Consider the following 57,671-nt stretch of genomic DNA (forward strand, 5'->3'; position numbering starts at 1 on the left):
ATATGTCCTCAAATTCATCTTCAAGCCATATCGAATATGGTTCATCTGCTTTTAAAGCTATTTTATTCTCCTTATTTCTGGCGGGTTTTGCGATTTTCTCATCGCTGTATTGTGTCCAGCCCATGATGCCGATTCTGGCGGATTATTTTCATATCTCTCCAACACAAAGTAGTTTTCCACTTTCCTTCTCTACCATTGCCTTAGCTATTGGCCTGATTTTTACAGGACTTATTTCAGACCGTTTTGGCCGTAAACCAATTATGGTTTGGTCTTTATTCTCTGTTTCAGTCTTACTGTTACTCAGTGCTTTACTGCCGATCTGGTCGATATTTCTGGCAACACGAGTGCTAATAGGTCTCACAGTCAGTGGCGTAGCGGCAGTGGCAATGACCTATATCGGAGAGGAAGTGGCGGAGCAGGATGTGGGCTTTGCCATGGGACTGTATATTTCCGGGACTGCGATTGGTGGTATGAGTGGTCGGTTGATTGCTGGAACATTGGTGGATTTTATTTCCTGGCAATCCGCGACTTTGATTATTGGATTGCTGAATCTATGTATCGCGGCAACTTTCTACTTTCTACTACCGAAGTCCAGACATTTCAAAGCTTATCCAATACAATTCAGCCGTTTTATCAGAGCATTTCAGCAGAATCTGAGTGATCCCAAATTAAGAATTCTGTTTCTACAGGGCTTTATCTTGATGGGGGGCTTTGTCTCGGTATTTAACTATCTGAGTTATCGTTTGATTCAAGTGCCATTTGAACTGTCTCATGTCTGGATAGGGTTGATTTCGATTACTTATCTGGCCGGAATTTATAGCTCTCCACGAGCCGCAGCTTGGAGCAGAAAGTTTGGACGTTATAAGGTGCTTGCCGCCATGCTTTGTACCATGCTGTTCGGCTTAGCCTTAATGTTGATTGATAACTTGGCTTTGGTTTTTATTGGTTTGCTGATTTTTACCTTTTCTTTTTTTGCGGCTCATTCAACTGCCAGTAGCTGGGTATCGGTGCAATCCTTACAGTATCGTGCGGTAGGTTCGTCCCTTTATTTGTTCTGTTACTACCTCGGTTCAAGCTTACTTGGAAGTTCAAGTGGACTAGTCTGGGAAAATGCCGGATGGTTAGGACTAAGTGTATTTATCGCTATTATTTTAGGATTAGGCTTGCTGATGGCACAGCGTTTAAAACCTATAAATGATTCTTCAAAATCAGGATAAGTATATATTCCTAATAAAGGTCTTAAAGCTGTTTTCGTATAAATTATAATCAAGCAACCTAAGCTGAATTCATGCTAAAATACTCGGCTTTCATCTTTGATCTATTTTCTGATCTTCCATCTGCCAGCCGAGAATTGCTAGCCATGTCTACTGCTTATACCGCTCAGACTGCGCCTAAAGCGTTGTTTGATTACGACAAATATTGGGCGTCATGTTTTGAACCCGCGCCTTTTTTGCCGATGTCACGCGAGGAAATGGACCAACTCGGTTGGGACAGCTGTGACTTTATTTTTGTCTGCGGTGATGCCTATATTGACCATCCGTCATTTGTGACCGGGATCATTGGACGTGTGCTCGAAGCACAAGGTTTCCGCGTCGGGATTATTGCCCAGCCAGACTGGACCAATGTAGAAGCCTTCCGTGTACTCGGTAAGCCGAATATTTCCTGGGGTGTTTCTGCCGGTAATATGGACTCGATGATTAACCGTTATACGGCAGATCGTAAGATTCGTTCAGATGATGCTTACTCACCAGATAACCAGCCGAATAAACGTCCAGACCGTGCCGCAACCGTCTATTGCCAACGTTGTCGTGAAGCTTTCCCGGATGTGCCGGTATTGCTTGGTGGGATTGAAGGTTCATTGCGTCGTATCGCGCATTATGACTATTGGTCAGATAAAGTTCGTCGTTCGATTCTGATGGATTCTAAAGCAGATCTGTTGATGTACGGTAATGGCGAACGCTCGATCATTGAAATCATGCATCGCCTGGCTAAAGGTGAAAAGATTCATCAGATTACCGATGTCCGTGGTACTGCATTCATTATTAATAAACATAACCGAGCTGCGAAAGCCCAGTTTGTCGAAATTGCATCCAATGATGTCGATACTATTGGCCGTGTTGATCCGATCATCAATCCATATGTGATGAGCGAAGATATTGACGGCTGTGAAATCGAAAAAGATAAAGGCAATAGCTTAAGCCAATACCAGAATTTCCAGAAAGAAATCGTAGCGAATCCAATCGTGCGTGAAGGGGATAACCTGGACCCAGATACGCAAATCGTGCAGCTACAACCGGCATCTAAAGCGATTAAACATAAATTACCACCACGTGAATTAGCAGTGATTCGTTTGCCTTCTTTTGAAGAAGTGGCAAATGATCCTGTGCTGTATGCGCATGCCAACCGTATTCTGCATCTGGAAACTAACCCAGGGAACGCGCGTGCTTTGGTACAAAAACATGGTGAACGTGATGTCTGGATCAACCCGCCACCGATTCCACTGACAACTGAAGAGATGGACTATGTGTTTGACCTGCCTTATGCACGTCTGCCACATCCATCTTATGGTAATGCACGTTTCCCGGCCTTTGACATGATCAAGTTCTCGGTGAACATCATGCGTGGCTGTTTTGGTGGTTGTACTTTCTGTTCGATCACCGAGCATGAAGGCCGTATCATTCAGAACCGTTCTGAAGAATCAATCCTGCGTGAAGTTGAAAAAATTCGTGATACGGCTCCAGGTTTCACCGGCATTATTTCAGATTTGGGTGGCCCAACAGCCAACATGTACCGTTTAGCCTGTAAAGATCCTGAGATTGAGAAGAACTGTCGTAAGCCGTCTTGTGTATTCCCGGGCGTGTGTCAAAACCTGCATACTGACCATGCACCATTAACTCAGTTGTATCGTAAAGCACGTGCTTTACCGGGTATTAAAAAGATTCTGATCGGCTCAGGTCTGCGTTATGACCTAGCTGTACTGAACCCGGAATATGTTAGAGAGCTGGTCACCCATCACGTCGGCGGTTATCTGAAGATTGCGCCAGAGCATACAGAGAAAGGTCCATTATCGAAGATGATGAAACCGGGGATCGGAACGTATGACCGCTTCAAGCAGATGTTTGACCGTTTCAGTAAAGAAGCGGGCAAGGAACAGTATCTGATTCCTTACTTCATCGCGGCGCATCCGGGTACCACTGATTACGACATGATGAATCTGGCAATCTGGTTGAAAAAGAATGGTTTCCGTGCCGATCAGGTACAAACCTTCTATCCGTCACCGATGGCGACTGCAACCACCATGTACTACACCGGTAAAAACCCGCTGGCGAAAGTCGCGCGTTATACTGAAGATGTGGACATCGTGAAAGGTGAAAAGCGTCGTCGCCTGCATAAAGCTTTCTTGCGTTACCATGATCCAAACAACTGGCCTTTATTGCGTGAAGCCTTGAAGGAAATGGGGCGTCAGGACTTGATTGGTAACTCGAAGCAGCATCTGATTCCAACCTATCAACCTGCAGGTACAGATGGGCAATACCAGTCTGCACGTAAGAAGAACTCGACGGTTGCAGGCGATTCACAGAAACGTACCGGCAACCCAGGCAATGGAGGACAAACTCAGAATAATCGCCCGAAAAAAGGCCAGATTCTGACCCAGCATACCGGTCTGCCACCGCGTGAAACCGGTGATGCGAAAAAACCATTCGGCGGCCCTAAACCGAAAGGAAAATCAAAGCCAAAATCACGTGCTTGATTAAGCTGATAAAAAAGACACTTCGGTGTCTTTTTTATGTTCAGACTTTATTGATGCAGCTTTCGGGTTCTCAATTAAAATGTAAAATATTTTATTTTTAGTCGATTTAAATTTTTGAAAAATGATATAAAAATAACACTTTGTCGGAATTGTCTTACAGTTCAACCGATTTATATTGCGATCTATCAGGAGACTATTTTACAGTCGCGTATAAGGATTTAACCCTAATTTCTATTGAAATAGCAAAAAGCGGTTTTTAAGTAACCGGCAATCAAGTTTTGCTACGAATTGTATTGGTCTCTACACAGAATGGTAGCAGGGCAATTTTAAAAATAGTATGGGTTTATACTGGATAACAATAAAACAAGAATGATTATAAGAATGCAAGGATTGAGTCATGACCACCTATATGATTATAGGGAGTTTCTTGGTGTTCTGTGTCGTGCTCATGGCATGGAAGCAGCTAAGGAATAGCCCAAAACCACAAGACAGTGCCTTAAAACAGCGCGCTATTTTTAATCCAAATGAACAACTGACGTTTACACGCCTTAAAGAAGTGTTGCCAGATTACATTGTACTGGCACATGTTTCTTATGATGCACTACTTACCACCAAATTTGGTCGTACCCGGCACAAGTATCGTGATCTGATTGCAGATTTTGTGATTCTGGATCAGCAATACCAGATTGTTGCCATTGTAGCTGTCGATGATCCGGTGATTTTAAAACGTCCACAGCAGGCACAATTTCAGGATGCCTTGTTGACTATGGCCGGTTATCGGGTCATTCGCTATGAAGATGTACCGGAATATTATCAGTTACGAGGAGATTTCCTGCGTGAGCAGGAGCATTCCAGTAAAGACCAGAAATTTACTGCTGTGAATGATCTCAAAAAATATCATCTCTATTCAGATCTGGAACGACGTAAAGTCAAAGCATTAAGCTGATAGAACCTAAATGAAAAAAGTATGCCAAGTGCATACTTTTTTCTATTTTAGATGAGTAGCAATTAGGCCTGAATAGAAGTCTATTCAGGTTTGACGGCTACGACAGTCAGTTCCACTAACACGCGTGGATCATACAGTTTAGCTTCGACACAGGTGCGGGGCAGGGCTTGAATATCCGATACCCAGGCATCCCAGACTTCATTAAACGCTGCATAATCTTTTTCAATATCTTTGAGATAAATCGTCACAGACATGATCTGGCTTTTATCGGTACCGGCATCCGCCAGGAACTGATCGATAATATCCAGTGTCTGCTGGGTTTGACCTTTGATATCCAGATCCAGATCTGTCGCCAGCTGGCCGGCAAGATGAACCAGATTGCCGGCAATGGCGATCTCAGAAAAGCGTTGTGAAACATGCAAACGTTGAACAGACATCAGCTTAATCCTTGGTTTTTGGCATCAAGGCTGCGACTAATGCAGTCAATAGGCAGCCTATCGCAAGATAGATAGCTACATAATGCCATGAACCATCACCCCAAATCACTAAGGAGGCTGCAATCATCGGAGTAAAACCACCACCAATAATACTGGCAACCTGATAACCGACTCCGGCACCGCTATAGCGATATTCTGTACCAAATAGCGAGGTAAAAATCGGTTGATGCACGCTGACCACCATGTCATGTGCAACATTGGCCAGTAGAATGGCACCGACAATAATCATCCAGGTATTTTGTGCATCCAGTGCCATAAAGAAAGGGAAAGCAGACACTGCACCGATCAAGCCACCCCAGACACACATAGTTTTATGCTGAATTTTATCGGATAGCCAAGCAAAGAAAGGAATACTGAAACAGCTAATCGCACCAACCATCAGGGTGATATTCAGGAAGAACTGTTTGTCCATGCCCAGGTTGTTGGTGGAATAGTTCAGGGCAAAGTTGGTGACCAGATACATGGTCAGCAGTTCGGTCAAACGTAAGGCAATAATATAGAAAAAGGCTTTCGGATGTTTGCTGATGGCCTGCAAAATCGGCAGTTTTTCTGGATGATGATCTGCCTTAATCACTTTCTCTACGAATTCTTGGGATTCATCCTGATCACGGCGAATCCACATCGCAATTCCGATCAGTACGATACTGGCAATAAATGGAATCCGCCAAGCCCATTCAGCAAAAGCCTCTTCACCCAGTGTAGCAATAATAAGGGATACTGCGCCCGTTGCCAGTACCAGACCTACGCCATAGCCGACCTGAACGCCACTGCTATAAAAGGCTTTTTTCCCTTTAGGGGCATTTTCCACCGCCATCAGGGCAGCACCACCCCATTCACCGCCGACTGCAAAGCCTTGAATGGCACGCAGTGTCACCAGTAAAACCGGTGCCCACCAGCCAATAGCTTCGAAATTAGGTAAAAAACCAATCCCGACGGTGGAAATCCCCATCAGGACCACAGTCAGAACCAGCATTTTCTTGCGGCCGAGCTTGTCGCCGAAATGACCAAATACCACACCACCTAGAGGGCGAAACAGAAAGCCAACACCAAAGGTCGCTAGCGCCGCTAAGGTGCCCATATTGGCACCAATGCTGGGGAAAAACTGGTCTTTAAAAATTAAGGCCGCAACAATGCCGTAAAGGAGAAAATCATACCAGTCGACAACGGCACCAACAAAACTGGATAACGCCGCTTTACGCGCGCGCCGTTCTTGAATAACAGAAGAATTTACAGAGGACATGCAGGGAGGGATTCCATGAGATACATCAGAGTTGCCCTGTAATATTCGGATTTGATCGTCACGCCAATCACAGGACAGTATGCTGAAAGTAAAGGTGATTTCCAGCATCTCAGCACATACATGGATAATGCATTGCGCAGATAGAGTACTCCAAAAATTCAAAATGTAAAAACAAAGTTGCCGTATTTTTAAACTAACGTCTAATACTTGTACAAAATAGGCCTAAAGCAGCAGCAATTGTGTTTCTGTTTCACGTGCAGCGAGCTGATAAACGCCAAGCCCAATCAGCCGAAATTGCAGTTGAGGAGTAATATGCATCTCTTGAAGCAGTAAGTGTAAAGCCTGCTCCAGTTCTTGCGGGCTACGCAGCAACTGGCTGAAGCTTTTACTATGCTGCATGGTCTGAAAATTTTTCATTCTCAGTTTCACAGTAACCCCGCGGGCAGAGAGCTGCTTTTTTTCCAGACTCTGCCAGAGCTGGGCAATTAATGGCTGCCAGTAAGGTTGGCATTGCGGTAAATATAAATTATCATCGAAAGTCGTTTCCTTGGAAATCTGCTGGCGTTCCCGTTCAGCTTCAACTGGCCGATCATCAATACCTTGAGCATAAAGAAAAAGACGCCGTCCATATTTGCCAAAATGTTGAATCAGGATTGCTTCTTCAATCTGCTGTAAATCTCCCAAGGTTTCCAGATTCAAACTTTTTAGTTTTTCTTGAGTGACTTTGCCTACACCGGGAATTTTCTTGAGTGGAAGATCTTGAATAAAACTCTGTACTTGTGAAGGTTTGATAACACAGATTCCATTCGGCTTATGCCAGTCGGAGGCAATCTTTGCGAGAAATTTATTCGGCGCCACGCCGGCAGAAGCGGTTAGTCCGGTAACTTGAAAAATATCTTCACGAATGCGCATTGCCACTTCAGTGGCACTTGGAATCAGCTGTAAATTTTCGGTGACATCCAGATAAGCTTCATCCAGAGACAACGGTTCGATGACCTTAGTATAAATTTGAAAAATTTGGTGAATCTGCGCAGAGACCTGACGGTATTTGGCAAAATCCGGTTCAATCACGATGACCTGAGGACAGAGCTTACGTGCTTGAGTCATCGGCATGGCAGAACGCAGTCCGAACTCGCGGGCCGGATAGGAGGCAGCCGCCACTACTGCCCGGGGATGATGTGAGGCAATCACCACAGGCAGAGCGTTCAGCTCCGGACGTTCACGCAGCTCGACTGAGGCGTAGAAAGCATCCATATCGATATGAATAATTTTGCGCATATCCAGTATCTTAAGTGGCTTTAGTTGGATTGGGAAGAGACCAGATTGATAAGTAAACAAGCTAAAGCATTATTCAATATGAAGCATATCCTGCCTAAAGGATTCAATATCCATTTCATGGTTGAATCAGGGAGAAATAGGGTTTATTTCTTGGCCGGAGGCTTGGACTGATCTTGGGTGGGAATACTGTTCTGCTGTAAAAATTTGTTCCAGTCCTGCTCCGAGCCATAAAACACATTCAGATCCACAGTACGGGCAATGCCGGGAATTTCACCCTGACTACTATGCTGCCAGAAGGTCCATTTAGGCTGGCCCTTTAAATCTGGCAAACCCTGGTACTCACGTACCCAGAGCGGTACGTCAGCAAACTCTCCCGCCAGCACAATGTTATAAAAAGATTTCGACACATAGAAAATCGGCTGCTTGCCATAATGGTGTTTTAAGGCATCATGCATGACCCGAATTTCCTTGAGCAGCTGCTCTTTGGAATAGTGATTGATGCATTTGCTGTCATATTCCAGATCCATGACAGGAGGCAGGGCATCCGTTTTACGCGGGACAGACTCTATAAAATTCTGAGCCTGAATACTGCCATCGCGGCAAAGCCGATAAAAATGATAAGCACCGACCAGAAAGCCCTGTTCGCGGGCCTGCAGCCAGTATTCCTGAAACTTGGTATCTTTAAAATCACCGCCTTCTGTAGATTTTAAATAGACAAATTTATATTTCTGTTTCGGGATTTTCTTCCAGTCTATCTCTTTCTGATGATGAGAAACATCGAAACCATGAATCGGATAATCTGCTGCATGCGCTGATGGCTGTTTGAAAACCAGTAGATAAAGTACAGTCGTCACCACAAGCGTAATCAGCAGCCCGACTGCAATCACTGAGTATTTTTTCCAGTTGCTAGAGGTGGGAGCTGCTTTCATTGTGAGTGGTGGCCTGATTTACGGATATTCATATCGAGTATATATTCTGCCCTAGACTGGCGTGTTTTTGGGGATATGCCAGAAAATATAGGCAGCAATAATGTTAATACAGCCCAGACAGAGCAGCGAAACGTGGAAGGCATTATCCAGCTGCTCAGGGCCGAAGTAGGCACTAAACATATTGACTAGCGTACCTGCCAGTGCCACCCCGATACTCATCGACAGCATCATGATCATCGACAGGAAACTGTTGCCGCTGCTGGCATCCTGCTGGCTTAAATCTTTTAAAGTCAGCGTATTCATTGAGACAAATTGCAGCGAATTCAGAATCCCGAACACAAAGAAATGCATCGCACGTAACCAGATTGGAGTCTCCGCCGTAGTCAAGGCAAAACTGGCGATACACAGACCGACCAGCAAGGTATTGATCAATAAGACTCTGCGATAACCAAAACGCTGAATGATTTTGCGGATAATCGGTTTAGATGCTAAAGAACCGAGTACGGTTGGAATCATCAGTAAACCGGTAATAAAAGGTTCAAAACCAAAAGCGACCTGCAACATTAAAGGCAATAAAAACGGAATCGAGTTACCGCCGAGCCGGGCAAAGAAATTACCTAGAATGCCAATCGAATAAATCTTATTTTTAAATAATTTACTGCGAAAAAGTGCATTTAGATGAGTATGCGAATGATAGGCATAGATGAGTGAGGCAATCAGACCACTTCCGACCAGACTTAAGCTCCACCAGAGGGGATATTGTGGATTGGCAAAGTTTTCAATTCCCAGACACAAACCAATCATCGCGATGACCAGCAGAATAAAACCGCCAAAATCAAAACGTTGTACCGTCGGTTCAGTGATATTCGGCATAGCTTTAAAGGTAATCAATGCACCCAGCAGACCAATTGGCAGATTGATCAGGAAAATCCAGTGCCAGGATAGATACTCCACCATCCAGCCACCTAAGGTCGGACCGATCAGAGGACCCATCAATCCAGCCAGACTCATCAGGCTCATGGCGGACAAAAACTGGGTACGAGGAATGATTTTCAGCATGGCCAGTCGTCCGACTGGAAGCAGCAAAGCACCACCAATACCTTGAAATACCCGATAAACCAGCAGTTCATTCAGATTCCCAGACCAGGCACAGCCCAGTGAGGCCAGAGCAAAAATAATGATTGCTGCAAAATAGATATTTCGAACCCCAAAGCGATCTGCCAGCCAGCCACTCAAGGGAATGCAGGCTGCCACAGAAAGCACATAGGCCACCACCACACTATGCATCCGTAACGGATCTTCTTGCAGATTACTGGCAATCGCAGGTAAGGCCGTATTGATAATCGTGGTATCGAGGCCCTGCATGAAAAAGCCAATCGACACCAGCAAGACCAGCAGTCTGAATTCAGGTTGTAGGGATTGATGCGTAGGCGTGACATTCATGGATTTAAAAAATCATCTATTTTTAATAGTTTAAAGAAATCTATGCAGCAGTGTGACTGAAATAAAAACGATTGTGAATAGGAGTCGTGTAGACAAAATGCTAATGAATTCACAGCCTGATTTCAGTTATTGAAGAGAAAGGGTAAAAGATATATTTCTATACTGCGAACATCTCAAACTTATACGGATTCATAAATAGGTCATTTTTGGAAAACTTCAAGCTTCTTTGTAAGGAGCAGGCTACAAAAAATATGACAGAAATGTCATGAAAATGAAATAAAACCGTCATAATCTGGGGCAAACTTCCAGAGCTGCTGTACTGGGAACTGTCTAGTAAAAGGTTTTGTACTTATGACCATCGAGATTCTGATGGTAGTTGGCTTCTGTTTGGCCGCCTATTCCATCGTGGGGAATGATGTTCCGCAAACATTAGGAACATTTATTTCATCGAACTCACATCGCCCATGGTGGGTACTCTGGATTTACATCAGTACTATTCTGGTTGTGGTGTTAATTTATGGCTGGTTTGCCTCTGGAGTAGGGGATGCTTCTTATGGACGTCTGGAAACCATTCCTTTCCCTGAAGATGGGGTCACCTGGCTATATGTAGTACCGCCTCTTTTACTGATCATTTTGACCAAATATGGTATTCCGGTGAGTACTACTTTCTTGGTGCTCACTATCTTCTCTCCGAGCAGTCTGGGTTCCATGCTGACCAAGTCAATGATGGGTTACGCCGTCGCTTTCTTTGTGGCGATTATTATCTATCGTCTGGTCATGAAAAAACTCGCGGTCTATTTTAGTGAAACCCGCGATCAGCAACATTCTCCGATGTGGATGGCCTTGCAATGGTTATCTACGGCATTTCTGTGGAGCCAGTGGCTGATCCAGGATTTGGCCAATATCTTTGTTTATGTGCCGCGTCAGGTGCCGTTTGAGTTCCTGATCTTTGCCATTTCTGTATTTGTCATCCTGCTAGGCATGATTCTTTACCAGCGTGGTGGAGCTATCCAGAATATTGTCGATACCAAGACCGGAGTGACCGATGTCCGTTCTGCTACGATTATCGACTTCATTTATGCGCTGATTCTGCTGGTGTTCAAAGAGTGGAGTAACATCCCGATGAGTACCACTTGGGTATTCTTGGGGTTATTGGCTGGTCGTGAATTTGCCATTTCAATGCTGGTGACTGAAGTCAACAAGCACCGTACTTCACGTAATGTCAGCAAAGACGCGATGAAACTGATGTTTGGCCTAGCCATTAGTGTGTTTCTGGCGACGACTTTGCCTTGGTTCTATCACACGATTTCAGGTTAATGTCTTTGCATGTATAAATGAAAAAAGCGAGCATCAAGCTCGCTTTTTTCATGGCTTTAAATCATTGGTATCTAAAGCAGATGAAAAAAATTAAACCACAAAACGTTGCGGAGCATCCAGATTCAGCAAGGTGGTATAAATCTGATCTGCATGCTCACAGACAATCAGTTTAGCCCGATGCTGGGGCGGCAAGAATCCTTCCTGCACGGCAAGATCAAGCTGGGTAATCAGTGGATTATAAAAACCATTGACGTTATACAGCATCATCGGTTTTTGATGCTGATTTAGCTGACCCCAGGTCGCAATTTCCAGAATTTCTTCAAAAGTGCCCAAACCACCCGGCAAGGCGACAAAGGCACAGGCCCGGTCTGCCATCATGGCTTTACGCTGATGCATGCTGGTGACGATATGCAGTTCTGTGAGTTGAGGATGAGCAATCTCATAATCCAGCATAAATTCTGGAATCACGCCTACCGCTTCACCACCATGCTGAATCATGGTGTCTGCTACCTGACCCATCAGGCCAATACTGGCGCCGCCATAAACCAGACCAAAACCATGTTCGGCCAGACCTTGAGAAAGTTGAATCGCTTTTTCCAGATAAATCGGTTTGTTGCCGGCACGAGAGCCACAATATAAAGCCACTAGCGGGCGTGTTGTTTTTGGGGAGTTATCATTAAAATAATCGGTCATTTTCATTACACTTTGCATTTATTTTTTTCACCTTATCATTTTTTTATCTACTTACTATAACTTAGTTAACAAATATGACAATTCCATGAGCTGACCTCATTTTAGGACAAAATCTTTCATTCAAATTCATCCATAATCCCGGATGAAAACAGGTGAATTTCATGGTGTTCTTGATATACTGAAAGTCTGTCTTACTACAATAGAACTCATATGGGTAGTCGAAGTTGGCGCTTTAATTTAATAAAACGTCACATTATCAAGTCTTTAATTCAAGTCGGGTATCAACCTGTATCTCATCATGCAAATACTTGCCTTTCTCCTCGGTTAGAGGAGCAGATGCGATGATTTTTGAATGGATGTCAGATCCCTCTGCCTGGATTGGCTTACTCACACTGATTGTTCTTGAAATTGTACTCGGGATCGATAACCTGGTCTTTATTGCAATTCTGGCTGAAAAACTTCCACCCGAACAGCGTAATGCGGCGCGTATTACCGGTCTGGGCTTAGCCCTGTTAATGCGACTGGTGTTACTGGCATCGATTGCCTGGGTCGTAACGCTTACCGAACCGCTATTCCATATCTTTGAGCATCCATTTTCAGGACGCGACCTGATTTTATTATTCGGTGGTGTGTTCCTGCTGTTTAAGGGCACCATGGAGCTGCATGAGCGTCTGGAAGCCAAACCTGTAACCAAGGAAGAAAATCCGGTTCAGGCGGTGTTCTGGATGGTGATTGTGCAGATCGTGGTACTGGACGCTGTGTTCTCGCTCGACAGCGTGATTACTGCAGTTGGCATGGTTAAAGACCTGTCTGTGATGATGATCGCGGTGATTATCGCAGTCGGTATCATGTTGTGGGCCTCTAAAGCGCTGATGGATTTCGTCAACAAGCACCCGACAGTAGTGATTCTCTGTCTGGGCTTCCTGATGATGATTGGTTTCTCGCTGGTGGTTGAAGGCTTCGGTTTCCATATTCCAAAAGGCTATCTATATGCCGCGATTGGTTTCTCGGTAATTGTCGAGTTCATTAACCAGACCATGAAACGTAATCAGGAAAAAATGGTGACCACTACTGATATGCGTTACCGTACTGCGTCTGCCGTAATGCGTATGCTGGGCGGGAAACCGGCTCAGGACAATGATTCTTCTGAACCGGAAGATGTACTGGCGACTCGTGCCTTTGCTGATGAAGTCTTTGATGATGATGAAAGTGGGGTCTACCATAGCGTTATGGTGCAGGGCGTACTTGGCTTGTCAGAACGTCCAGTGAAGTCGGTGATGACACCACGTCCTGAATTGGAATGGATTGATCTGGAAGATGATCATGCCAGTATCAAAGAGCAGTTATTGCATATGAGCCATTCACGCCTGATTGTGGCGCGTGGCGAACTGGACAATATTGCTGGAGTCGTGCTGACCCATAAAGTTCTGAACGAATACATCGAAACAGGCATTTTAGACTTCGAAAAACATCTGCGTGAACCAGTGATTGTGCATGAAAATGCTCAGGTCTTGATGGTGATGGATCAGCTACGTCAGGCACCGCTACAAATGGCGCTGGTGTTGAATGAATATGGTTCGATCGAAGGTGTAGCGACACCGATTGATGTACTGGAAGCGATTGCCGGTGAATTCCCGGATGAAGATCAGCTAGAAGCAGCCGTAGAGAGCCTAGAAGATGGCAGCCTGATTCTGGATGGTTCAACCGATATTCGCCATGTGTCACTGCTTCTGGATCGTGATCTGGTCAATGAAACGGAAGAATATTCAACTTTGTCGGGTTATATCCTGTTCCATCTGGGACGCTTGCCGGAAAATGGCGAAAAGCTCGAAGCAGATGATTATATCTTTGAGGTGGTTACTATGGACGGCCACAAGATTGATAAGGTGCATATTATTGCCCCAGCGAACCGGAAAGATTAGTTCAACGCCCGAAGGGCGAAGCTAAAATTTTGCTAAAATAGCCTGCATTGTCGGGCTATTTTTATGGAATCAATATGTCAGAAGCATGTCCATGTGGACGAGGTGAATATGCAAGCTGTTGCCAGCCACTACATCAGGGCCAGCAATTGGCTCAAAGCGCCGAGCAATTAATGCGCTCGCGGTATAGTGCCTTTGCCAAGCATGAAATTGATTATATCCAGCAGACTACCGCCCGCAGACAGCAGCAGGCTTTGGACATGCCAGCCATTGCTGAATGGAGCCGTAGTAATCGATGGCTAAAGCTGGAAATCGTGCAGGCCAATGAAAAACTGGACAAGACTCATGCGCTGGTCGAGTTCAAAGCACATTATCACGATGGCAAGCAGGCTCAGATTCATCATGAAATTTCACATTTTGTGAAGTTCGAAAATCGCTGGTACTTTCTGGATCCGACGACAGATCAACAGCTTACAATGAAACAGCCGTGCATCTGTGGCTCCGGGAAAAAATTTAAGCAATGTTGTGCGCATTTTTTATAATTTTCACATAGATTTAGCTTAGAATAGCCGCCATCTCAAAGCCTCAGGTGGAAGCAGGGCGATGTTACTGACCGTCATCTATATTATTGCAATTACCGCTGAAGCCATGACCGGAGCCTTGTCTGCCGGTCGGCGTAGTATGGACTGGTTCGGGGTCACGATTATTGCCTGTGTCACGGCGCTCGGTGGTGGATCGGTACGTGATGTACTGCTTGGCCATTATCCCTTGACCTGGGTCAAACACCCGGAATATCTGGTGCTGACCTGTTGTGCCGCCTTTATCACCATCCTGATTGCCAAATGGATGCGTCATTTACGCAATATCTTCCTGGTACTGGATGCTTTAGGCCTCATCGGCTTTACCATCATTGGCTGTCAGATTGCACTGGAAATGGGGCATGGCTTTGTAGTCAGTGCGGTCGCTGGGGTTCTGACCGGAGTGTCGGGCGGTATTTTACGTGACATTTTATGTAATGATGTGCCCTTGGTCTTCCGTCGTGAACTGTATGCCAGTATTTCCTTTGTTGCAGTCATTTTCTATTGGCTCTGCAGCAATTTCGGTCTGTCACTCGAATTGACCATTATTTCCACCCTGATTTTTGGCTTTAGTTTGCGTTTGATTGCAATCTATTTCGGTCTGGAAATGCCGAAGTTTATCTATAAGGATGATGACGAACAGTCTGCTTCATCCAAAGACGAATCTTGATATGAATTATGGTAACTGTGGGAGGGAAAACTTCCCGCAGGTGTACGCATTCGTAGTATAAAAAAATAAAAAATCAAACCTCCTGTTGGGACAGCAGCATCTCCCGTTTCACCTGATCAGAGATTTTTGTTATGGATTTAGTTTCTCGGATACAGCGCTTGCCGATCGGTAAGTTCCACTACACTCTTTTATGGGTGATTGGTCTTGGCTGGATGTTTGATGCCATGGATACGGGATTGATTTCCTTTATTCTGGCGAAAATGGCTGAAGACTGGCAGATGACCGCTGACCAGAAAAGCTGGGTGGTCTCGATTGGTTTTATCGGTATGGCCATTGGGGCGATTTTCTCAGGTGGACTGGCGGATCGCTGGGGACGTAAAACGGTATTTGCCAGTACGCTGGTGGTGTATAGTCTGGCGACTGCTGCCTGTGCCTTTGCGCCTAATCTGACCTGGTTACTGGTATTCCGTTTTATTGTCGGTCTGGGATTAGGGGGGCAGTTGCCGGTTGCGGTGACGCTGGTCAGTGAATATATCCCGGCACGGGTACGTGGTCGTTTCATTGTGCTGCTGGAAAGTTTCTGGGGCTTGGGCTGGCTGGTGGCAGCACTGGTGTCACGTTTTGTGATTCCTGATTTTGGCTGGCAAGCTGCATTCATGATTGGCGGGATACCGGCACTGTATGCCATCGTAATCTGGAAACTGGTGCCTGAGTCGGTGCCGTATCTGATCAATCGTGGCCGGGTAGATGAAGCGCAAGCTCTGGTTAAAAAGATTGAGCGCAAATGCGGCGTCGAAGTTATGGAAATCTTTGAAGTTAAACCTGTGGCTGCCAAGCAGAATATCTCGTTTACCCAGCTCTGGAGTGGTATTTTTGCCCGCCGCACCTTGATGCTGTGGCTAATCTGGTTTGGGATCGTTTTCTCCTACTATGGTATTTTTACCTGGTTACCAAGCCTTCTGGTCAAGGAAGGCTATACCATCGTGCAGTCTTTTGAATACGTCCTAGTTATGATTCTGGCACAATTGCCGGGTTATATTGCGGCAGCATGGCTGGTCGAAAAACTCGGTCGTAAGGCAACTTTAGCTGGCTTTATCGGCATGTGCGCGATCTCAGCCTATTTCTTTGGTCAGTCCGGCAGTGTTACCGAGATCGTGATCTGGGGTTGTCTGATGTCCTTCTTTAATCTGGGGGCATGGGGCGTTCTTTATACCTATACACCAGAACAGTATCCAACCAATATCCGTGCTTTTGGTTCAGGCTGGGCCGGTGCAATTGGCCGTATTGGCGGGATTGCTGCACCTTTTGCCGTAACCCATTTGATGGGGATGCCAAACGGTTTCAGTTACGTCTTTACCATGTTTACTGCGGTGCTGATTGCAGTGGCTGTGGTCATTTTAGTCCTGGGTGAAGAGACTAAGGGCAAGACGCTAGAATCCATGGGTTTATAAGGTTGGTGATTTTTTAGTTGCTCAGCTGCTATAAAGTGGATATTTTTAGCCCATAAGACACGATTTGTCGCGCTGTGTAGTTTACTGCCCTTGTGCAGTACACAGCCGCGACTTAGCATAAGAAACATTGATACAAAAACGAATTTTAGGATTATAGGTTGTTATGACAAGCCTTGCGCATCATGCGACAGAAAACCGTTCCGTAGCCGAATTTACCGAACAAGCTTATTTAAATTATGCCATGTACGTGATTATGGATCGTGCATTGCCACATATCAGTGACGGTTTGAAACCGGTACAGCGCCGTATTGTTTATGCCATGAGTGAACTGGGTCTGAAATGGACCAGTAAACCGAAAAAATCGGCACGTACTGTCGGGGATGTACTGGGTAAATACCATCCACATGGTGACTCGGCCTGTTATGAAGCCATGGTCTTAATGGCGCAGCCATTCAGTTATCGCTATCCGTTTATTGAAGGACAGGGCAACTGGGGTTCACCGGATGATCCTAAATCTTTCGCGGCGATGCGTTATACCGAAGCCAAACTGTCGCAATATAGCGAACTGCTTTTATCCGAACTAGGACAGGGTACCTGTGACTGGCAGGATAACTTTGATGGTTCGATGAAAGAACCCATCAACTTGCCGGCACGTGTTCCCAATATCCTGCTAAATGGTACCACCGGGATTGCTGTGGGGATGGCGACCGATATTCCACCGCACAACTTGCGCGAAGTGGTGAAAGGTACTATCGCCCTGATCCGTAATCCGAACCTGACCGATGCCAAAATGGCAGAATACATTCCGGGACCGGATTTACCGACCAAAGCAGAAATCATCACACCACCATCAGAGCTGCTTAAAATTCAGACGACAGGTCGTGGCAGCTATCGCATGCGTGCGGTATATACCATTGATAAAAATGAAATCGTGATTACCGAATTGCCGTATCAGGTATCCGGTTCAAAAATCATCAGCCAGATTGCAGATCAAATGCAGGCGAAAAAACTGCCATTGGTCACTGATGTTCGTGATGAATCGGATCATGAGAATCCAACACGTTTAGTGGTGGTACTGCGTTCGAACCGTATTGATGCGGAAGCAGTAATGAGCCACCTGTTTGCGACCACTGATCTCGAATCCAGCTATCGCGTCAATATGAACATGATTGGCGCGGATGGCCGTCCACAAGTGAAATCGATTCGTCGTATTCTGCTGGAATGGATCGAAATCCGTAAGACTACTGTTACTCGCCGTCTGCAATATCATCTGAACAAGATCGAAAAACGCTTGCATATTCTCGGCGGTTTGATCATTGCCTACTTAAATATTGATGAAGTCATTCGGATTATTCGTGAGGAAGATCAGCCTAAACCGGTGTTGATGGAACGGTTCGGTATTGATGAGATTCAGGCCGAAGCCATTTTAGAACTCAAGCTGCGTCATCTGGCCAAACTCGAAGAAATGGAACTGCGCCGCGAACAGGAAGAGCTGGAAGCCAAAGCTGCGGTGATTCGTGAACAGTTGGCGAATCCTGAGTCTTTAAAAACCTTGATCATCAATGAATTAAAAGAAGATGCCAAGAAATTTGGGGATAATCGCCGTTCTCCAATCGTACAACGTGCCGAAGCCGCTGCAATTGATGAAACTGAAATGCTGCCAGCGGATCCTGTAACGGTCGTATTGTCTGAAGCGGGCTGGATTCGCTGTGCCAAAGGGCATGAGGTGGATGCTGAAAATCTGAATTTCCGTGTGGGCGATCAGTATCTCAGTCATGCCCAAGGTAAGTCTAATCAACGCGTCTATGTATTAGACGATAGTGGTCGTAGCTATGGTTTGCCAATCAATAGCCTGCCATCGGCACGAGGACTTGGTGAACCATTGAGTTCAAAACTGTCTCCGGCAAGTGGGGTAGGCTTCAAGCAGGTGTTGGTCGCTGAAGATGATGCGGAAATCCTGGCAATCAGCAGTAAAGGTTATGGATTTAAAACCCAGGCCAAGCAGCTGGATACCAATGCCAAAGCTGGCAAGGCTTTCCTGAACCTATCTGAAGGTGCACAGGTCATGAACCTGCAGCCGCTGGAAGACGCAACTCATGTTGCACTACTCAGTTCAGCTGGCCGTCTACTGGTTGTTGATCTGTCGGAATTACCTGTACTCAATAAAGGTAAAGGTAATAAATTGATACAACTTGAAGATAAAGATCAAATTTTATCCATGACAATATTGAAACTTGATGAAACAATTCAAGTGCTTGCAGGACAGCAACAATTAAAACTTAAAGGGCATGACTTGCAAAAATATATTGGGAAACGAGGCTCTAAAGGAACCCTGTTACCACGTGGATATCAAAAAGCAAATAAACTGTTGATTCAAAGATAATACTAGCATCCATGAATCGAAATACGTTATATATGAGTAACGATTCGACAAATGGATGCAATGTTGCACATATACAAGTCTAAAAAATGACGTGCAGCATTGAAAAAAACAGTTGAACTACTAAGGATTATGATTGGAGAGATTGGCATTATGGAAAAAATTTGGTTCGCTGAATACCAAAAAACAGGGATTCCAGAAACTGTAGAATTACCAGCAGAAAATACATCTCTGGTTGATATTTTTGAACGCAATTTCCAAAAATTTGGCTCACGTGATGCCTTTATCTTTATGGATAAGACTTTAACGTTCAATGAGTTGGAAGAAGCTAGTCGTAAATTCGCAGCATATTTACAAAGTTTGGGTCTGGCAAAAGGCACACGTGTTGCCGTAATGATGCCAAACGTTCTTCAATATCCGGTCGTAGCATTGGGGGTGTTCCGCGCTGGTTTAGTACTGGTGAATGTAAATCCACTGTATACATCACGTGAGCTTGAGCATCAGTTAAAAGATTCTGGCGCTGAAGTTCTGGTCATTATTGAGAATTTTGCAAGCGTTTATCAGTCAATTATTGGCAAAACACCTGTGAAGCACGTCGTGGTTGCTTCTGTGGGTGACATGCTGGGTGCTTTAAAAGGTACTTTGGTGAACTTTGTATTACGTTCAGTACGTAAGCAGATTCCGGCATGGGATATTCCAGGTCACATCAAGTTCAATGCAGCCCTGAATAAAGTTAACCCAAGCAACTATAAACGCCCTGAATTGACTTTAAGTGATACTGCTGTACTTCAGTACACAGGTGGTACTACAGGTGTTTCTAAAGGTGCTGAACTGACCCATCGTAACCTGGTTGCTAACCTGTTGCAGTGTGACGGTATCTTCCAGAGCAAATTCGGTGCGCAAGATGGCCAGCCAGATGACCGTATTTTCTGTGCTTTACCGCTTTATCACATCTTTGCTTTCATGGTCTGTGCACTTTACGGCATGTATAAAGGTCAGGCGAACGTTCTGATTCCTAACCCGCGTGATCTGCCTGCGGTGATGAAAGAATTACGTAAATACCAGCCAACATTCTTCCCTGCTGTGAACACGCTGTTTAATGCGCTTGTAAACAACGAAGAGTTCAAGCAACTGGATCATAGCCGTTTAAAAATGGCGATGGGCGGTGGTATGGCTGTTCTGCCTTCTACTGCAGAAGCTTGGAAGAAAATTACTGGCACTAACATCATTGAAGGTTATGGCCTGTCTGAAACTTCTCCAGTGGCAACTGCAAACCCACCAGCATCTGAAGAATTCAGCGGTACGATTGGTATTCCGTTGCCTTCAACTGAAGTTGGTATTCTTGATGATGACGGTAATGAAGTTGCACTCGGTGAGCAGGGTGAAATCTCAATCCGTGGTCCTCAAGTGATGAAAGGCTATTGGAACCGTCCGGATGAAACCGATAAAGTGATGGTAAATGGCTTCTTCCGTACCGGTGATATTGGTGTTATGGATTCACGTGGTTACATCAAAATCGTTGACCGTAAGAAAGACATGATTCTGGTCTCTGGCTTCAACGTTTATCCTTCTGAAATTGAAGAAGTCGTTGCGAAACATCCAAAGGTACTGGAAGTGGCTGCAATTGGTGTACCAGATGAAAAATCAGGTGAAGTGCCAAAATTGTTTGTTGTGAAGAAAGATCCTTCATTGACGACTGAAGAAGTTCTGGCATTTGCGAAAGAAAACCTGACCGGTTATAAACGCCCACGTTATGTGGAATTTATGGACGAGTTACCGAAATCTAACGTAGGCAAAATCCTGCGTAAAGACCTACGTAAGTCTGCATAAATCCTGCAATTAAAAAAAGCGCCTAAGGGCGCTTTTTTTAATTCTCTTTTTTCATTAGCCAGCGGTCGAAGTAAGGACGACCTACCCCGATCACACCCAAGAAAATAAACATGGTGCCAAACTGGCGGTTAAATCCTCTCAAATTAAAACTGCCATAACTGAGAATATTATCTATCAGGCAATAAATGATGATCGCGACTACCCAGTGCCAGATCGGCATACGCTTGATGCCTACCGCATAAAAAGCAATCCATAAGATGGCAAAGGTAAAGAGGGGAGACCAGATATTCATATTGGCACAAATGACGGCCATCAGAAATGCAACAATCGGTAATACGATTTTTAATACGCGATCCACTTGACGTTGATGCTGGCGCTGTTTCTCGAGGACATCGAACATTTCATTTTGATCAGGGCTGACCATAGTGAATCCTTAATCATTTATAAAAACACTCTATTTAACAAAATTTATTCACGAAACGCCATGCTATGATAGACATAAAAATTCTCAAGAGAAAAATCAGATGCATAGCATTAGTGGGGTTATCTATCTCATTTTGGCAGCTTGTCTTTTACCTTATGTTTTTACCTTGATTGCGAAAAAATCGGCAGGGTTTCGTGCAAAAGACAATCAGAATCCACGGGCATTTTTAGAAAAGTCCACAGGCCTGGCCAGTCGCGCCAATGCTGCTCAGCAGAACAGCTTTGAAAGCTTACCGCTCTTTATCGCCTCGATTCTGATGGCAGAATATATGGTCGTTACACAAAGTCTGGTCATGACCTTTGGGATTGCCTATCTAGTTTTTCGGGTCATCTATGGGATCTGTTATCTGGCGAACTGGTCGACCTTACGTTCAATTGTCTGGCTGTTATCCTTATTATGTCCAATAACCTTACTGCTGTTAATTATCAAAATCTCTTAAGCCGAAAATAAAGCAGTTTGAGATATTTACAGTTCGGTATTTTAAAATCAAAAAAAATCTGTAAAAACCGTTATAATTGTCGCGGTTTTTAAAAGATATAACTTGTTAAAGAGTGATGCTATGAGCTACAGCAATATCCCAGCGGGTAAAGATGCGCCAAACGACATCTATGTCATTATCGAAATTCCTGCAAATGCAGCACCAATCAAATATGAAATCGATAAAGATTCTGATGCATTGTTTGTAGACCGTTTCATGGGTACAGCAATGTTCTACCCAGCAAACTATGGTTATGTACCAAATACACTTTCTCTAGATGGCGACCCTCTAGACGTATTGGTGGTAACTCCACATCCAGTAGAGCCAGGTTCTGTAATTCGTTGCCGTCCTGTTGGTAAACTGAACATGGAAGATGACGGTGGTGTTGATGCGAAACTGGTTGCAGTTCCACACGACAAACTGACTCCGATCTACAAAGATGTTCAAGAATATACTGATCTTCCTCCATTACTGATTAGCCAAATCGAACACTTCTTCCAGCACTACAAAGACTTGGAACCAGGTAAATGGGTTAAGTTAAGTGGTTGGGAAGGTGCTGATGTTGCAAAACAGGAAGTACTTAGCTCAATTGCAGCTTATGCAGAAGCAAATAAATAATTCATTTGCTTTTCAGTTTGAGTCTTTAACTTTTTAAAGCTTAAACAAAAAAACCTGCACAATGTGCAGGTTTTTTATTATAGCTTGAAATTCGGGTGAATTAGAATAATTTCACAGGAATGTCTAACCAGATACGCCATTCGTTGGTGTCACCAATGTAGTTAGATTGGTAATCATTGCTTGCACGGTAGTAAGAGTGACGTAAACGCAAGCTCGCGTCTTTAGCAAAACCAGATTGAACAGTGTATTTCACCTGGTTAAAGAATTCACGTTCTTGTGCATCATTAGTCACTAACTGAGAACGATCTGGACTACCTGCTACATCAATATCCCAACCATATACAAATGCTGAAGTCCAAGATAGACCAGGAACATTTACAGCACCGAAGTCAAATGTGTATTGAAGTTGTGCTGATTTTTCATTATTACCAATGAAGTCAGACAGGTATGAGTTTGGTAGATAAATCGTTTGATGACCATCACCTACACCGCGACCCAAACCATAGTCATAGCCTGTGTTACCAGTATTTTGTTGGTAAGCCACCATGACATTGTGCGGACCAGTATTGTAAGTGGTAGAAATAGCCCAAATATTGTTGCTTAAGTTACTTAAGTCATTTGTGGTATGAGAATAAGTATATGCACCACCGTCAGCTTTTTTATCCCACTCGGTATGATAGCCACTAAAATCGTGAGTTAAAGTGCCGCCATTGGCTACTGCATAGCTATAGTTCGCATTTACATAATGACGGTCTAAACGGTCTTTAATATCTGTACCATAGTAAGAAGCGTTTAAAGCATCACTAAATTTATATTTCGCACCCCAAACAACAGCACGATCCAGCTCGTTACCATCAGAGTTGATTTGGTCTGAATATTGGTTTTTAGTAAATTTACCAGCTGTTAATGACAGGTTGTCAATTTCATTACTCGTCACTAATACGCCTTCAAAGTATTCAGGAACGAGACGTGCAGTATTTGATGCCAATACAGGAAGATCTAAAACTTGGGTACCATATACAGCAGTGGTATTAGATACACGAGCTTTCACATAAGCGCCGCCACGTGCCCAATGGTCATAGGAATCAACATGACCATTCTCATCTTTTGCTCCATTATTATGGAGAGGAATCATGCCGTTACCAGCATGCGCATTTTCCCCAAGCTTGAATGATGCATCACCGATGATCCCGGCACCAAAGCCGACCACACCTTGAGTAAAACCTGAATCCAGTTTCACGATTGCAGTCTGTGCAGCTGAACTTGTATCTGCTACGCCATTTTTCTTATCACGAGATAAATAACCAGTACGGAAAAGTACAGATCCTTCTGCATCTTCTACAAAACCTTTAGACTCACTTTGCTCGCTAGCAAAAGCGGTTGAGATCAATGCAGCCTGAATCAAAACTGCCAATGTTAACTTTTTTGTGTTTTGCATTGGGAGAGAGCCTTATACAAATTGATGGAAATTTTTAGGAATTGTATAAGATTCGCTGAATAAATGTCATTTTTATTTACGATACTCCACTAAAGTCGAGGGATTTTTTTAATCTAATGTGAATAATAGTAAGATATCTAATAGTCTAGATCCTGACCATATAGTAAAAAAACAAATAAAAACAAAGATATTTTTTAAATATAAATTCTCTGAAGGGTATGACTCATGAGTGTATCGATAATATTTAAAATTGAAATTCTTAGAATGAAAAAGTTGAGTGTTCAAAATCTTCATTTTCTGTCTCAGACTATCCATTAATAATTTCTTAAAAGTGAGAATTGATTATAAATTATTGAATTTTAATTTATAAATATTTAATTTAAATATTTATAAATCCAAAAATGCTGATAGATTTCCGAATAATAAAAAGTCATTCTATGAGAGTCACTTTTTGTTGCTTAGCACTATTTTGAACTTTTTAATCCAGAAATTTCTGAGTTTGGGTAAGAATCAAAAACTCGAATAAAGCAATCTGCTTCTTTACCTTTTATTTCTGCACCTTTTTTTAGCACAAAATTTAATCAAAGCGAAAAAAGTTTCAAAATGGCGCAACTTGTAAATGATTATGTATAAGGCCGAAAAAAGAAAATAAATCTTTGAAAAAGGGCTAATGTTAAAAAGAATCTATCAAAGTACTTTTTTTAAAAATTTAAATATAATTTAAAAACAAATACCTAGTGATTTATTTTATTTTTATTCATCAGATTTTAGTTGTTTTATTCCAGATTGGCATAGCTCTTGCAAATTTCGAACTCGAGTTTAATCAATATCATAAAAACGTCTCAAACGATCTGGGGGAGTCATACAATGAAATCAACATTAAAAGTATTATCTTTTGCTTTACTAGGTGCTGCATCTTCTTTCACTTTCGCGGATGAACCAGCTGCTGAACATTCAGTTTCTGGGAATATCAGTGTACTTTCAAGCTATAACCTGCGTGGGATTACCAACACACCTGAAAATAGCGGAGCTACTTTACAAGGTGGGCTTGACTATAATCATTCCTCTGGCTTCTATGTTGGTTGGTGGGGTTCTACCTTAGATTATTCTTTGGTTGAAGAAGGCCGTGATGCTTTTGAAAATAATTTCTATGCAGGCTACAGCCATTCGGTAAATGATGATTTGGGTTTAACGATCGGTACGACTTACTACTATTATTATGAATCTGATGAAGAAACGAATGGATTTGAGCTGTTATTAGGTCTGAGCTATAAAGATTTAGGTATTACAGCACAAACTCTTCTTGAAGATACCACTTGGGGCAATGCAGGTGATACCTATTTAAAAGCTACTTATAGCTATGCTTTACCACAAGATTTCAGCTTGGATACAGCTTTAGGCTTATATGCTTATGAAAAATCAGGTGATATCGAAGGAACTACGGAAAGTTTTGGTTTCCGTCATTTTGACATCGGTTTAAGTAAACCTCTTGCAGATACTGGTGTGACTGCAAGCATCAATTACATTATTGGTGGTTATGATCGTATGGATGTGAAACAAAAGAACAAAGTAGTATTCGGATTAGGTTATAGCTTCTAATTTTCTCTAAATAAAAAGGCGACTCTAAGTCGCCTTTTTTATTATTTAAATGTGTTGCCCGCGATAAGACAGGGCTTCCGATAAATGCCCAGTCTGAATATCTAGACTTTGGTTAAGATCGGCAATGGTTCGGGCAACACGCAAAATCCGATGATAGCCTCGTGCTGATAAATTCAGTTTCTGCTGAGCCAGTTCAATCATTTTTTGAGCTGGTGGATCGAGAGGGGCATATTGTTCCAGTTGTTTTGGGCTAAGACTCATGTTTAAGGCATTTTGCCGTTTGATCTGAATGTTATAAGCGGTAATCACGCGTTGTCTGACCGTTTCAGAGTTTTCGACAGGTTTATTGTCCTGTAACTCCTGTGCCTGTAAAGGTGGTACGTCAATATGCAGGTCAATCCGATCCAGTAATGGACCAGAAATCCGGTTCTGATAACGCTTGATGGTTTCAGGTGAACATTGACAGCGGATGTCCTGATTAAATGCATAACCGCATGGACAAGGATTCATGGCTGCCACCAGCTGAAAATTGGCTGGAAAGGTAATTTGCCGGGAAGCACGCGAGATCACAATTTCTTTGGACTCAAGCGGCTGACGTAATACTTCGAGTACCTTGCGGTCAAACTCAGGCAGTTCGTCCAGAAATAAAACGCCCAAATGTGCCAGTGTGATCTCTCCAGGTTTAGGATGTGAGCCACTGTCATATACTATAATAAAAGCTAGTGGGATAATTAGAATTCAAAAAGTTATCTAACAAAGTCTATAAAAATAAAAGCTAGTTATTACATTAATAAACGCTAGTTGATTGTAAAACTACCATAATAAAAGCTAGTCGATTAAAGCTGAGGTTGATAATGAAAAGAATCAGTGATGAATATAGCCCGGTAAGAAAAGCTCAAACAGTATACGGGAGTATCTCGGGTAACTATTCCTTTAGAGGTGAAAAAACAATCTGGTATGAATCAACTTTAGAGCGAGATTTTTTATTTAAGCAAGAATATAACGAAAATGTCATTGATGTAGTGGGGCAACCTGTTGCTATTCCTTATATTACTGAGTTAGGGAATGAATCAACATATACACCTGATTTTTTGGTGCAGTTTTCTAGTGCACAGTATGAAGATGTAGATTTATTTGCTGCACCATTATTGATCGAAATTAAACCTAGAAAAAAACTTCGAACAGATTGGAAAGGACTCAGACCCAAGTTTAAAGCTGCTTATACTTTTGCTTTGGAAAAAGGATGGAAGTTTAGAATCATTGATGAATCTCGTTTATATGATCAATATTGGGAGAATATTAATTTTCTTAAGAGATTTAAGCGATCTTATATAGAGAAAGATGAACAACGGATACTAACCGAAATACTGGAAAAATTAGGTTATTCTACAGTTAATCAATTACCTACTTATATTTTTACGGATCAAAGGAATATATTAAAAGCTATTCATAAAATTTGGATTTTAATATCGAAAAAAATAATACTATGTGATTTATATAGTCCTCTGTCAGCTGAAACAATTATTTGGATAAATGATAAAAATGCTACAAAAGGGGAAATCTAAATGATAGAAAATGATTCAGTTAAAATTGATAGAAAACGTTTAATTATTAAACCAAATAATGTTGTTAATTATAATGGCTCTAAATACAGAATTATTAATATTCTAAATTCAGAAGAGGTTGTTATATCCAATCTAGAATCAGCCCGTTGTATTCAAGTAAACATAAGAAATTTGTCAGTTGTAGATTCAGAAGACAATGAAACTTCTATGCTCAATAAAGGAGAAGATATTTCTGATGAAGCATGGCAGGTAGCATTACAGCATTATGAAATAATTAAGCCATTAATAGAAAATTCGACTGTTGAAACGGTAAAAAAGACTGCTGAAAAAAATAATCTTCATGTAAATACTATTTGGAAGTGGTTGAAAGCTTATCGAGAAAATAAGTCAATATTAGTTTTAATACCTAAAAAAAGAGGATGGAGGGCTAATAAGAAACGATTATCTCCTGAACTTAATTATATTATTCAACAAGCAATTCATACAAAGTATTTAACATCTCTAAAACCAAGTATTGCAAAAACGATTCTAGAAGTTAAGCTTGAGTGTTTTAAAAGAAAATTAGAACCTCCTCACGATAATACTATTAGGTGCCGAATAGAAGCTATCAATGCATATGAAGTAACTAAAGCAAGATATGGCAAAAAAATTTTAAAAGATAAGTATGAGGCTGCTGCTGGTTCGTTTCCCAATGCGGATTATCCCTTAGCATATGTCCAAATTGATCATACGCCATTAGATGTAGAGATTGTTGATGAACAATACCGTGAAACTATAGGTCGTGCTTATCTAACACTAGCAATTGATGTCTTTAGTAGAATGGTTGTGGGGTATTACCTCTCTTTGGATGAACCTAGTTCTATATCCGTAGCCATGTGTATTTCATCTGCAATCTTATCTAAAAAAAGAAAATTACTTGAATTAGGTATAGATGGGGAATGGGATGTTGAAGGGCTTATGGATTCAGTTCATTCTGATAATGGTTCAGATTTTAGAACCCTTCACCTTAGTAAGGCTTGTTTGAAATACGATATTAATTGGGAGTATCGCCCTATTGATGGAGCAAAGTTTGGTGGTCATATCGAGCGTTTGCTTGGTATAGTCAATCTAGAGATGCATGTTTTAGATGGAACAACTAAGTCAAATATTGTCATGAAGGGGGCATATGATTCAGCAAAAAATGCCTGCTTAACTCTCAGAGATCTAGAATATTATATTGTTTACTGGATTGTGAATGTTTATCATAAGAGCAAACACTCAATACTAGATGCTCCACCATTACAAATGTGGGAAGAAGGAATTTGGGGGACTAAATTTAAACCTGGCACTGGTTTAAAAGAACGAGTAGCTGATGAGGCAACTTTGTTCTTAGATTTTGCTCCTGAATTTGAATCAACTATTCAAAGAACAGGGGTTAAGAAGGATAAACTTTTTTATTTTTCTGATTGTTTAAGACCTTGGATAAATGCGATCGACCCAAATGATCCCAATAAAAAAAAGAAAAGAAAGTTTATTTTTAAAAGAGATCCTCGCGATATTTCTATGATTTGGTTCTATGAACCCAATACCAATACTTATTTTAAAGTGCCTACGGCTAAACGTGAAATACCTTCAATCAGCTTACATGAATATAAACAGGTTCAAAAATATCTTAAAAGTCAGCGTTTAAATACAGTTGATCAAGATGCTATTTATAAAGCAATTATCCATTTGCGTGAAAAAGTAGATCAAGCCTTGAGTTTGACAAGGAAACAACGCCGATTAAACCAGAGAAGAAAAGAAAATAGTAAAAGCTTCACTCAATCTTTATTTGAAAAAAATAATGCTAATCAAAATGTTAATTCCAATTTATCACAGTCTGAAAATAGCTTATGGAATACAGATTTAACAGCATTTGATGATTTAAGGTGAGTCATGGAAAAATTTAACCATCTTGCTGCACATGTTCGTGAAATTATGGTTTTAAGCGATGATGAGCGAATTAATTTTCTTTATATGGATCGATGGATTGGTTATCAAAGAGCAATTACAGTATTAAATATGCTCACTGATCTTTTAAATCGACCTAAGAAATTAAGACCTGAATGTCTTTTAATCGTAGGTGACTCAAATATGGGAAAAACTACGATTATTCATGAATTTGCAAAAAAATATTATATAAACAAAGTTAATGATATCGATATGCAATTATTGTCCCTGACTAAGCCAGTTATTCCTATACAGGCTCCAGTCAGAGCAAATGTAAAAGAATTATATATTAATATTTTAGAGCATTTTTTCGTTCCTTTTCGTACTACTGATCCTGAAAGTAAATTAAAGAATCAAGCAATTCATTTACTAAGAAAGTATGAAACAAAAATGTTGATAATTGATGAGTTGCATAATTGTTTAAGTGGAAGCTCAAGACAACAACAAGAAGTAATGAATGCTCTTAAAACACTGAGTAATGAATTAAGTTTAAATATTATTGGTGTTGGAACTCGTGAAGCATCATTGATATTACATACAGATGCTCAGTATGCCAGTAGATTCGATATCTTAGACTTACCTTTATGGAAATTAGATGAAGATTTTTTAAGGCTCCTTTTGAGTTACGTTAAATTGATTCCATTGAAAAAACCTTCAAATTTATCATCTCAAGAAATTGCCACATTATTACATGAGATCTCAGGAGGAAATTTAGGGGATTTAAATAGGGTAGTGGTCGAATGCGCAAAAATGGCAATATTGACCGGTACAGAAGAAATCACTTTAGAAATTATCAAAAAGTTCAGATGGTTAAAACCAACTCAAGGTGTTCGCAATATTCAAAATATAAAAATTAATCGTATTTAGATTTTAGTATTTAGGGGGGAGTAATGTCAGATCATGCTGGGCAATGGTATATCAGGACACCAATTAAAAATGGTGAAATATTTTCATCTTGGTTGATTAGGTCAGCTTTAGATATGGGATGTTCGCCTTTGATTCTAGTTGAAGCGTTATGGAGGGATTGGAGAGCACTTACAATTGATTTAGATAAAGGAATAAGTGATATCAGACTTAACTCATTATTATTACATTGTTTCGAAAATAAGCAGACTATTCTGAATACAATGCTGAGTAGTATTATTCCTCAATTGTATCTGCACCCAAACAAAATCTGGATTTTAGTACTAGGTCAGAGAAATAGATCAAACTTATCAGGTCGGCAATTATGTGTGAAATGCTTCAAGGATGATGGTGTATCACCTTATTTCCGTTTAATGTGGCGGATGGGATGGCATAGTTGTTGTGAAAAGCATCAAGTAGAGTTAATTGATCATTGTCCTAAATGTGGAATCACTATTCAGCTATTTAAAATCGATCTAGAACATGGTTCTCTAGCGATATGTTCTTCATGTGGGTATAACTTTATAGATCACCAACCGAAAGTATGTAATTTAAATGCATTAGACTTTCAAATAAATGCAGATCAAGTATTAAAAACTGGCAAAGGTCTTTATAACAATCAGAGTATTTCATCTTATGAATGGTTTGAGATAGCACGTGCATGGCTAAGCGAAATCAGGCTGTTATTAGATACGGAAAATTTGCGTCTTCTTGAAATGTTTAAAAGTCTAGGTGTGGACTTAGACATTCCTCTCACAATTACTCCATTATCATTTGAGTATTTAAATATACATGAACGTACCATTCTACTTTCCTTATTAGATCGAATTATGAAAATTCCATGCGATTTGATAGTAGATCGTGCGTATGAATATGGAATTAGTAATGCAAGTTTTTGGGATAATCGTAAAAAATTACCATCTCAACTCTTACAAATGAAAGCTGCTATGGCAAAGCCAGTAAGAATTTATCCATCTCAACGATTAAAATCTTCAATAAATCAACCAAAATCTAAGAAGAATGTGGAGCGTAAGTGGCTTAAATTATTGAGAAAAATTAAAAAAGTTGGAGTTATTGAATTTGAGTAACAAAGATTCAAGACAAGTATGTAATGGATGTGCAAAAACTGTTTTAAAAATAAAGAAAAAATATAAGGATAAGAAATACTGTTCAACTTGTTATGCACGAATTTTTAAGAAACGCCCTTGCCCTAGTTGTGGTGTATTAGCACGCTTATCAAAGAATGATAGTAAGGCGAAATGTAATGAATGTATTAAAAAACAACCATGCATACGATGTAATTTAACTAATAGACCAATAGGAAAACTTACACAATATGGAGTAGTTTGTAATAGCTGTTCTGTATATTTCAGAATGATTCAACAATGTGAACGATGTAATGCACCATCACAAAAGCTAACTAAGATTTCACGTTTTAAAGATGATTTAAGAGTTTGTCCAAAATGTGCTACACGAGATTATGAAACCTGTCCTTTTTGTCATAAATATCGGTTACTAGAGCTTGATGAAAATGGAGTAAAAAAGTGTAAGAGGTGTAAAAATTATAAAGATAAACCATGTCTAATCTGTAATAAATTAATAGCCGCAGGATGTGGAGATGTATGTGAAGATTGCTATTGGTATAAAAATTTATGGCAAAAATATAACCAGAATCTTAGTATTTTTGAGTCCCCTTTTTTGAAACAACAATATAAAAAATATACATCTTGGTTAATGAATGAAGTTGGGACTCATAAAGCAGCTCTATATCTCAATAAGCATACTTATTTTTTTATTAAATCCAAAATGTTATGGATGGAGTCTATACCTACTGCTAACGAATTATTATCCCAATTAAGGACTCATGGACTTAGAAAATTCGAATTAATCATAAGATGGCTTGATGAGTCCTATGATTTACAAATTTTGTCTACAAGTAAAAGGGAATGTTCCGAACAGGATCAAACAAGATTACTTATTGAAAGTTTGTCACAATTATCTATAGCGTATAAGGTTGTAAATTCTTATAAGAAGAAATTAGATAATAAAATGAAACAGGGTCTTACTTCTGCTCGATCAGTAAGACTTGCAATAAAGCCTGCGGTTGCACTTATGTTATTGACTGATCAGGGCGGAGAATTATTGCCAGACTTGAAAAGTGTAAAAGAATATTTGGTAGCTTTTCCAGGACAAGCTGCTGCTTTACATGGGTTTATAAATTTTTTAAATGACGAATACAATACGAATATAGATTATGTCACTATCAAGAAGTCAAATTCTATTAAGAAGGCTAATAAGAACAAGTTAGAAAACGACTTGATAAAAATGATTTGCTCGAATCAAAGAATTGATATGTTAACTTGGGTTAAAACAGGCTTACAGTTTTTTCATGATATGAGCAATCAACAGGCATTAAGGGTAAAGTCTGAAATGGTTGAAGAAGTTCAAGATGGTTACAATATTTCATACAATAATAAAAAATATTGGTTACCTAAAAATACTCATTGCCTTTTTCAAAAAAATGATTAATTATCAAACAAATATTAACTTAAAGGCTGATATTGAATTGCTAACTCAGAGTTAATTCGACCTCATAGGACCATAATCTTTTTAATCCTAGAGATGTCTCTCTAGAATAAGTCAAACATTCTGGTAATAAGATAGATATATCTCTTTCTTCTCCTTCTAGAGCCCAATAAATAGCAAAACCTAAAGTTTGTGCTTTAGTAGATAAAGGGGCTAAATATATATTATTTTTAGAATCGTTGACCGCATCTATACTATGTATTAATTCACTGATTATTTGAGCTGTAGCAAATGGATTATTTGCTGGTGCAAATTTTCTGTTTATAAACCAGTCGTCTTTCTTTGTTATATCCCCACTGGATGAAGCTCTGAAAGCACTTTGCTGATACATATCAGCACTTAAGGAGGGAAAAGAGAATAATGGATATACAGTAGCACTGTCTTTATAGGTAGAAACTTGAGATATGATTTTATGATCATAGCCTACATTAATTATTAAATGGTCTTGATAGCTAGGATCAATATCAGCAGAAATACCTTGAATAGAACGCACTATTGGGCTGGTTGTAGTACTAAATTCCGTGTTCTCATCATTAGAATAAGTCATGGGCTCAGAGTAAATTGCTGTAAACTTTTTTACCCCCATTTTTTTTAAACTGGCCACTAAAAAAATTAAGACATGTCTCATGAAGCCAGTAATATCAATGCAAAGTTTAACTTCAGTAATATTGTTTATATTATTTAATAATGTACGGACTTGGATACTCTCCGATCTTTCTTCAGGTTTTACAATTATCCCATCCTTAGGTAATTCTAAGTCGTTAAACAAATACTCAGGATGAATTAACCATAATTTTTTTGAAGCATTAATATTACTAAAAACACTCTTTACACGTTCGCTAGAATTATAAGCAGATATAAAAATATCATAATCAGATAAATCGTTAGGAGAACTATAAGCCTGATAATAGAAAATAGAATAGTCAATCATTGCTAAAAAGATCTGGTTGTTTTAGGAGGAGCTCATCTCTTGTAAAAGGGTTATTCCATTTCGTATCAAGACGCGTTAACAGCACTTTAAACTCATTACCTTTTTCAATATCAAATATTGCATTTACAAGTTCAGCAGAAAGGCTAATGTCACCTCTACGCCCAATAGGTAAATCCCATTTAGGAGAGAGGATTGGGTTTAGATATATTTTACGATTGATCCGTTCTGAATTTCTATCAGGTCTACCACTACTGGTTTCAAAGATAAATGAATAATTTAAAGCACTTTGAATAGCCAATTTTGCATTTTTGGAAAGATCATCATCAATAAAACTAACGCTTAATGGCGAAACCTCAGGAATATTTAGAGCAAATCTAGCCGTTCTTAGAAGGGACGCTAATCTATCTACAACAATTTGTGCTATATCTGATGGACGACCATAATTGGAGTCTTGTTCAAATATAAACTTAGAATTACTTAGTACTGATTTTGTCTGGTTTTCAATAGACAGAGGGGCTTTATTAATAAAATCTAAATTATTAAATATCGCTAGATCATAGGCATTACTAAGGATACTTAATAAATTTCGTGGATTATTTGATGACATTTTTACAAATGTATCAAATCCAGAATAGATAACAGGCTTTCTATTTTCTCTACATAATTGAGCTATTAAATTTGAGCTCCAATGGCTATAAGAGTCATCGTAGCTTTTACATTTTTCATCCTTAGGATTTTCTATATATAGCTCACAAATTTGGTTAATATTCTTTGCAACCTCTATTACACTATCTTTATTGCTATAATCTTTGCAGAATCTCAATATATTATGTTTTTGCAATAATATTGGGAAATTAGAGGTTAAAAGATCAATTATTTGATCAATCTCCTCTGTAGCAATTAATTTTGGAACTTTAAGAAGCGTACTTCTAAAATTTTGAACAAAAACCTGTGGTTGGCTAGAGTCTAGTTCTAGAAAATCTATAAATTCACTATAGTAGTTACTAGATTTGATACTTTCAAAACAGTCTTCTATATTAAAAGATTCTAATCTATTTAGTGGTATTAATTTTTTAACACACAGTCGTTGCTTAATAAAATTATTTGCAAAATTCTTATACTTGGCGCCAAGTTCTTTAAGCTTTTCATCAAGATTAATTTTCTTGAATTCAACATCCTCTCTATTTTCTTCTCCACCACCAATTGTTGAATAGGTCTTGATTGCATATAAACGGCCACTAATTCTAAAAGTGGTCATTCCCTCGCCATATCTTATAAAGGATTGAATGACTTCTTGGTGTTCAATAGAGTAAAAGTTTTCAATTTCATCAATAAGATATACTAATGATATATCTTTAAAAACTGGATGCCATTCATCAAGTGCTTTTTTAAATTTTAGAGATAAGCTGCCAGGAGTAAATGGAGGTATTAGGTCTAATGTACTAGTGAAAGCATAATTATTAATAGCAGTATTTATTTTCTTAGATGCTTTTTTTAACCATATTTTTAACTCTTCAAGACTTTTAATTTGTGCAAAATAGGTCTCTTGAGATATTTCAGAAGATAAAATCTCAAGCAGTCCTTTAGTATTAAATTTATAATCTGTAGAAGTTTTTTCAATATCAATTAATGTGTCTAAAAGGTTTTCAGTAAGTTTAAGCTCAAGAAAGATCGCAAATAATATTTGCCATTTTCCTTTTTCATTCTCATTACTTGTATCAAAACGAGAAGCATCTAATGCATTTGCTCGTAAAAACACTCCTACAAATCCATCATTTCGGATGATCTCTAATCCTGATAGATTGGGATGACGCAGTTTGGTTGAGGCATAAGAGAAATGGCGGAGCAAATGAGTTTTCCCCGTTCCTTTACCTCCGAGAATGAAAGAAGACTTTTTTGAAGTTGGATCAATTATTTTTCTTACAAAATCATCATCAATATCTACCCAAAAGGTATTAATTTCTTCATCTGTATAATCAGAAGCCTTTGAAAAGGAGAAGGGATTGGAATTTTCCATTTTTATTTAGCTCTCCATAGACCATAGTTTTTGTCAAATCTTTCAAAAATAGGGTACCACTTCATTAAAGATTCATTAATCGAGCCATTTTTCCAAAAAATTGGAAGAGTGTTATTGGGAGTATTATGAGAAAAACCTAATAATAACTCACAATCACCATGCCCTAATGGCTGTTCATATAAGAAAGTACCGTAATACTCGGCAATCCTTCTGAATGTTTCGATAGAAAACCATGAAGGATGTTTTTCGAAATAACGGGAACCAGGGGAACAACTTTTAAAAGTATCATCTAATTCAAATAAACAAGAAGCTTTGCCATTAAATAGTTGTACTTCATTTAATTTTGATAAACCATTACTAGTTGAAAATAAAGATATAAATATCAACTCAATATCGGGATTATTACTTCTGATACTTGCAATAGGTTTCTCTAAGTATCTGCTAGCCTGTGTCCCACCTCCCACAAAGTCATCAAAAAAAATATATCTTTTTATATTTGAAGTACGTGCTACCCAATGTGGTGTTCCACCATCTGGATCAGCGACAATATCAAATGCTCCATGTAAGTCACAAAATAATTTTTTTTCTAAATTATTTACTTGTCTAAAAATGTAGAGTAGATGAGCACCACTTTCTGCTGGATTACCCACACCAATAAATCTGGTGGTATTCAAGTCTTCGGAATACAATTTGGAAAGCTCTTCTATATTCGTTGTATTTCCATTATTTCTTCTAATATCTTGAATAATTGGAGCTCTAATAAAATCTCTATAAAGAGATATGAGCATCTCTCTAACCATTCTTTGACTAAAATACATGAATTTAGATAAGGCATAAATCATATATTTTTTTTCTTCTTCGGCTGATACAACATTGCCTTTAAATTGTTCAAGCCATTTATTTATTTGGGGTTTATTACAGACACTGTCCCAAACACTTTGATTCAATATTTGTAACTTATCAAAGTATTTTTCAATATCATCTTCTGGATGTGGATGGGTAGACATGTAATGTTACTTCTCAAAAACCAAAACTGTTTCACGTGAAATCACAGATGCTGTTCTATTACGTTTTGTCATTAAACCTCTCGATTTAATATCATCAATCAAAACTAACTTAAGTTTTAAGTGATACTTCTGAAAACACTCAATAATAAATTTATCATTTCTTAAAGTTTCTCCACAGACTTGATTATTGCCTAAAACGAAAATAATTCGTCCTTTAGGGGAAGTCAATCGAGCAAGTTCTTTAACTACTTGTGCCATTTCAATTAGATATTTTTGGGTGATTCTTGCTCTTGTTTCATTTTTTTGAGCAATTTTTTTAATGAGATCGACATACTCTAAAGGTAGATCACCTTCATCGTATTGAAATGGAGCTCTTATTAAATGTTCTCGACCTATCGACTTCTCTTCTAGAGTACGAAGTTGTGATGGAGAGGCAAGTTTTAACCAATTTAAAGATAAACTAGTAGACCGTATATACTTTTGAGCACTCCCATATGGGGGCGAGGTGATTACTAATGGAATTGAGTTATCTGGCATTGCTATAAGTTGATCATAATCTGAAAATAATGATCGAGCATCCACACCAACTTTTTTAGCTGAAAGTCGGTTTGGATATTTATTATTTGTCTCTTTGATACGTTCGATATTGATGTTTACAATATTGTTGAACTCTTGAAAGACATCAGCTTCTTTTATCCAGTCTAACCTTTTTTGTATTCGCTGATTAACAGCTGAGGAAAATTTTTCTTTAGTTCTTAAGCGCACAGGAACACTAATTGCAGGATCAGCAAAGCTAATCTTTTTTGTTAGTGAAGATATACATATCTTAAAAAATGCCTGCTCAGAATCTGCTGTTAATTCTTCAATTGCTCTTAGCAAAATTTCTAACTTTTTTTTATGTTCTGGTAGGTACCATAGATCAGGATTTACTACATCAATAGAGGGAGCCGTCTTGTATCTTTTTGCTTTTTTTAATATGTGATTTTTAACTTCTATCAATTTATCAACATTATATGGTGTAGTTTTTACTTTTGTGAGTAATAAAGCAAAAGGATTGGCATCAGCAACAAGTGGCTTAAAACCGTGGATAGAAGCTTCTAATGCCACAGTGCCAGAACCACAAAACGGATCCAAAACAGTTTTATCCAGTAGATTGCTATGAGCTTTTAGAAAAAAATAGGCAATATGCGGTAATAATTTGGCTGGGTAAGGATGAATATGATGAGTCAACTGGTCACCTGCTCGTAACCAATGTATAAGCTTTCTAAAGTCAATATTAATAGGCGAGTGATTACTACTATATTCCTGGATCATCTGACACAGAACTTCTTGTAGGTATTGATCTGAGGGGATCTCTACGAAGTCCGTCTCATAGCTTTCCAGGGCTGTAAATCGATATGTAAGATCACCCATTATACAAAATTAAACTCCATGAAATTTAAGGAAAAATAGAATAATTAGAGCAGCTTAAATTAATAAAATATTTTCATCAAGTCTATTAATAGGGAATGAGTTTATCCCTATGATAGAAAGTGATTTATTTATAATGTTTATAACAGTACAAAGGGCTCAGAGCTTATGAGCTTTCGCCTAATTCACGATCAGTATGGGTCGGAATAAGTTCTAATATTGGATCATATTGATCTAGGTTTTTTAGCAATTCTTCTTCTGTGAAAGGAAACATGCTGGATAGCTTGCTGGAAGTATCATCATCATTAGACATTTTTCAATTCTCGCATGGAATTTTAGGTGCTAAAAATAAACGTAAGACTTTGCTTGTAAACGCACTCATTAAGGGCAGTTGAGAGTTCGCTATCCAAGCCTAGTGTACTGGGAACAAATTTTAGGCGTAATCTATCAAATAATACCTCAATTTAGGGCTAGCTGAGCTATTCATGAGTAAATCTTCTACTTAAAGTCATGTTTAAGTATTTTCAATTATTGTCGATTGTTAGATAGTGATTAAGAGTTATGATTTAATAATTAGTATATAGAATGAACAATAAAGAGAAATTTTAGTATTTTTGATGCTTGATAATATAGTGTATATTCAAATAATCTACTGATTTATATTAATAAATTTTTTATAGTGGGGGTGGTGTATTGATTGTAAGAAAACTTAATTATACACTGTATCTGTCAATAATTTTATTAATATAAAATTGATATAAATCAAAGAGTTAATCTTTTAAATTGGTAAAAATATTAATTGGAAAATGGCATTATTAACGTAGAAGTAGCTCATGTATCAAAGAAACAAAGTTGAAATCAAAGCCTATTTTGAAGAGATTGATCAGCATTTAATTAGGGAATTAAATAATGCAAAAGAGTCAATATTAATATGTGTTGCTTGGATTAGCTGGAAGTTATATACCCCAATTTTAAATAGGCTTTCAAGAAAAGGGGTAAAAATTGAAATCATCTATTATAATGACTTTATAAATAGAAAATATTTAAAAATCCCAGATGAAGAAGTAAAGATTTTTCCTGTAAAACCTAGATTTAATAAATATATGCATAATAAATTTTGCATAATTGATAATGAAACTGTAATAACGGGAAGTTTTAACTGGTCAAAAACAGCTGTACTGCATTTTGAAAATATTGTGGTAGTGAAGAACGATTTGAAATTGGTGAAGTCATACTTACGTGAATTTTATGATATAAAAGATTTTTATCATTATGAAAATAAAAATAAAATTAGTTGCCATGCTAATGCGTGTGAAGCGGGAGCTTATAATTTGGCAATTTTAGGAGCGGAGTCAGGAAAATATGATGAGTCATATATAGAAGTTTGGAATGTTTGTTTGTCTAAAGAAAACTCCGCAGTAAAGTTAACAGATGAATATGCACAATATTTACATACTCATTTAGGTATAAAAGATGATTATTATGACATATATATCGATTATAATGCTGAATATGATAAGGATATAATGTTAAGTGAATTTAATAGAGAAAGACAAATATTTATAGATGCGCATCAATATTTCCATAATACTTTTAAAGTCCCAATTAATGCTGTTGGTCAAGTGGTTATGACAAATCCAAATGAACATATAGAATATGGGCAAGAGCCAGAGTATATAATAGATATTATTTGGCGAGATATGTATTTTAGAAAATTAATACCTAGTGAAATTTATGATGATGGTTACTACTTTTCAAGTGAAATAATTTCAAATCATATATAATTTTTTATATATGATGTTTTTTATAATTCTAGTTTATAAGAAATTATCAATACTATTAAAGGACTCAATTTTGGTAATTAAGAAAATTTCATTTTTCTTAATCCAAATTCCTTTAATAGTTAAACCTAGATCATTTATATAAGGAGGTGTGATAATAGGATGGCGGATTTTTGAGTATTTATTGTGTGGTGAGAAGATAGTGTCTTCTAATGACATTTGTAATACAGAAATAACTTCTTGGACTTTTGGATTATATGTAATTGATTTTAAGAAATTTATCGATTGATTTCCTAATTTTTTATAAGAGTCTCTGATCACATAAATGTAATTATATGAACAGTCAAAATTTAGATAAAAATATTTATTAATTATTTTTTCACGGCTATGAATAAGAATATCATTCTTAATAAAACTATTTTTTGTGAAAAAAGCCTGTAGAAGAACCATGCATGAGATGAATACTCTTTTACCTGTGACTGTAATTAAATCACAATAATAGCTTTTTAAAAATATATGAAATAGTTCAGAATCTTTATTAAGAATTTTTTTTGCTACGAGTTTTTCAAAGAAATTAATATTAATTAAGTCAAATTTTATCAAAGTTTCTAAATTTTCAACTTTTGGCTTATTAAATTTAAATAGAAAGTTTAATTTTAAAGAACATATTGTATTTGAAAAGTTAAAATTTTGAGAAATATATTTTTGACCTTTCCAAATGGAACCTATCTTGGCTTTATACAATTGATTTAAACAAATTGTAGAAATAATAAAGTTATCTTCAATAAGGGACTTCTTATTAATATCAACTTCCCAAAGCAAAACATAAATTAAAGGGCTACTTGAATTTCCTGAAAAATTATTCTCAATTCCACCATATAAGGTTAAGACACGTATTACATCATCATTAGGAAAACTATTAAGGAGAAAATTTGAGTTCATATTTTTAAAAAGAACTAATTAGTAGGTTAGAATTTTTCCATTAATAACTTTACTAGCATTTATTGTTGTAAAACTAGCTTTTATTTTTGTAAATGACAGCCACCGCCGACCAGTGCAATGGCAGAGGCAGTATGATGCGGTGCCCGAAATGGCCGCTGACCAAAGGGATGATTGGCATTGGCAATTGAATAGATACTGGCAACTTCCAGATTTTCCTGAGTATTTAAGGGCGGTAAAATACTGGCGAGGCGCGATGCTAACAAGGTTTTACCTGTACCAGGTGGACCGCGGAACAGCAGGGAATGGCCGCCAGCAGCTGCAATTTCCAAGGCACGTCGTGGTCGCAATTGTCCTTTCACATCCGCTAGATCAAATTTATAAAAAGAGTGCTGATCTAATGGACTGGTCTTAAACGGGGTCAAGGTTTCTGCTTGAGCCAGATGTGCACAGACTTCCTGTAAATGATTGGCAGCAAATACCTGAAAATCCGGGAGCTGAGAGGCTTCCTGAGCATTCGGACTAGGCAAGATCAGCTGGTGCTGTTCCTGCTGGCAGGCGATTGCAATGCTCAAGATGCCTGTTACAGGCCGCAATTGACCATCTAAGGCCAGTTCACCAATAAACTCAAGATTATCAGTACAATTTTCTGGAAGCTGTCCTGAAGCAACCAAAATTCCTAGCGCAATCGGCAAGTCTAAACGTGAGCCATTTTTAGGTAGATCGGCAGGTGCCAGATTAATCGTCAGGCGTTTAGTCGGAAACTGAAAGCCACTATTCAGAATGGCAGAGCGAACCCGATCCTTACTTTCTCTGACTGCGGCTTCAGGAAGCCCCACAATGGTGAGGGAAGGCATGCCAGAACTGACATGGACTTCGACTTCAATTAAAGGTGCATGCAGGCCTAACAGGCCTCGCGTATAAATTTTGGCAAAAGACATATTGTTGTTCCAATATAGTGCATTATTTTTATTGTTCTCGTGTCTTTTGTGCACTGTAGTTGTGCTTATTTTTTAATCGAGATTTTTTCTTCTAGCTCTTCGACTTGTTTTAGTAAATCATTTAAACGCTGATTGGCATTATTTAGGGCAGTGCGTTGGCGTTCAAGCTCTTCTTTAGACACTAAATCCATCTTGCTAACGGCTTCATTGAGCAGGGCACGCAGATTGTGTTCCAGATCCTTTTTAGGCTGTTCAACTTGCTGCAAAATTGCTTGTAACAGGGTTTCAATCATAATCCGATCCATCGCCATATAAATGCGCGGACAGTGTAGCATTGCTGCAAGAGTGACTGACAGTATTTCAGATAAAATATAGGCTGCTTCGATTAGTAATATTGTAAAAATCCACATAAAAAATATCCGATTTGTGCAGATTCCAATACGTTATAAGTATAAAATAAAGGAGCAAGAAACATCGTGCCGGGCTTTCTAATTTCCCCCGACCTTAGGAATCTTGGCATGAAATTTGAACATAAAACCTTACTGGTGAAATAAGCCGAAGGAAAACAAACATGAAGCTCGTAACTGCAATTGTAAAACCTTTCAAATTGGATGATGTGCGTGAAGCATTATCTGAAATTGGTGTTCAAGGCATCACTGTGACTGAAGTCAAAGGCTTTGGTCGTCAAAAAGGCCATACTGAACTTTATCGTGGTGCTGAATACGTTGTAGATTTCCTACCGAAAGTCAAAATTGAAATCGCAATCAGCGACGAAATGGTTGATTCGGTAATTGAATCAATTACTCGTGTTGCAAGCACTGGAAAAATCGGTGACGGAAAAATTTTCGTAACTAACTTAGAACAAGTCATCCGTATTCGTACCGGTGAAACAGGTGCAGACGCTGTTTAATTTGGCACGAAGTTTGCTGAGTACCTAATAACTCACAAAAAACATGGTTGGGGGATACGAATGAAAAAAATGCTAATGGCGTTCGGCTTGTCCAGCGCTCTTTTAGGGGGTTCTGTTGCGTGGGCTGAAGAGGCCGTAACAGCACCAACACCTACTGAAGAAGTCGCACTTGTTGCAGAGACTGGTGATACTTCACTTACAACAACAGACACAACTACAGCAGAGATTGCTGAAGTGGCGCCAGCTGAACCAGCAGCGCCTGCAGAAGAAGAAGCTACTCTCGATACTGGCGATACAGCCTGGATTCTCACTTCAACAGCCCTTGTATTACTGATGACCATTCCAGGTTTAGCCCTGTTCTATGGCGGTATGGTCCGTAAGAAAAATGTGCTGGCAACAATGGCACACAGCTTTGTTGCTGCAGCCGTAGTCAGTATTGCTTGGGTCGTGATTGGCTATACCTTGGCCTTTGGTGAAGGAAATGCCTTTATCGGCAGTCTGGACAAGCTCATGCTGGCTGGAATAACCACCGATGCGCTATCCGGCACAATTCCTGAAATCCTGTTCGTGATCTTCCAAATGACGTTTGCCATTATTACGGTTGCCATCATCAGCGGTTCAATTGCGGAACGTATGAAGTTTGGTGCTTTCGTGGCATTCATTGCACTCTGGGTAATTCTAGTTTATGCACCAATTACTCACTGGGTATGGGGTGGCGGCTGGTTAGGCAACGACGGTGCGCTTGACTTTGCTGGTGGTACAGTCGTTCACATCAACTCAGGTGTAGCGGGTCTGGTTGCAGCCTACATGCTAGGTAAACGTATGGGCCTTGGCCGTGAATCAATGGCGCCACATAATCTGACTTTAACCGTCGTCGGTGCAAGCTTACTTTGGGTAGGCTGGTTCGGCTTCAACGGTGGTTCAGCATTGGGTGCAAATGGTTCTGCAGGCTATGCGCTGATCGTAACTCAAGTTGCAGCAGCGGCAGCAGCAATCTCTTGGTTAATTACTGAAAAAGTAGTACGTGGTAAAGCCTCTGTATTAGGCGGTGCTTCTGGTGCGGTAGCAGGTCTGGTGGTGATTACTCCAGCAGCTGGTTTCGTTACTGTCGGTGGTGCACTGGCAATGGGTCTGATCGGTGGTGTGGTATGTTTCTGGGGTATTACTGCCTTGAAACGTGTACTGAAAGCCGACGATTCTCTAGATGCCTTTGGTCTGCATGGCGTCGGTGGTATCGTTGGTGCGATTCTGACAGCATTCTTTGCAAGCGAATTCATCATGGGTGATGCTGCTCCAGCAAATGTAATGAGCCAACTTTGGGTTCAAGTTGAAGGTGTACTTGCAACCATCGCTTACTCTGCAGTATTAACTTTTGTGATTCTTAAGGTGATCGATCTGATCATCGGTATCCGTGTTTCTTCTGATGATGAACGTATGGGTCTGGACTTGAGTCAACATGGCGAACGCGTAGAATAATCTGCTAAAACAATAATCAATATATTGTGTAAAACAGCCCATATGGGCTGTTTTTTTTCTATATGTTGCGTAAAACTCTACAAAGTTTGGAATTTTTGCTACACTCGGAAATCATCAGGATTTGTTCAATTAAACCGCTATGCATTGCCCATTTTGCAATACACCAGACAGTAAAGTGATTGATTCACGCCTGGCCGCTGAAGGTTGCCAGATTCGCCGCCGTCGTGAATGCGTCAGTTGTAATGAACGCTTTACCACCTTTGAAAGTTATGAAGTGGTGATGCCGCGTGTCATTAAATCTGATGGCAAGAATGAACCCTTTGATGAAGCCAAATTACGCCGTTCACTGATGCATGCCTTGCAGAAACGTCCTGTGACGCAAGAACAGATTGAAACGGTGCTCAGTGATATTCAATTACAGATTCGCCGTTTGGGTGAACGTGATGTGAAATCACGCACGATTGGTGAAATTGTCATGCAATCTCTATTTGCACTTGATCATGTCGCTTATGTCCGTTTTGCTTCAGTCTATCAGGACTTCCAGGATGTCGAAGCCTTTCGTCGTCAGATTGAACAAATGCAGCAACGCGGTGAGTTTCAAGAATAAGCATGACTGAACTCACTCAAGATCAAATCTGGATGCGCCGTGCCATCGAACTGGCACGTCAGGGACAGTACTCCACTAAACCCAACCCGAATGTCGGCTGTGTCATTGTCAAAGATGGCATAATCGTAGGTGAAGGTTTTCACCCTAAAGCAGGTCAACCTCATGCGGAAGTTTTTGCCATGCGTCAGGCGGGTGAACAGGCACGTGGAGCAACGGCTTATGTCACTCTGGAGCCGTGCGCACATTATGGCCGTACACCGCCGTGTGCCAAAGGTCTGGTTGAAGCAGGCTTAGCCAAAGTGATTGTGGCTTGTCCTGATCCGAATCCACTGGTCGCTGGAAAAGGTGTGCAGATCCTGAAAGAGGCCGGTATCGAAGTGGAAGTTGGCATCTGTGAAGATGAAGCGCATCTACTAAATGATGGCTTCCTGAAAGCCATGGCAACCGGTATGCCTTATGTGCGTCTAAAAATTGCATCCAGTCTGGATGGCCGTACGGCAATGGCATCGGGTGAATCAAAATGGATTACTGGTGTAGAGGCTCGACAGGATGTACAACATTGGCGTGCGATTTCCGGTGCAGTAATTACCGGGATTGATACGGTATTAGCAGATGACTGCCAGCTCAATGTTCGTAGTCTGAAAGAAGTTGATGACATCAGCACAATCGTTCAGCCAAAACGGATTATTCTGGATCGTCAGGGGCGTTTGCCACTGACTGCCAAAATTTTAGAAAATCCAGAAACGGTAATGGTGATGGGGCCTTATCGTCAGGAGCTGGCTGAGTTGGGTGTGATCCAACTCGAAATTCAGCCTTTAAAAGAATTATTACAGCAACTGGTTCAGCTGCATCAGATTTATGATGTGCTGGTTGAGTCAGGCGCAACCTTATCTACCGCATTTTTACAGGCAGGACTGGTGGATGAACTCATCAGTTATGTTGCACCGACCTTATTGGGGCAAACTGCGCGTAGTATGTTGAATGCAGAATTTAGCCGAATGGCAGAACAACTTCGATTCAAGCTACAGGATGTCACTCGCGTGGGTGATGACGTGCGCTTCAGGTTAATTCCTTCTCAAGAGACACTATGAATTCAGAGTCTACGGTTTATCACAAACGCCGCCATGCGGCACGTACTACCGATGAATATCTTTTCCATCAGTTGGTTCCTTATTTGGGGAACAAGCGCCGTTTACTACATTTAATTCTGGAAGCACTTGAGAGCACGGGAACCTTAAAACGTGAAGATGGTCGTGCGCCTATTTTTGCCGATTTCTTTGCTGGTTCTGGTGTGGTGTCGCGTTTAGCACGTCAAAATGGCTATCGTGTGATTGCCAATGACTGGGAACCGTATAGCCATGCGCTGAATCATGCAGTTCTGGCTTGTACTGATGCACCTGCATTTAAAGAACTGGGTGGCTATCAGAAAGCAATTGATTATCTGAACCGTCTGCCTGAAGTCAAAGGCTGGGTGACGCATAATCTGTGTCCACGCAATGACGAAATCTATGATCCGACCCGTGACCGTTTATTCTTCAAACGCCGTAACGGCATGCGTATCGATGCGATCCGTCAGCAGATTGCCACTTGGCAAGCGCAAGGTGCGATTGATGACGTGGAAATGAGTGCCTTGCTGGCACCATTACTTTATTCAGCCAGTTTTGTCAGCAATACTTCAGGTGTATTTAAAAGTTTCCATCATGGTTGGGGCGGTAAGACTCAAACTGCACTAGAACGTATTGAATCACTACTTTGGTTAACGCCAAGCCGTTTTTGTGAAGATGCCAAGCATCAAGGACCTGCCGCAGAAATGTGGTGTGTGGATGCCCAACACTTAGCCAATCAGATGAGTGGTTTTGAAGTCGATGTAGCTTATCTTGATCCACCCTATAACCAGCACGCCTATAGCAGTAACTACCATGTACTGAATGCTTTAACACTCTGGGATCAGGTGGATCTGCCTACGCCAGACACTAAAGGCTTCAAGAGCGGAATTGACCGTGCATGGCGTAAAGAACGTCCAAGTCAGTACAACTCATCCAAGCATGCCAAAGAAGCCTATGAAACTTTGTTAGCGACCATTAATGCGCGTTTTATCCTGACCAGTTATTCGACCGATGGTAATATCAGTGCCACAGATTTGTTGCAGGCCAACCTGAAACGCGGCCGTGTAACCTTGCTCACTCAGGATGTGCCACGTTATCGTGTCAGCAAACAGCGCCAGTCTGAACGTGCACGCGTACTAGAATTTATTGTAATTACCGACACGCATGCCAAGTCAGGTCCACCAATTCGTCAGTTACTGAGCCAGTTGCATCATTATGCCGAGCTGGGCGGTGTGGATACGACCGGGGTGAGTACCCAATTGGCCTTGTGGTAAGCGCAGAGAAAAAGGAAATAAAGATGTTTACAGGTATTATTGAAAGTCTGGGCAAGGTCGAGAGCCTGCAAGGCGTTGGTGGTGATGTGCGTTTACGCATCCAGACGGACCTGGATATGTCCGATGTACATCTAGGTGATTCGATTGCCACCAATGGCATCTGTCTGACCGTAATTGACTGGGGTGAGAACTGGTATGCTGCAGACGTATCACGTGAAAGTCTGGACCGGACTACACTGGCTAACTGGAAAGTCGGCCAACCTGTAAATGTCGAAAAGGCGATGCTGCCAACTACACGCTTTGGTGGACATATTGTTTCTGGTCATGTCGATGCTGTGGGTGAAATTAAGGTGGTACGTTCCGATGCTCGTTCCATCTACTTTGAAGTGACTGCACCAAAAGAAATTGCCAAATATCTGGCAGAAAAGGGCTCTATAACAGTAGATGGCATCAGCCTAACCATCAATCACTTACGTGGAAATATCCTTAGTCTGAATCTGATCCCGCATACAGCCGAACGTACCAATATTAGTACCTGGAAGCTAGGCACTAGAGTCAATCTGGAAGTGGATATACTGGCGCGTTATATCGAGCGTTTATTGCTTGGTGACAAGGCCGCAGAACCTACAGAACAGTCTAAAATCAGCATGGACTTCTTAGCCGAAAATGGCTTTTTGAAATAAATTAGCTACACAATTACCAGACAATCTAATTGAAAAATTAGACTGTTTTTTTATTTTTCGGGATAATACGTGGCTCAACTCGCGATTTTAGCCCCAGTGGACAGGTCGAATGCTCGATTTTTTACTTCATCTTGAACAGTCTTTACCCTTATTACTGGAGCAGTATGGGGTATGGATCTATGCAATTTTGTTCCTGGTGATTTTTGCGGAAACAGGTTCGCCGTTTTTCTTCTTTTTGCCAGGTGACAGTTTGTTGATTGCTGTCGGTGCGTTGTGTTCCAGCTCTGACCTGATTACCTTGCACTCCATGGGTTTATTACTACTGATTGCTTCGATTCTGGGTTATACCGTGAATTATTATTCGGGTAGAGTACTCGGATTAAAGTATTTCAATGAGCATTCACGATTTTTCAAACCCGAATATATGGTCAAAACCAATCATTATTTTATGAAACATGGTGGCAAGACGATCTTAATTGCGCGTTTTATTCCCTTTGTACGTTCCTTCGGTCCTTTTGCGGCAGGTTCTGGCCATATGAGCTTTGCGACTTTCAGTTTTTATAATGTAACTGGGGGAATTCTCTGGATCAGCACTTTGCTAGGGGTGGGCTATCTGCTTGGTAATACCGCATTTTTACTGGCTGACTTGTTTTAATTTTAAAGTAGATTTTAGCTAGATAGAATAAGTTTAAACAAGGCAAGCAAGGAGTTAAGGCTGAAAAATAAAAAGACTATTTCAGCCAAATGACTATCAACTTTACTCAGCCAGATCAGAATTTTTCAGAATATAGTCAATTTCTTCTTTGGCTGCAGCGCGTAATTTCTCACGCAGTGCATTGATGGTTTGTTCAATCACAGTTTCTGCTTCGAGTTCCAGACGTAACCGTAAGCTTTCCAGCTCAGACAAAATCTGGGTATCATCGATATTTAAGCGACCTTTGGCAAAGTCGAGAACCTGATCCGGATTTTTCTGATAGCGTGCGGCATAATCCTGAACTTCAGTATCCAGTATATGACGCATTTCAGCAAGCTTCTGGGTTTGCTCGGCAAATTTTCGCTCTTCATCACGGCGTAGCTGTTCGGCATAAGCCTGTTCTTCAGCACGTTTTTCGGCTAAGGCTTTTTCGAGTGCCCGTTGTCTGCGAATGCGTGCTTCTTCAATCAGTTCGGCCTTGCGCTGTGCATACGCTGCTTCAATTTTACGCTCAGACTCTTTCTGTAACTGCTGGTCGCGGACCAGCCATTCTTCTACAACGGTTTCAGGCTTAAGTACTTCACAGATGCGCGAGAGGTCATCGATAAAGGTCTGACGTACAGCCTCAGGTGTGTTTAACCAGCGCTGTTTAAAATCTGGACCTACATTTAATGCCACTTGCATCTCCTTGTTCACGTGATTACTTAGAGCTTAAAGGTATTTGGCTGAATGCCAAAGCGACGATATTGTTTATATTTTTCACGTCCCAGCTGTTTGGCCGGTTCATTGTTTTCAATAATCTCAATAATGTGACTAAATTTCGCATCAGGTTCAAGTGCTTCCGGATTAAAATTAAAAATAATCCAGCCCGACTGCTCTGGTAATTGAGCCGAGATACAAACGGTTGCATCTGGCTGATCGATTCCATGCGGAATAAAGCTGGCAGGATCAAAGTTCCATAGCTTTTCATCCAGTTCCTGCTGTAAGGCAGGATCAGCACACAGCAGCCAGATGCGCTCTGGCTGACGCAAAATTTTACGGCATAAACGACAAGTGCTGTCCACTTGTCGTTCAGGACTTTTTTCAAATAAATAAAAGCTGACCTTAGCCATGCTTTTGAACGCGATTAGCCAGGAATTGCATTAATAAAGGTACTGGACGGCCAGTTGCGCCTTTATTTGGACCTGAATTCCATGCAGTACCTGCAATATCCAAGTGAGCCCAGCGATAGTCACGTGTAAAACGTTGCAGGAAGCATGCAGCTGTTACAGAACCAGCTTTAGGGCCACCAATATTGGCAATATCAGCAAATGGGGAATCCAGTTGTTCCTGATAGTCGTCCAGTACCGGCATGCGCCATACACGGTCAAATGCGTTTTGGCCAGCGGTTTCAAGTTCTGCAGCCAGCTCATTGTCTGGCGTAAACATACCAGTCAAGACTGAACCTAACGCCACTACACAAGCACCGGTTAGAGTTGCAATATCAATCACCAGAGCAGGATTAAAGCGTTTCACATAAGTTAATGCATCGCAGAGTACCAGACGGCCTTCAGCATCAGTATTTAAAATTTCAACGGTTTGGCCACTCATGGTGGTGACGATGTCACCTGGACGTGTTGCTTTGCCAGACGGCATATTTTCCGCTGCAGCAATCGCACCTACAACGTGAATTGGTAAACGAGATTCACATAGTGCACGAAGCGTGCCCAGAACTGAAGCTGCACCGCACATATCGTATTTCATTTCGTCCATGCCAGCGCCTGGTTTTAATGAAATACCACCGGTATCAAAAGTAATGCCTTTACCCAGTAATACCACTGGTGCTTCTTCACGATGCGCCAGATATTCAATCGTAATAATACGGCCTGGACGATCTGAACCTTTGCTGACTGCAAGGAAGGCCCCCATGCCAAGGTCAGCCATTTGCTGTTCATTGAGTACAGTTACTTTAAGCAGGTCCGGATATTGAGCCGCCAGCGCTTGGGCCTGTTCTGCCAGATATTCCGGGAAACAGATATTGCCAGGACGGTTACCCAGATCACGCGCCAGATTCTGACCAGTCTGTACGGCCTGAATCAATTGCAACTGTTCAGTTGTTAGCGGAGTTTCGGCAGCGATGAAATCAATCTGCTGCAGAATAAATTCGTTCTTTTTCGACTTGTATTCGTCATAGCCGTAGCTGGCCTGAGTTAAAGCCAATGCAAACAGATAGTGCAATTCTTGTGGAAGTTGTGTCAGATCAACAGAAATCTGTTTGAATTTTTTTTGAGAGGCTTTAATAATGGCCTGGGCAATTTTCGCCAGTTTTCCCGCTTGTAATTCGGCAGTCTTGCCGAGGCCGATCAGGGCCGCATGCTGAGACTGGCTGACCTGTCCAATTAGGCTTAAACTTTCTGCTAGACCGGCCTTGAATTGGGAGGCTTCAATTAATGTGTCTAGGTTGTTGATTTGGTATGTTGATGCAGCGCTCTGAATTTGCTCTGAGTTGACTAAAATCAACAAAGATTGACTTGATCCATTCTCTGGGAATGACGTATTAATTGTAAGGTTCATATCTTGTTTTCACGCCTGTTTAGATTTGCAAATCATTCAAGCATTGAAACATTTATCCGAATAGATTTTCAATGGGCAGAGCCACCTAGGTTTTATATTTTTGCTATTCGGGTAAACTAGCACTCGTTTTATGGAGCTCATTTTGGAAGAACTAATTTGATTATTCGGCGTTATCTGGTCAAGCAAGTGGTATCGACCTCCTTGGTGGTGATTGCCTTACTGACCCTTATCATGATGGGCGGTCGTTTGATCAAGTATTTTGGTGTGGCCGCACAGGGGCGTCTGGATGCTGGAATCCTGTTCAGCATCATTGGTTATCGTTTGCCTGAATTCCTGACCTTGATTCTTCCACTTGGGTTCTTTATTGGTTTAATGCTGGTCTTTGGTCGTCTCTATGTTGATCATGAGATGGCGGTCTTAAATGGTAGCGGAATTAGCCGGCATCAGCTGGCACGTCTTTTGATTCCGATGACTTTGGTCTATCTCCTTGCACAAGGCTTTCTCATGTTGTGGGCTTCACCGTGGGGGATTCGACAGTTCGAAGCCTTGACCAGTGAGCAGGCAGTACGAACCGGCTTTGATCTGGTTCGGCCCAAAGAATTTATCTCTTCCGGACCTTATACCATTTATGCCGGAGATCTATCCGAAGATCGCAAAAACCTGAAAGATATCTTTTTCTATCAGCGTGCGGAAAAAGAAGGCAAGCCAGATGTGATGATTCTGGCGCAGGAAGCGACCCGGATTGAAATGCCGAATGATGCAGCTAATGTGGTCGACCTAGTCAATGGTCGCCGCTATGAAATTTATCCAGGCACGCCGCAATATACCCAGGCTGAATTTGAAAGCTATCGTTTACGGATCGAAAGTGATAAAGAAGCATCACTGGCCAGTGATGAAGTTGAAGCCTTGCCGACCGGACAGCTTTGGAAAAATCGTCAGGATCCTGTCGTAGCCAGTGAGCTTGGCTGGCGTGTCTTTGTGCCATTTGCCATTGTGATTGCCCTGATTTTGTCTGTAGCCCTGTCTGAAGTGAGCCCACGTCAAGGTCGCTACCTCAAATTATTCCCGGCACTGATGATCTTTGCCAGCCTGATCGTCGCCCTGATGGCGATCAAAACCCGGGTCAGTAAGGCGGAAATGGGCATTTGGGCTTATCCATTAGTCCTGATCATTTATGCTATAGCCGGTGCATTGTTCTCACGTAAACAGAATTTGGCGCCAAAAATTAAAAAACGGATTCAGCGAGTGAGGTCTTAACAATGTTAGCACGTCGTATAGTTGCCAAACATGTGACCGGAACCACTGCGCTGGCGATGCTTGGGGCAACAGCTGTTCTTTCAGGTCTGCAGGTCTTATTTACGTATTTAGGTGAATTGGGTTCCCTGAAAGAAGGCTATGGTGCCTGGGATGCCTTGAAATATGTACTCTGGGGCGCACCCAATTATTTGTATGAAATCCTGCCAATTTCGGCACTGATTGGTGCGGTACTCGGTTTGGGTACATTAGCTTCCAATAGTGAGCTGATCGTAATGCGTTCAGTCGGCGTTAGCCTGTGGCGTATTGTCGGCTGGGTCATCCGTTCAGCATTGCTATTAGTCGTATTGTCGTTTGCCCTGAGCGAGTGGGTGATTCCCTATACCAATGAACAGGCCAAAGCTGTCAAAAGCTATAACAAGCCGGTCAAAATTGGTGAAGTGAAAGGTTACTGGACGCGTGAGGGTAATCGCTTTATCTATATTGATTATGCAAATGCCAAAGGCCAGCTGAAAAATGTGCAGATGCTGGACTTTGATGACAATTATCGTCTGCGGGGTACTCTGGATGCCAAACAGGGTGAGTTTGTCAAAGATGGGGCCTGGAAACTAGATAGCACAGAACAGTTTGATATTTTACAAAACGGCAATGCGACACTGGTACAGCATGATGAGCAGCCACTGGCTTTGGCCTTGCAGCCAAAATATGTGCATATGGTCACGATTGATCCGGAAGATTTATCGCCAAGCCAGCTGGTGAGCTTTATGAGCTATATGCATGAATATAGTCAGGTACCTAAAACCTATCAGCTGGCCTTCTGGCAGAAAGTCGGTTCGCCATTTGCCCTGATTGCGCTGGTAGTGATTGCCTGTTCATTTATTTTCGGACCATTGCGTCAGCAATCCATGGGTTTCCGTTTGGTGATTGCATTATTCGCAGGTTTAGGCTTCTTCTACCTGCAGGATTTTCTTGGCTATGCCAGTCTGGTCTATGCGCCGTCACCGGCATGGTTCGTATTTATTCCTATTTTGCTGATGTTTGCTATTGGCGGCTACTTACTCCATCGGGCCCGCTAAGCTACAGGAAAATAGAAGAAATCAATCGCAACAAGAGGCTTAAACCATCGTCTGGTCATGGCCTCTTTTTGCAAAATTCGGTAAACTAGAGCGATTAATTCGTAGACGAAAAGAGTATTTCATTATGACGGATGCAACTGCTGGCAAAATCCCTCACGTTTTGGTGATAATGGATGGTGTGGGTCATCGCGAAGCGGTCGAAGACAATGCGTTTTTAGCGGCTAAACGACCAAATTTAACTGCTATGCAGGAAAAGCATCCGCATGGTTTGATCTCAGGTTCAGGTGAAGATGTCGGCCTGCCTGATGGTCAGATGGGGAACTCTGAAGTCGGTCATATGAATCTTGGTGCTGGCCGTGTGCTCTATCAGGACTTTACCCGTATTACTAAAGATATCCGTACTGGGGCTTTCTTCGAACATGAAGTGCTGGTAGATGCGGTTGAGAAAGCCAAAGCAGCAAATGGCGCAGTCCACATTATGGGTCTGCTGTCTGAAGGCGGTGTGCACTCACACGAAGACCATATTGTGGCCATGGCTGAACTGGCATTAAAACGTGGTGCTCAGGTTTATCTGCATGCGTTCCTCGATGGCCGTGATACTCCACCAAAAAGTGCTCAACCCTCTTTAGAAAAACTGGATGTATTATTTGCTCAATATCCGGGTCAGGGTCGTATTGTCAGCATGATCGGTCGTTATTTTGCCATGGACCGTGACAACCGTTGGGATCGTGTAGAGCAAGCGTACCGTCTGCTGACTGAAGGTGAAGCAGTGCGTACTGCAGCTAGTGCAGTTGAAGGTCTGGAACAGGCTTATGCTGCAGAGGAATCAGATGAATTTGTAAAAGCGACTCGCATTGGCGACACTGTGAAGATTCAGGATGGCGACAGCGTCGTATTCATGAACTTCCGTGCTGACCGTGCCCGTGAATTGACTCGTGCCTTTGTTGAAAAAGATTTTGCTGGTTTTGAACGTAAGGTTGTACCGAATCTGGCGAAATTTGTAATGTTGACCCGTTATCAGGCGACCATTGATGCGCCAATAGCCTATATGCCAGAAGCGCTGGTAAATTCTTTAGGTGAGTATCTGTCGAACTTGGGTAAAACTCAGCTACGTATTGCAGAAACCGAGAAATATGCGCATGTAACCTTCTTCTTTAGCGGTGGCCGTGAAGATGAGTATCCAGGTGAAAAACGTATCCTGATCCCATCGCCAAATGTTGCGACTTATGACCTGAAACCGGAAATGAGTGCCTATGAAGTCACTGATGAACTGGTGGCAGCGATCAATTCAGGCGAGTTTGACCTACTGGTTGTGAACTATGCCAACGGTGATATGGTCGGTCATACAGGTGTATTTGATGCAGCAGTGAAAGCCGTTGAAGCCGTGGATACTTGCTTAGGCCGTGTTTATGAAGCTGTGATGGCGAAAAAAGGTCATATGATTATTACTGCCGACCATGGTAATGTGGAGCAAATGCAGGATTATCAGAGTGGTCAGGTGCATACCCAGCATACCACTGAACTGGTTCCATTTATCTATGTGGGTCCAAGTTCTGCAACAATCGCAGAAGGTGGTGTATTGGCTGATGTCGCACCAACCCTGCTGAACTTGATGCAAATTCCGGTACCAGCTGAAATGCAGGGTCGCAATCTTATTGAGCTGCACGCTTAAACTTTTATAAAACGGGTATAAGAATGATAAAAACACATGGCAAGTCTGTAGTCTTATCCTGCTTACTGATGTGTTTGAGTCATTCCGCCTGGAGTGCTGTTTCGACCGAGATGGCACTCGATGAACTGGAAATAGATGAACAGGTCTATAATGAAATTCCTGTTACATCCATCCAGGAATTTGTTCAGATTTATGGCATCGTCAAAGATAATTATATTCAAGACAAAAATGACGATGTGCTTTTCCAGCAAGCCATTCAAGGTTTGGTGAGCGGCTTGGACCGCTATTCCCGCTATTTATCTCCTGAAGACTATAAGCAGCTGCGTGAATATACCGAAGGTGATCTGGCCAGTATTGATTTTGATCTGTATTTTAATCCACAGCTAAAACAATGGATGGTACAAGGCTTGAGTCCAGATGCTGACTCTGCCAAGCAAGGCCTTCGTAATGGTGTAACAGTTTATAAGATTGATGATCAGGTCTTGAGTGCGCTGAAACGTGAGCAGGTGCGAGATTTATTGACTGGTGCTATTGGCTCTACTTTAACGCTACAGCTTTCTGCGCAAAGTGTACCGATTACACTGGTCCGCAATACCAAAGTGGATACCGAGATTAAATCGACCTTACACAGCAATCAGGTTCTGGTGCTACAGGTCAAAGTCTTCCAGCAGGATACCGCTAATGAAATCAAACGGATTATTGAAAGTTATTCAACTAATCGCCTGAAAGCGGTGCTGTTTGACCTGCGTAATAATCCGGGTGGTTTATTATCTGCAGCTGTTGAATCAGCAGATTTGTTTCTGAATCAGGGTATTATTGTCTCGACCAAGAGCCGTTCTGAAGGTAATCAGCAATTTCAGGCACTACCAGGAATTGAGTTTCAGAACCTAAAAGTCGGGATTCTGATCAATAACCGTTCTGCTTCTGCTGCAGAAGTATTTACTGCTGCTCTGAAAGAACATAATCGTGCTTGGGTGGTAGGAGAAAAGAGCTATGGCAAAGGGGTAGTGCAAAAGCTATTCCCTTTAAGTAATGGCTCTGCTTTGCAGATGACAGTATCTCAATACTTTAGCCCGAGTGGCAATATGATCGAAGGACAGGGGATTCAGCCACATTTCACCTATCCCTTAGGTCAGGATGCACGTGAGGAGAGCTATCTGGATCACGTCACAGACTTGCTGCTCCTGCAAAAATAATTATTCCTCTTCTTCGGTATCCAGTCCGAATTTTTTCAGACGGTAACGTAAAGACCGAAATGACATCCCCAGTTTCTTCGCGGCCAATGTACGGTTCCAATGGGTCAGATTCAAAGCATTCAACAGAATTTCTTTTTCAATCTTTTCTAAATACAGTTCCAGACCTTCTTCGGGGAGTTTCTTGGGAATAATGATCTGATCCGAAGATGAAGTCGGCTCTGCCAGATTGGCAGTTTCTGATAAGACAGGTGCCATATGACGTAGTGGAGCAGTTTGCAGATGCTGAAGATCAATCTTGTCTTCATCACTCAAAATAATTGCGCGTTCAATAATGTTGCGCAGTTCGCGTACATTGCCCGGATAATATTGCTCGAGTAAAAATTCTTTACTCCGTTCCGTCAACTTTTTCGCAGGAATTTCCCATTCTTGGCAGATCTTTTGAATAAAATGCTCAGCGAGGAGCAGAATATCCTGGCCGCGCTCACGCAGGGGTGGTAAGACCAGATCCATCACATGAATACGGAAGAACAAGTCCTGACGGAATTTGCCTTGTTGTACCAGCGCATCGAGATCCTGATGGCTGGCACTGATGACACGGAAATCGACATCAATTTCAGTATCGGAACCGACTGGACGAATGCGTTTTTCCTGAACAGCACGTAACAGTTTGACCTGCATAGATAACGGTAATTCAGCAATCTCATCTAAGAACAAACTACCTCCATGGGCAGACTGAATTAGTCCCTGCTTGTCCTGTGTCGCGCCAGTAAAGCTGCCTTTCTTATGGCCAAACAGTTCACTTTCCATCAGTTCAGTCGGGATTGCACCGCAGTTAATTGCGATAAAAGGTCCTTCATTGCGATTGCTGAGACGATGAACCAGATTGGCGACAACTTCTTTCCCGGTACCTGATTCGCCAGTAATAAACACGGGTGCCTGGGAACGGGCAATTTTTTTCAAGGTGACACGCAATTGCTGAATAGGCAGAGATTGTCCAATCAGCAGCTTATGTTCTAGTGAATCATTGGAATTATTCTGATAATAGTCTACTGGTTTATTTAGTGCTTTTTGCAGCAGTTGCTCCAGATGCTTTTGATTGATCGGTTTGCTAACAAAGTCAAATGCACCTGCCTTGAGTGCAGCAATAGCAATATCCATATTACCATAGGCCGTTAGAACAGCTACCGGAAGGTAAGGGGAATGCTGGTTAATCCAGTCCAGTAATTGCAGACCATTGCCATCAGGAAGATTTAGATCCGTCAGACAGGCATCATATTGATGATCTGTCAGAAATTTTTTTGCATCTTCCAGACGATGGGCAATATGTGTACGGATTCCCATGCGCATCAATGACATTTGCATGAGGGTACATAGATCTTCCTCATCATCCACCAATAAAACCAGTGGTTGTTGTTCCACAATATTTCCCCTTATTCCTTTTATGCTGTCACACGTTGACAACTAATCCGAAAGCATGCGCCCTGTTCTTGTGAAATGTAGTTGAGTTGTGCCTGATTGGCTTCACAAAAACTGTGTGATAAATATAGTCCGAGTCCCGTTCCATGGATAGACGTGCTGAAAAA

The 57,671-nt window shown here is 41.0% G+C and carries 50 protein-coding genes and 2 pseudogenes (1 of these 52 running past the window's edge); 30 read left to right on the plus strand and 22 right to left on the minus strand.

The genetic code is table 11. The annotated features are described in order from the left end of the window. The first annotated feature begins 2 nt into the window (after window positions 1-2). The 3 genes from B3J29_RS06580 to B3J29_RS06590 all read left to right on the plus strand — a co-directional run bounded on the left by B3J29_RS06580 (window position 3) and on the right by B3J29_RS06590 (window position 4,697). The gene (locus B3J29_RS06580; RefSeq protein WP_175966343.1) at window positions 3-1,217 is read left to right on the plus strand and encodes an MFS transporter; all 1,215 of its coding nucleotides are present in this window, start codon (window positions 3-5) and stop codon (window positions 1,215-1,217) included. A 143-nt stretch (window positions 1,218-1,360) separates the two neighbouring features. After that, window positions 1,361-3,751 (plus strand): YgiQ family radical SAM protein, encoded by a 2,391-nt coding sequence (locus tag B3J29_RS06585; RefSeq protein ID WP_175968145.1) that lies wholly within the window; start codon window positions 1,361-1,363, stop codon window positions 3,749-3,751. A gap of 397 nt (window positions 3,752-4,148) precedes the next feature. After that, a complete protein-coding gene (locus B3J29_RS06590) occupies window positions 4,149-4,697 on the plus strand; it encodes a DUF2726 domain-containing protein (protein ID WP_175966341.1) in 549 nt (182 codons plus the stop codon). A gap of 80 nt (window positions 4,698-4,777) precedes the next feature. Here the strand turns inward: B3J29_RS06590 and B3J29_RS06595 are convergent, their stop codons facing one another. The 5 genes from B3J29_RS06595 to mdtD all read right to left on the minus strand — a co-directional run bounded on the left by B3J29_RS06595 (window position 4,778) and on the right by mdtD (window position 10,084). Next, window positions 4,778-5,134 (minus strand): RidA family protein, encoded by a 357-nt coding sequence (locus B3J29_RS06595; RefSeq protein ID WP_005233436.1) that lies wholly within the window; start codon window positions 5,132-5,134, stop codon window positions 4,778-4,780. A gap of 4 nt (window positions 5,135-5,138) precedes the next feature. Next, entirely contained in the window at window positions 5,139-6,434 is a 1,296-nt protein-coding gene (gene shiA, locus B3J29_RS06600; RefSeq protein ID WP_175966339.1) for a shikimate transporter, read from the minus strand. 222 nt (window positions 6,435-6,656) lie between these two features. After that, a complete protein-coding gene (gene dinB / locus B3J29_RS06605; RefSeq protein WP_175966338.1) occupies window positions 6,657-7,712 on the minus strand; it encodes a DNA polymerase IV in 1,056 nt (351 codons plus the stop codon). A gap of 143 nt (window positions 7,713-7,855) precedes the next feature. Continuing rightward, complete coding sequence (locus tag B3J29_RS06610; RefSeq protein WP_175966336.1) at window positions 7,856-8,641, minus strand: GH25 family lysozyme; 786 nt, start codon at window positions 8,639-8,641, stop codon at window positions 7,856-7,858. 51 nt (window positions 8,642-8,692) lie between these two features. After that, a complete protein-coding gene (gene mdtD / locus B3J29_RS06615) occupies window positions 8,693-10,084 on the minus strand; it encodes a multidrug transporter subunit MdtD (protein ID WP_175966334.1) in 1,392 nt (463 codons plus the stop codon). A gap of 351 nt (window positions 10,085-10,435) precedes the next feature. Between mdtD and B3J29_RS06620 the strand changes: the two genes are divergently transcribed. Next, on the plus strand, window positions 10,436-11,401 hold the full coding sequence (locus B3J29_RS06620; protein WP_125279419.1) for a hypothetical protein: 966 nt from the start codon (window positions 10,436-10,438) through the stop codon (window positions 11,399-11,401). Between the two features lie 90 nt (window positions 11,402-11,491). On the opposite strand, the gene B3J29_RS06625 is transcribed toward B3J29_RS06620, so the two are convergent. After that, window positions 11,492-12,112 carry a TIGR00730 family Rossman fold protein gene (locus tag B3J29_RS06625; protein WP_125279420.1) on the minus strand — a complete coding sequence of 207 codons (621 nt, stop codon included), beginning with the start codon at window positions 12,110-12,112 and terminating at the stop codon, window positions 11,492-11,494. A gap of 323 nt (window positions 12,113-12,435) precedes the next feature. Here B3J29_RS06625 and B3J29_RS06630 point away from each other — a divergent pair, with 323 nt between their 5' ends. The 6 genes from B3J29_RS06630 (at window position 12,436) to B3J29_RS06655 (ending at window position 20,922) form a co-directional block, all read left to right on the plus strand. Then, the gene (locus B3J29_RS06630; RefSeq protein ID WP_104426943.1) at window positions 12,436-14,016 is read left to right on the plus strand and encodes a TerC family protein; all 1,581 of its coding nucleotides are present in this window, start codon (window positions 12,436-12,438) and stop codon (window positions 14,014-14,016) included. Between the two features lie 74 nt (window positions 14,017-14,090). Continuing rightward, a complete protein-coding gene (locus tag B3J29_RS06635) occupies window positions 14,091-14,555 on the plus strand; it encodes a YchJ family protein (protein WP_125279421.1) in 465 nt (154 codons plus the stop codon). Window positions 14,556-14,616: 61 nt separating this feature from the next. Beyond that, a complete protein-coding gene (locus B3J29_RS06640; RefSeq protein ID WP_104426945.1) occupies window positions 14,617-15,261 on the plus strand; it encodes a trimeric intracellular cation channel family protein in 645 nt (214 codons plus the stop codon). 131 nt (window positions 15,262-15,392) lie between these two features. Then, entirely contained in the window at window positions 15,393-16,712 is a 1,320-nt protein-coding gene (locus B3J29_RS06645) for an MFS transporter (protein WP_005233444.1), read from the plus strand. Between the two features lie 163 nt (window positions 16,713-16,875). Beyond that, window positions 16,876-19,095, plus strand: coding sequence for a DNA topoisomerase IV subunit A (gene parC / locus B3J29_RS06650; protein ID WP_175966333.1), 2,220 nt, complete (start codon window positions 16,876-16,878; stop codon window positions 19,093-19,095). Window positions 19,096-19,245: 150 nt separating this feature from the next. Further along, window positions 19,246-20,922 carry an AMP-binding protein gene (locus B3J29_RS06655; RefSeq protein WP_125279423.1) on the plus strand — a complete coding sequence of 559 codons (1,677 nt, stop codon included), beginning with the start codon at window positions 19,246-19,248 and terminating at the stop codon, window positions 20,920-20,922. A 37-nt stretch (window positions 20,923-20,959) separates the two neighbouring features. On the opposite strand, the gene B3J29_RS06660 is transcribed toward B3J29_RS06655, so the two are convergent. Beyond that, window positions 20,960-21,346 carry a hypothetical protein gene (locus tag B3J29_RS06660; protein ID WP_004787363.1) on the minus strand — a complete coding sequence of 129 codons (387 nt, stop codon included), beginning with the start codon at window positions 21,344-21,346 and terminating at the stop codon, window positions 20,960-20,962. Window positions 21,347-21,446: 100 nt separating this feature from the next. Between B3J29_RS06660 and B3J29_RS06665 the strand changes: the two genes are divergently transcribed. Together B3J29_RS06665 and ppa are read left to right on the plus strand one after the other, a co-directional pair. Continuing rightward, window positions 21,447-21,845 carry an MAPEG family protein gene (locus B3J29_RS06665; RefSeq protein ID WP_034169791.1) on the plus strand — a complete coding sequence of 133 codons (399 nt, stop codon included), beginning with the start codon at window positions 21,447-21,449 and terminating at the stop codon, window positions 21,843-21,845. A 120-nt stretch (window positions 21,846-21,965) separates the two neighbouring features. Next, window positions 21,966-22,502: an inorganic diphosphatase gene (ppa, locus tag B3J29_RS06670; RefSeq protein ID WP_005233448.1), complete on the plus strand. Its 537-nt coding sequence runs from the start codon at window positions 21,966-21,968 to the stop codon at window positions 22,500-22,502. Between the two features lie 100 nt (window positions 22,503-22,602). Here the strand turns inward: ppa and B3J29_RS06675 are convergent, their stop codons facing one another. Then, window positions 22,603-23,940, minus strand: coding sequence for an OprD family outer membrane porin (locus tag B3J29_RS06675; protein ID WP_034169790.1), 1,338 nt, complete (start codon window positions 23,938-23,940; stop codon window positions 22,603-22,605). An 867-nt stretch (window positions 23,941-24,807) separates the two neighbouring features. On the opposite strand from B3J29_RS06675, the gene B3J29_RS06680 reads away from it, so the two are divergent. Next, window positions 24,808-25,539 (plus strand): TorF family putative porin, encoded by a 732-nt coding sequence (locus B3J29_RS06680; protein WP_125279424.1) that lies wholly within the window; start codon window positions 24,808-24,810, stop codon window positions 25,537-25,539. A gap of 45 nt (window positions 25,540-25,584) precedes the next feature. Here the strand turns inward: B3J29_RS06680 and B3J29_RS06685 are convergent. Then, window positions 25,585-26,238: pseudogene (locus tag B3J29_RS06685) on the minus strand (ATP-binding protein); the annotation flags it as partial. A 155-nt stretch (window positions 26,239-26,393) separates the two neighbouring features. Between B3J29_RS06685 and B3J29_RS06690 the strand changes: the two are divergent. From B3J29_RS06690 to B3J29_RS06710, 5 genes are read left to right on the plus strand one after another with little or no spacing between them, the layout of a single operon-like run. Continuing rightward, window positions 26,394-27,104 (plus strand): TnsA endonuclease N-terminal domain-containing protein, encoded by a 711-nt coding sequence (locus B3J29_RS06690; protein WP_125279426.1) that lies wholly within the window; start codon window positions 26,394-26,396, stop codon window positions 27,102-27,104. Beyond that, window positions 27,105-29,015 carry a Mu transposase C-terminal domain-containing protein gene (locus B3J29_RS06695; protein WP_125279427.1) on the plus strand — a complete coding sequence of 637 codons (1,911 nt, stop codon included), beginning with the start codon at window positions 27,105-27,107 and terminating at the stop codon, window positions 29,013-29,015. Between the two features lie 3 nt (window positions 29,016-29,018). Then, window positions 29,019-29,939 carry a TniB family NTP-binding protein gene (locus B3J29_RS06700; RefSeq protein ID WP_175966325.1) on the plus strand — a complete coding sequence of 307 codons (921 nt, stop codon included), beginning with the start codon at window positions 29,019-29,021 and terminating at the stop codon, window positions 29,937-29,939. Between the two features lie 23 nt (window positions 29,940-29,962). Next, window positions 29,963-31,063 (plus strand): TniQ family protein, encoded by a 1,101-nt coding sequence (locus B3J29_RS06705; protein ID WP_125279887.1) that lies wholly within the window; start codon window positions 29,963-29,965, stop codon window positions 31,061-31,063. Then, window positions 31,056-32,504, plus strand: a complete 1,449-nt coding sequence (locus B3J29_RS06710; protein ID WP_214001835.1) for a transposase — start codon at window positions 31,056-31,058, stop codon at window positions 32,502-32,504. The genes B3J29_RS06705 and B3J29_RS06710 overlap by 8 nt, the downstream gene beginning before the upstream one ends. A gap of 40 nt (window positions 32,505-32,544) precedes the next feature. Here B3J29_RS06710 and B3J29_RS06715 read toward each other — a convergent pair whose 3' ends face one another. From B3J29_RS06715 to B3J29_RS06735, 5 genes are all read right to left on the minus strand, one after another. Then, window positions 32,545-33,492, minus strand: a complete 948-nt coding sequence (locus tag B3J29_RS06715) for a hypothetical protein (protein WP_125279817.1) — start codon at window positions 33,490-33,492, stop codon at window positions 32,545-32,547. After that, window positions 33,485-35,509 (minus strand): hypothetical protein, encoded by a 2,025-nt coding sequence (locus tag B3J29_RS06720; RefSeq protein WP_125279816.1) that lies wholly within the window; start codon window positions 35,507-35,509, stop codon window positions 33,485-33,487. The genes B3J29_RS06715 and B3J29_RS06720 overlap by 8 nt, the downstream gene beginning before the upstream one ends. A gap of 2 nt (window positions 35,510-35,511) precedes the next feature. Further along, window positions 35,512-36,516, minus strand: a complete 1,005-nt coding sequence (locus B3J29_RS06725) for a phosphoribosyltransferase-like protein (protein WP_125279815.1) — start codon at window positions 36,514-36,516, stop codon at window positions 35,512-35,514. Between the two features lie 6 nt (window positions 36,517-36,522). After that, entirely contained in the window at window positions 36,523-37,830 is a 1,308-nt protein-coding gene (locus tag B3J29_RS06730; protein WP_228301739.1) for a DNA adenine methylase, read from the minus strand. 262 nt (window positions 37,831-38,092) lie between these two features. After that, window positions 38,093-38,239, minus strand: coding sequence for a hypothetical protein (locus B3J29_RS06735; protein ID WP_158651062.1), 147 nt, complete (start codon window positions 38,237-38,239; stop codon window positions 38,093-38,095). Window positions 38,240-38,759: 520 nt separating this feature from the next. Between B3J29_RS06735 and B3J29_RS06740 the strand changes: the two genes are divergently transcribed. Next, complete coding sequence (locus B3J29_RS06740; RefSeq protein WP_125279813.1) at window positions 38,760-39,710, plus strand: phospholipase D-like domain-containing protein; 951 nt, start codon at window positions 38,760-38,762, stop codon at window positions 39,708-39,710. Window positions 39,711-39,743: 33 nt separating this feature from the next. Here the strand turns inward: B3J29_RS06740 and B3J29_RS06745 are convergent, their stop codons facing one another. From B3J29_RS06745 to B3J29_RS06755, 3 genes and pseudogenes are all read right to left on the minus strand, one after another. Beyond that, a complete protein-coding gene (locus B3J29_RS06745) occupies window positions 39,744-40,649 on the minus strand; it encodes a hypothetical protein (RefSeq protein ID WP_175966321.1) in 906 nt (301 codons plus the stop codon). A 92-nt stretch (window positions 40,650-40,741) separates the two neighbouring features. Then, window positions 40,742-41,587: pseudogene (locus B3J29_RS06750) on the minus strand (YifB family Mg chelatase-like AAA ATPase); the annotation flags it as partial. A gap of 65 nt (window positions 41,588-41,652) precedes the next feature. Beyond that, window positions 41,653-41,880, minus strand: coding sequence for an accessory factor UbiK family protein (locus B3J29_RS06755; RefSeq protein ID WP_034169813.1), 228 nt, complete (start codon window positions 41,878-41,880; stop codon window positions 41,653-41,655). Window positions 41,881-42,158: 278 nt separating this feature from the next. Here B3J29_RS06755 and glnK point away from each other — a divergent pair, with 278 nt between their 5' ends. From glnK to B3J29_RS06790, 7 genes are all read left to right on the plus strand, one after another. Beyond that, on the plus strand, window positions 42,159-42,497 hold the full coding sequence (gene glnK / locus B3J29_RS06760; protein ID WP_004650081.1) for a P-II family nitrogen regulator: 339 nt from the start codon (window positions 42,159-42,161) through the stop codon (window positions 42,495-42,497). Between the two features lie 60 nt (window positions 42,498-42,557). Continuing rightward, complete coding sequence (locus tag B3J29_RS06765; protein WP_005233457.1) at window positions 42,558-43,973, plus strand: ammonium transporter; 1,416 nt, start codon at window positions 42,558-42,560, stop codon at window positions 43,971-43,973. 139 nt (window positions 43,974-44,112) lie between these two features. Beyond that, window positions 44,113-44,580 (plus strand): transcriptional regulator NrdR, encoded by a 468-nt coding sequence (gene nrdR, locus B3J29_RS06770; protein ID WP_004787309.1) that lies wholly within the window; start codon window positions 44,113-44,115, stop codon window positions 44,578-44,580. A 2-nt stretch (window positions 44,581-44,582) separates the two neighbouring features. Then, complete coding sequence (gene ribD, locus B3J29_RS06775; protein WP_125279624.1) at window positions 44,583-45,671, plus strand: bifunctional diaminohydroxyphosphoribosylaminopyrimidine deaminase/5-amino-6-(5-phosphoribosylamino)uracil reductase RibD; 1,089 nt, start codon at window positions 44,583-44,585, stop codon at window positions 45,669-45,671. Next, window positions 45,668-46,960, plus strand: a complete 1,293-nt coding sequence (locus B3J29_RS06780) for a DNA adenine methylase (RefSeq protein ID WP_004787305.1) — start codon at window positions 45,668-45,670, stop codon at window positions 46,958-46,960. Before ribD ends, B3J29_RS06780 begins: the two co-directional genes overlap by 4 nt. Before the next feature lie 23 nt (window positions 46,961-46,983). Continuing rightward, entirely contained in the window at window positions 46,984-47,643 is a 660-nt protein-coding gene (locus B3J29_RS06785) for a riboflavin synthase (protein ID WP_125279625.1), read from the plus strand. A gap of 109 nt (window positions 47,644-47,752) precedes the next feature. Continuing rightward, on the plus strand, window positions 47,753-48,298 hold the full coding sequence (locus B3J29_RS06790; RefSeq protein ID WP_005233462.1) for a VTT domain-containing protein: 546 nt from the start codon (window positions 47,753-47,755) through the stop codon (window positions 48,296-48,298). 102 nt (window positions 48,299-48,400) lie between these two features. Here the strand turns inward: B3J29_RS06790 and blhA are convergent, their stop codons facing one another. The 3 genes from blhA to B3J29_RS06805 are packed head-to-tail and all read right to left on the minus strand — an operon-like array spanning window position 48,401 to window position 50,890. Then, window positions 48,401-49,015 (minus strand): cell division protein BlhA, encoded by a 615-nt coding sequence (gene blhA, locus B3J29_RS06795; protein ID WP_125279626.1) that lies wholly within the window; start codon window positions 49,013-49,015, stop codon window positions 48,401-48,403. 26 nt (window positions 49,016-49,041) lie between these two features. Then, window positions 49,042-49,449 carry a DNA polymerase III subunit chi gene (locus tag B3J29_RS06800; RefSeq protein ID WP_004787296.1) on the minus strand — a complete coding sequence of 136 codons (408 nt, stop codon included), beginning with the start codon at window positions 49,447-49,449 and terminating at the stop codon, window positions 49,042-49,044. Beyond that, entirely contained in the window at window positions 49,442-50,890 is a 1,449-nt protein-coding gene (locus B3J29_RS06805; RefSeq protein WP_125279627.1) for a leucyl aminopeptidase, read from the minus strand. Before B3J29_RS06805 ends, B3J29_RS06800 begins: the two co-directional genes overlap by 8 nt. A 156-nt stretch (window positions 50,891-51,046) precedes the next feature. On the opposite strand from B3J29_RS06805, the gene lptF reads away from it, so the two are divergent. The 4 genes from lptF (at window position 51,047) to B3J29_RS06825 (ending at window position 56,088) form a co-directional block, all read left to right on the plus strand. Continuing rightward, window positions 51,047-52,147 (plus strand): LPS export ABC transporter permease LptF, encoded by a 1,101-nt coding sequence (gene lptF / locus B3J29_RS06810; RefSeq protein ID WP_034169783.1) that lies wholly within the window; start codon window positions 51,047-51,049, stop codon window positions 52,145-52,147. A 2-nt stretch (window positions 52,148-52,149) separates the two neighbouring features. Continuing rightward, window positions 52,150-53,220, plus strand: a complete 1,071-nt coding sequence (gene lptG, locus B3J29_RS06815; protein WP_005233468.1) for an LPS export ABC transporter permease LptG — start codon at window positions 52,150-52,152, stop codon at window positions 53,218-53,220. Window positions 53,221-53,344: 124 nt separating this feature from the next. Then, entirely contained in the window at window positions 53,345-54,892 is a 1,548-nt protein-coding gene (gene gpmI, locus B3J29_RS06820) for a 2,3-bisphosphoglycerate-independent phosphoglycerate mutase (RefSeq protein WP_175966319.1), read from the plus strand. Window positions 54,893-54,915: 23 nt separating this feature from the next. Continuing rightward, a complete protein-coding gene (locus tag B3J29_RS06825; protein ID WP_175966318.1) occupies window positions 54,916-56,088 on the plus strand; it encodes a S41 family peptidase in 1,173 nt (390 codons plus the stop codon). Here the strand turns inward: B3J29_RS06825 and B3J29_RS06830 are convergent, their stop codons facing one another. Then, window positions 56,089-57,510, minus strand: a complete 1,422-nt coding sequence (locus B3J29_RS06830) for a sigma-54-dependent transcriptional regulator (RefSeq protein WP_414632198.1) — start codon at window positions 57,508-57,510, stop codon at window positions 56,089-56,091. 17 nt (window positions 57,511-57,527) lie between these two features. Next, a protein-coding gene (locus B3J29_RS06835) for a sensor histidine kinase (protein WP_175966316.1) crosses the window boundary here: on the minus strand, window positions 57,528-57,671 show its end. Its footprint extends 1,422 nt past the window's final position; only the last 144 of its 1,566 coding nucleotides appear in the window; the start codon falls outside the window, past its right edge; its stop codon occupies window positions 57,528-57,530.

The sequence above is a fragment of the Acinetobacter sp. UBA5984 genome (assembly GCF_002429925.1).
In the GTDB taxonomy this organism is placed as follows: Bacteria; Pseudomonadota; Gammaproteobacteria; order Pseudomonadales; family Moraxellaceae; genus Acinetobacter; species Acinetobacter variabilis.

What these genes read in the sequence shown, in the direction of transcription:
- B3J29_RS06620 (WP_125279419.1), top strand. Translation starts at nt 10,436, where the DNA reads ATGACCATCGAGATTCTGATGGTAGTTGGCTTCTGTTTGGCCGCCTAT.
- B3J29_RS06665 (WP_034169791.1), top strand. Translation starts at nt 21,447, where the DNA reads ATGCATAGCATTAGTGGGGTTATCTATCTCATTTTGGCAGCTTGTCTT.
- B3J29_RS06610 (WP_175966336.1), bottom strand. Translation starts at nt 8,641, where the DNA reads ATGAAAGCAGCTCCCACCTCTAGCAACTGGAAAAAATACTCAGTGATT.
- B3J29_RS06585 (WP_175968145.1), top strand. Translation starts at nt 1,361, where the DNA reads ATGTCTACTGCTTATACCGCTCAGACTGCGCCTAAAGCGTTGTTTGAT.
- B3J29_RS06745 (WP_175966321.1), bottom strand. Translation starts at nt 40,649, where the DNA reads ATGAACTCAAATTTTCTCCTTAATAGTTTTCCTAATGATGATGTAATA.
- B3J29_RS06655 (WP_125279423.1), top strand. Translation starts at nt 19,246, where the DNA reads ATGGAAAAAATTTGGTTCGCTGAATACCAAAAAACAGGGATTCCAGAA.
- B3J29_RS06630 (WP_104426943.1), top strand. Translation starts at nt 12,436, where the DNA reads ATGATTTTTGAATGGATGTCAGATCCCTCTGCCTGGATTGGCTTACTC.
- B3J29_RS06825 (WP_175966318.1), top strand. Translation starts at nt 54,916, where the DNA reads ATGATAAAAACACATGGCAAGTCTGTAGTCTTATCCTGCTTACTGATG.
- B3J29_RS06725 (WP_125279815.1), bottom strand. Translation starts at nt 36,516, where the DNA reads ATGTCTACCCATCCACATCCAGAAGATGATATTGAAAAATACTTTGAT.
- B3J29_RS06625 (WP_125279420.1), bottom strand. Translation starts at nt 12,112, where the DNA reads ATGCAAAGTGTAATGAAAATGACCGATTATTTTAATGATAACTCCCCA.
- B3J29_RS06785 (WP_125279625.1), top strand. Translation starts at nt 46,984, where the DNA reads ATGTTTACAGGTATTATTGAAAGTCTGGGCAAGGTCGAGAGCCTGCAA.
- B3J29_RS06735 (WP_158651062.1), bottom strand. Translation starts at nt 38,239, where the DNA reads ATGTCTAATGATGATGATACTTCCAGCAAGCTATCCAGCATGTTTCCT.
- B3J29_RS06680 (WP_125279424.1), top strand. Translation starts at nt 24,808, where the DNA reads ATGAAATCAACATTAAAAGTATTATCTTTTGCTTTACTAGGTGCTGCA.
- glnK (WP_004650081.1), top strand. Translation starts at nt 42,159, where the DNA reads ATGAAGCTCGTAACTGCAATTGTAAAACCTTTCAAATTGGATGATGTG.
- B3J29_RS06705 (WP_125279887.1), top strand. Translation starts at nt 29,963, where the DNA reads ATGTCAGATCATGCTGGGCAATGGTATATCAGGACACCAATTAAAAAT.
- nrdR (WP_004787309.1), top strand. Translation starts at nt 44,113, where the DNA reads ATGCATTGCCCATTTTGCAATACACCAGACAGTAAAGTGATTGATTCA.
- shiA (WP_175966339.1), bottom strand. Translation starts at nt 6,434, where the DNA reads ATGTCCTCTGTAAATTCTTCTGTTATTCAAGAACGGCGCGCGCGTAAA.
- B3J29_RS06590 (WP_175966341.1), top strand. Translation starts at nt 4,149, where the DNA reads ATGACCACCTATATGATTATAGGGAGTTTCTTGGTGTTCTGTGTCGTG.
- B3J29_RS06800 (WP_004787296.1), bottom strand. Translation starts at nt 49,449, where the DNA reads ATGGCTAAGGTCAGCTTTTATTTATTTGAAAAAAGTCCTGAACGACAA.
- lptG (WP_005233468.1), top strand. Translation starts at nt 52,150, where the DNA reads ATGTTAGCACGTCGTATAGTTGCCAAACATGTGACCGGAACCACTGCG.
- mdtD (WP_175966334.1), bottom strand. Translation starts at nt 10,084, where the DNA reads ATGAATGTCACGCCTACGCATCAATCCCTACAACCTGAATTCAGACTG.
- B3J29_RS06640 (WP_104426945.1), top strand. Translation starts at nt 14,617, where the DNA reads ATGTTACTGACCGTCATCTATATTATTGCAATTACCGCTGAAGCCATG.
- B3J29_RS06675 (WP_034169790.1), bottom strand. Translation starts at nt 23,940, where the DNA reads ATGCAAAACACAAAAAAGTTAACATTGGCAGTTTTGATTCAGGCTGCA.
- B3J29_RS06765 (WP_005233457.1), top strand. Translation starts at nt 42,558, where the DNA reads ATGAAAAAAATGCTAATGGCGTTCGGCTTGTCCAGCGCTCTTTTAGGG.
- B3J29_RS06700 (WP_175966325.1), top strand. Translation starts at nt 29,019, where the DNA reads ATGGAAAAATTTAACCATCTTGCTGCACATGTTCGTGAAATTATGGTT.
- B3J29_RS06715 (WP_125279817.1), bottom strand. Translation starts at nt 33,492, where the DNA reads ATGATTGACTATTCTATTTTCTATTATCAGGCTTATAGTTCTCCTAAC.
- ribD (WP_125279624.1), top strand. Translation starts at nt 44,583, where the DNA reads ATGACTGAACTCACTCAAGATCAAATCTGGATGCGCCGTGCCATCGAA.
- parC (WP_175966333.1), top strand. Translation starts at nt 16,876, where the DNA reads ATGACAAGCCTTGCGCATCATGCGACAGAAAACCGTTCCGTAGCCGAA.
- B3J29_RS06790 (WP_005233462.1), top strand. Translation starts at nt 47,753, where the DNA reads ATGCTCGATTTTTTACTTCATCTTGAACAGTCTTTACCCTTATTACTG.
- B3J29_RS06695 (WP_125279427.1), top strand. Translation starts at nt 27,105, where the DNA reads ATGATAGAAAATGATTCAGTTAAAATTGATAGAAAACGTTTAATTATT.
- B3J29_RS06580 (WP_175966343.1), top strand. Translation starts at nt 3, where the DNA reads ATGTCCTCAAATTCATCTTCAAGCCATATCGAATATGGTTCATCTGCT.
- B3J29_RS06740 (WP_125279813.1), top strand. Translation starts at nt 38,760, where the DNA reads ATGTATCAAAGAAACAAAGTTGAAATCAAAGCCTATTTTGAAGAGATT.
- ppa (WP_005233448.1), top strand. Translation starts at nt 21,966, where the DNA reads ATGAGCTACAGCAATATCCCAGCGGGTAAAGATGCGCCAAACGACATC.
- B3J29_RS06645 (WP_005233444.1), top strand. Translation starts at nt 15,393, where the DNA reads ATGGATTTAGTTTCTCGGATACAGCGCTTGCCGATCGGTAAGTTCCAC.
- gpmI (WP_175966319.1), top strand. Translation starts at nt 53,345, where the DNA reads ATGACGGATGCAACTGCTGGCAAAATCCCTCACGTTTTGGTGATAATG.
- B3J29_RS06805 (WP_125279627.1), bottom strand. Translation starts at nt 50,890, where the DNA reads ATGAACCTTACAATTAATACGTCATTCCCAGAGAATGGATCAAGTCAA.
- dinB (WP_175966338.1), bottom strand. Translation starts at nt 7,712, where the DNA reads ATGCGCAAAATTATTCATATCGATATGGATGCTTTCTACGCCTCAGTC.
- B3J29_RS06660 (WP_004787363.1), bottom strand. Translation starts at nt 21,346, where the DNA reads ATGGTCAGCCCTGATCAAAATGAAATGTTCGATGTCCTCGAGAAACAG.
- B3J29_RS06595 (WP_005233436.1), bottom strand. Translation starts at nt 5,134, where the DNA reads ATGTCTGTTCAACGTTTGCATGTTTCACAACGCTTTTCTGAGATCGCC.
- B3J29_RS06635 (WP_125279421.1), top strand. Translation starts at nt 14,091, where the DNA reads ATGTCAGAAGCATGTCCATGTGGACGAGGTGAATATGCAAGCTGTTGC.
- B3J29_RS06690 (WP_125279426.1), top strand. Translation starts at nt 26,394, where the DNA reads ATGAAAAGAATCAGTGATGAATATAGCCCGGTAAGAAAAGCTCAAACA.
- B3J29_RS06720 (WP_125279816.1), bottom strand. Translation starts at nt 35,509, where the DNA reads ATGGAAAATTCCAATCCCTTCTCCTTTTCAAAGGCTTCTGATTATACA.
- B3J29_RS06730 (WP_228301739.1), bottom strand. Translation starts at nt 37,830, where the DNA reads ATGATCCAGGAATATAGTAGTAATCACTCGCCTATTAATATTGACTTT.
- B3J29_RS06755 (WP_034169813.1), bottom strand. Translation starts at nt 41,880, where the DNA reads ATGATTGAAACCCTGTTACAAGCAATTTTGCAGCAAGTTGAACAGCCT.
- B3J29_RS06780 (WP_004787305.1), top strand. Translation starts at nt 45,668, where the DNA reads ATGAATTCAGAGTCTACGGTTTATCACAAACGCCGCCATGCGGCACGT.